Below are 57,671 nucleotides of genomic sequence, written 5' to 3' on the forward strand. Positions count from 1 at the left end.
TCCTCTTTAGACTGGCTAAGATTTATGCATACCCCCAATGATTATCGGGTGAGCCCCGAATTGTTGTTAGCATTTTTCGGATGACCAGCGAAGAGGACACAAAAAAGCCCCTAAAATGTCCGTTTTAGGGGCTTTTTAACTGTAAATACAGTGTAGTTTGTGCGGATGATAGGACTCGAACCTACACGCCTCACGGCACCAGATCCTAAGTCTGGCGCGGCTACCAATTACGCCACATCCGCATGTGTAGCTTTTTTTGTTTAGCGGTGCAAAGATAGGAAGATTTTCTGATCTGGCAAATAATTCGGCAATAAAGTTATTCACTTAAGATTTCGAATGCTTTTTCAATCAGTGGATCTTTCTTTTGTGATTCTATGTCACCCTGCTCTATCCCTTCTTCCAGAATCTTATCCATGTTTACGTATACATCAGGTTTTATTCCATCCTCCAATGACTTTCCATACTTATCAAAGTGGGGGCTGGCAGAGAAGCGGACACTCCAACCATTGGGTAATTCTGATGAAAATGGTAGTCCTGATCCACCACCAGTCTGGTCACCCAGCTGGATGATTCTTTTATCTTCGTTATCATTGTTTAAGCTGCGCATTATGTTAACAAAATCATTTGTGGCACTATAACATCGACGATTGGTTAGTATCACGACCTTTTTTTGCCAACGAATACTGTTGGAGGGTTCTAAATAAATGGGTTCCATCTCTGAGAAATCATTGTGTCCCGGACCTGTCTTATGTTGGATATATCCTGTTAGTGCCAGTTTATCAGTGAACCGGGCAGCTATGCGTGAAGAATTGGTTAGATTACCTCCTCCGTTATCACGGACATCGATAATTAATCCATTGCAGATTTGTAAATAGTAAAGGACCTCATCCAAATTGCCATCTCCAACTCCGGCACTGAAACTTTCATAACGTATGTATCCTATGTTATTGTCGAATATTTTATATTTAAGACCAGCGGATGTGCGATAGCCTGAATTGGCACTACCCAGATAATAATTATAAAGAATATCTTCTCTATAATTCCAAGGGTAGCCCTGATACCATGCATCGTAATAAGAAATACGACTGGCAGAAGATAGATTGACATGCCCGTCTTTCAAGATATAAAGCATTTGGCTTAGGATGTCGAACAGGTCATCATTGGACATCGACGGAATAATCAGTTTGCTGTATTCGTCATGAACAGCATCCCAGTCAATACCTTTCGTATCCAGGAAACAATACTGTTCGTCAATGATCTTCCATAGTTGTTCGAAATTACCTCTGGGATCATTGGCGTAGTCATCTTCCCCAATGCAACCAGTCAGCACCGGAAGGCAGCAGAGCAGCCAAAGTATTTGTCTAATCTTATTTCTCATCATTAATTGATCTCTCACTTGAAGTTTCAACATTAAATTTTGTTCTCTTAGTAAGCTCTAACCGATGAAGGAAGAGCGGTTCCTTTCTTATTTCGGATACGGTATAGGTCTTTCACAAATCCTACCATGAATACGTGTGAGTAGGTATGTGTCTTGATATTGTTAACGTTGGATTGCTGCAAATCAGCCAGGTAGCTGAAGCGCATTTTGGTATATCCTATCGGCAGGTCGACGGAGAGCATCTGTCGCAACGAAGGTTGATTGTGCAGGGAGGTAAATTTTATTACTCCACTCGAATTTCCCAAAGAGAATATTTCGTAATAAGATTGTCCGTAGTGGGGAGAGAACATCACTCCCATAACCGGCAGATTGACCTGATAACGAAGCACCATCGGATACCGTTTGATTTTCAGGTGCCAAATAGCCATTCCGGAGGCATCCAGATTGACGTATGCCCGTGCGGATGCCGGATTGTTGGTGTTCCGGAGATTATAGACAAAGCCTCCGTTGACATCTATCAATCCTCCAGCTAATAATTTGAAATTATCTGTCAGGCGGAATTGGTAATGTAATCCATAGTTCCAGTTGACTAATCCGGAGAAAGTGTTATTGTTATCGGCCCGGTTGTGCGTATAGCTGATGTTTGCCTGAAAGAAGTTCTGCACAGATACATTTCCATCAAACAACTTGGTCATCCGAATCAACTCACGGGAAACACGGAAGTCGATTCCTTTGTATTCCTGTGGTGAAAGATAGGTGTCGAAAACGTTAGTAAATCCGATACCATACATGGTGGCACGTGTTACATACCGATGGGCTTGCAGACTGTCGATCTGCGCTTGTAATCTTGTGCAAAGGGCGAACAGGATGCAACCTGTCAGCCCCAGGTATATTAGTTTTTTCTTCATCAGAATAATTTCATCTGCCCGGTGATTTCATCAATAATGTCGCCTTCGCTCTTGCCGCTGTCCGGGTCCAGATTTTCCGGCTCCTCTTCAGGAACTTCCTGTTGTTCTTGTGAGGGTTCGGGGAAGCGAGTTGGTTCAAGCTCATTGATCGTCTCCACTGCATAGGTAGTGATACGTTTTCCCTTGGCTTTGAAACCTTTGACAGCAATGAATTCATCCGCATCGATATTCAACGGATCACGGAAATTGTCGTGTCCGCCAAATATAACTTCCAGGCGAGGATAGTACTCGTCGGTCAGCAGGATCAGACGGTTGTTCTTATTTTCTCCCAAGTAGTTTTGTTTACGGTTGGAGGCCTCAAAACAGAAACGTTTCAGATACGGATAATTCTGTTGGTCGGCATCGTAAAGCGCGGCAGTCCATATCTTGTTAGGATCAAATTTCTCCACGATGCTTACATTATCTTCATAGTGGTTGCTCAAGTCGAAGTTGGTAGTATAGAAATCACCGTTGTTCAGAACAATCAATATGCTGTCGTCGCTTTGGAATTCACCCAGATATTCACCTCGTCCGTCATAGTTGAGGCGGAGTATGTCACGGTCAAACCATACTTTACGTCCACCGAGCGTGGAACCTCCTTTTTGTTTCAGGGATATCTTATGTACCGGCAAGCGGGTGAGAATCACACCTCGTGCCTGACGTCCCTTGATGCTGACCTCGCTGAAATCATGCTCGAAAATGATACGGCGTACACGCGGATTCGGTTTCAGTGTCACCTTGATGATTTCGGCTTCTCCATTCGGGTTGGCGCTGAAATAGGTAATCCGTGATTCGGGAGTTCCCTGTGTGACATCATATTCGCGGTCGCGAACTACAGAGGTCACGGCGAAACGTTTTACGTATGTCGTTCCTTCTTTTCCGTCGCGGTAGGCTACATTGTAGATCGTACGTTTATCGTTCTTCTTGAATACATTGACATAGAGAACGTTTTTGCCGACGAATTTCTTGTCGGCAACAGGAGTAACGATATACTTACCGTCGCGGAAGAAGATAATGACATCATCGATATCCGAACAACATGCCACGAACTCGTCTTTTTTCAAGGCTGTTCCGATAAATCCTTCTTCGCGGTTGATATAAAGTTTCTCGTTTGCTTCTACTACTTTGGCAGCTTCGATGGTGTCGAAGTTACGCAGTTCCGTACGGCGCGGGAAGTTCTTACCGTATTTGTTTTTTAACATCTGATACCAGTTGACGGTATAATCTACGATGTGAGCCAGATGATTATCAATCTCGGCCACTTCTTCTTTCATCCTGGCAATCAGTTCATCCGCTTTGTCCGAATTGAATTTCAGAATACGTCCCATTTTGATTTCCATCAGTTTGAGAATATCCTCTTTGGTGACTTCGCGGATAAATTTTGGATAATAAGGCGTCAGGCGTTCGTCAATATGAGCACAAGCAGCGTCCATATCTTTGGATTGTTCGAACTCTTTGTCCTTATAGATGCGTTCTTCGATAAATATCTTTTCGAGCGAAGCAAAGTGCAACGCTTCCAGTATTTCGTTTTTCTTGATTTCCAGCTCCTGCTTTAGCAAATCCAGCGTGTTGTCTGCCGACTTTCTCAAGACTTTGCTGACAGTGAGGAAATGAGGTTTGCTGTCATCAATCACGCAGCAGTTGGGTGAGATACTTACTTCGCAATCGGTGAATGCGTACAATGCATCGATTGTTTTGTCCGATGATGTACCTGGTGCCAGATGCACTAATATTTCTACGTTGGCAGCTGTGTTGTCATCTACCTTGCGAATTTTGATTTTTCCTTTATCAACTGCTTTCAGGATAGAGTCGATCACTGTTGAAGTGGTTTTCCCATAAGGGATCTCTGTAATTGCAAGCGTTTTGTTATCAATCTTGTTGATCTTGGCACGTACTTTCACTGCTCCGCCACGTTCTCCGTCGTTGTATTTGGCTACATCGATCGATCCGCCTGTCTGGAAATCGGGATACAGTTGGAATTCTTCCCCATGCAGATAGCTGATGGAAGCATCGCAAAGTTCGTTGAAGTTATGCGGCAATATCTTGGAAGAAAGTCCAACGGCGATACCTTCCACTCCCTGCGCCAGTAATAACGGGAATTTCACAGGAAGAGTGACTGGTTCCTTATTTCGTCCGTCGTATGACAATTTCCATTCGGTAGTTTTGGGATTGAAGACAACATCCAGCGCAAACTTGGATAAACGCGCCTCGATATAACGGGGAGCAGCCGCACCGTCTCCGGTGAGAATATTACCCCAGTTACCCTGACAGTCAATCAACAGGTCTTTCTGTCCCAACTGTACCAGGGCATCCCCGATAGAAGCATCCCCATGCGGGTGGAACTGCATGGTGTGTCCCACAATATTTGCCACTTTGTTATACCGCCCGTCATCCAGACGTTTCATAGAATGCAGGATACGACGTTGCACAGGCTTTAAACCGTCATTGATGTGAGGTACGGCACGTTCCAGAATAACGTATGAAGCATAGTCCAGAAACCAATTCTGGTACATGCCTGTTAACTGATGTTTTACGCTTTCGTCCCGCGCGTCCGCTGGTTTGTAGTCTGAATGTTCTTCCGTTATCTCGTTGATTTCGTCACTCATATATCAATCTTCGCTTTGCTTTAACAACAAATTATCTTCCTGAACATCAAAAAAGGGGATGTCCACGCAAAAATACGAAATAAATTCATATGAGGACGAAAAGAACTCACGTTTTTTATGATACTGACAGTTCTGTTAATCCTTTGATCTCACATTCCACACCAATAAAGCAAAAAAAACGGAAAGTAATGCTGCTCCGATCCAAAAAATATTGATGTAAGAAAAATCATAGATTTCTTTACCATCAACGATGCTTTTGTGCCCTTCAATGAGAACTCCGCTCATTATATCTTGTATACCTGCTCCGATGTAACTGGCAATGCCTACAATACCTAACGCTGCACCAGAAGCGTTCCGGGGAGCAATGTCGACAGCCATTAATCCACCCAAAAAACAGAGAAGTACTCCGATAGCGGTTCCGAATAGTACCATGGATAATGCGTCTATCCAGAAGTGGACGCCCGGGACTAGTAGAAACAGGCATAGTGCTGCTACATTCATCAAACCGAAGATAAGCGCAGGAGCATTTCTACGTCCATTGAAAAACTTGTCGGAGATTACCCCGGAAAACATCGTACCAATAATTCCACAAACCGCACTGATGGAGATGATAAAACTGGCATCTAACGTAGAATACCCTTTCTGGGCTTCCAGATAAAAGACTCCCCAACTGTTCACTGCATATCGGCTGACATACATCAACGCACTTGCGATGGCAAGTATCCAAATTGCCGGCATCATTAACGCCTGTTTTTGTGCCTTGTTGAAGTCAGCTTTATCATCGGTTTCATCTTTTATTTGTGGATGATTAACTGCTGACAGTCCTTCACTTTCGGGAGAGTCGTGGAAAAAGTTCCAGACAATTAAAACTCCGATTATTCCAATACTACCGGCTCCTATGAAACCATATCTCCACCCTAAAACACTCACAATGGAAGCGACAATGATGAAAGTCATAGCCTCTCCGATATTGTGACTTGCCGACCAAAAACCGTAGAACGACCCTCGTTTCTTGTCCTCAAACCAACGGGATAGTCCGACTACACAGGAAGCTGCTCCCATTGACTGAAACCAGCCGCTGATTCCCCATAGTACGGCAAATAGAATAAAAGAATGAGTGAACCCTAAACATAAGTTAGCCAAAGCGGTAATCAGTAATCCGGTGGACATGAAGCGTCTGATATTACTGCGGTCTGCTAGAAATCCATTGGTGAATTTTCCGATGGCGTATGTGAAAAACAGCACAGCACCAATGATACCGAGTTCGGTTTCTGAAAATATACCTTCTTCGACAATCGGCTTTTTTACTACATTCAGACTAAGTCGGCAAACGTAATAAATACCGTATCCGGCAGTTGCGGAAAAAAAGGTTGCCCATTGTAGCTTTTTGAGCTTCTTCTTGTTCTCTTTAAGAACTGGTGCAGGAGTACTGATTTGATAGAATTTGATAAGTTGTTTTAACATGGTAATTAGTGTTTGTTGCTTTAAAAAAAGCAATAGTGATAGTAAGGTGTATCGGGGATTACCGATACACCTTACTGATAAAAATATAAATTGTGGATTAATTAGTAACTTAAGCCGTCTTCCCAACCCGGATTTTGGGTCAGAATGCCTTGTGTCAATACGCGCTGATCGGCAGGAATTGGCCATAAATAGTCTCTTTCCTCTTTCCAGTCATTGCCATAAGTAACTTTAGGAAATCCGATAATATAGCCGGATGTACCATTGGAGAGGTAAATATCCTTATCCAGTTTCTTTTTATTATCACATTGCGAAGTTGCTGTGGTTTCGTAGATTTCCAAATCAGGTTTTCCGTCTCCATCCATGTCATACGTTCCTACTCCAGGAATATAGATGCCGTAGTAAGGAATGTACTGATTGAACATTTGTTTTCCTTCTTTCCACCGGAACAAATCCCATTGTCTCAAGCCTTCCATAACTAATTCAATGGTACGTTCGCGACGTATTTCGAGAATGACTCCTTTGTTCGCTCCCTGCTCAACGTTCGGATAGCAGGTACCCAAATACGGATCGGGATTGTTGTTGGCGTCTGTAAGAATCAAATCCGGCATTTTTGCCCGTTCACGAATTTTATTGATAGAGATATCCAGATCTTCTTGTTTAAGAGTTCCTAATTCTGCTTTAGCCTCGGCATAATTCAGGTACACTTCTGCGGCTCGCATCAGCGGCCAGTCGGAGGTACTTTTGGCGGCTCCGTCATGGTCTTTCGTTCCTACGAATTTGATAGGTCTGTATCCGCAGTAGGCAGTTAAATCATTAGCAGTAACGGTCGTTTCTCCTTTCTGGATATAGTTCGGGCAAAGTACAGTTTGTTGTAAGCGTGGATCACGGTCTTTTACCTCTTCTGTATAGAACATAGTTTCATATCCTTGTTTATCTGTGAAACGCGTTCCGTCAGTCATCAGGTAGTGATTCATAAACCGGCGGGTGAAGCCCATCTGCAGATTGGCGATGCTGAATTGTACGGAATGTGATAATTGTAGACCTTCGAAGTTATAAGCTCTTGCCAGTACAACTTCTGTTGTTTTGGCATTGTCCGCACAGAACATATCTCTGTAAGGTTCTGTTCCTTCTTTATACAGACTGAAGCCGCTTTCATCAATAAACTGCTTGGCAGTGCTTGCTGCAATTTCCAGATATTTCTCATAATTGTCCAGTCCGTGGTATTTCCGATAAGTTCCTTCATAGAGTGCAGCTTGACTGGCAAATGCCAGTGCTGCCCATTTAGTGACTCTTGTATTCCGAGTGTCTGTGCTTTTAGTTGGTAAGCTGGTGGCGGCATCTTCGAAATCTTTGAGGACCCGATCCATCACAAATTCGCGTGAATCTCTGGCTTTAGCCAGTAATTCCTGATCTTCCGAACCTAATACCTGATCATACCAGGGCACGTCTCCATAACGACGTACCTTTACGAAATAGAAATAAGCTCTGAAGAACTGTGCCACACCGTTATATTGGCTGCGGGCGGTTTCATCATCACAATTGGAGGAATGTTGCAGAAAATAATTGATGTGACGGAGTTTGCTCCATGACCATCCGGTTTCGCTAGCAGCCGAACGGGTACCTTCAATCACCTGTCCCATGCCTTTGTCAATCATATCGTCTGCATTTGTACCGGCTGAAGCGTCCGGTTCATCCAGCAAAGTATAAAATTGATTGGTCCATAACTCCAGGTCGGATTTATTTTGAAAGTAATTCTCCGGTGTCACTGCATTTTCCGGTAGGAGTGTCAGGTCGCAACTACTGAACAGGGTTGTCACCATTCCCAGGATAATTATTTTGTTGATAGCTTTCATACTATATCTGATTAATCATTAATTAAAAAGTAATATCTACTCCAACAGTATAAACACGTGGATAAGCATATCCCGAACCTGTGTTGGATGAGTAAGTGCTACTAGAGATAGCCAATTCTGGATCAATGGTTTTATTATGCTTCTTCAGAGGCGACCAATAATATAGATTCTCTCCTGAAACATAAACACGGACTTTTTCGAAAAAACGCTTGTTGATGGGCAGGGTATATCCGATAGAGAGGTTCTTGAAACGCAGATAAGCAATGTTCTGTATATATCGGTCATTGACTGTTCCGAGTGAACCTCCGGAGTAGGATTGATAACCTCTGATGCGTGGGAAGAAGGCATTTCTGTTATCTTCTGTCCAACAGTCTTCCGGAAATGACTTTTCTATAAATGAGGTAGAAGGGAAAGAATAGGGGCCCCAGAAAGAATTCGCTCCTTGTGAACTGGAACTGGAGGACGGATACCAGTCTCTTTTACCGATCCCTTGAAAGAAAGCAGATACGTCAAAACCATTCCAGCTTGCATCCAGGCGGAAAGAATAGTTGTATCTTGGAGTCGTATTTCCGATGATCCGTTTGTCGCCCGGGTCATCTACGGTTCCTGCTCCTGCTCCGATCACGTTGTCTCCATTCAAGTCGGCAAAGCGTACATCACCGGCACGTAGATAACCGTCTACTTTACTGCTGTAAACACGTCCGTTCACGGCTTTGTCATTAATCTTTGCCTGATATTCCGCAGCTTCTTTGTCTGTTTTAAACAATCCGTCTACATGGTATCCCCAGATTTCTCCCATTTTCTTTCCTACATAGTGGTCGGAAATCAGTTTGTCCGGGTTGTTGTATTTGGTGATTGTGCGCTGGTAATCTCCCAAGGTAGCTTGTATCCCATATCGGAAAGGCTTGTTGGCTACTTTGAACGAATCGTTCCATGAAACAGATAATTCCCATCCGTTTGTCCGTAAGTCAGCGCAATTGGCTTTTGGGGTAGAAGCACCGTATACATCCGGTAAAGTCAATGAGGTGGTCAGCATATCCGTTGTTTTACGGACGTAATAGTCGGCACTCATACTTAGACGGTTTCTAAGGAATGACATATCCAATCCGACATTGTATGTTGTAACAGTTTCCCAGGTCAGCCCGGAAGAGATTGGATTGGAAATTTTCGCATAGTATGCTTTTCCTTCTCCATCGAAGGTATAACTGAATTGGTTATCGGAAGTGATTGTTTGCAGATAAGCGTAATAATCTACTTGTTGGTTACCCAGACTGCCGACAGAAGCACGTAATTTTAAACTGCTCCACCAGTCACTTACAGGTTTGAAGAAGTTTTCTTCAGAAATTCTCCACCCTGCTGATACCGAGGGGAATACTCCCCATCTGTCTCCTTCTGCAAATCGGGAAGAACCATCAGCACGGCAGGATACCTCAAGCAAGTATTTGCCCATGTAGTCATAGTTGATACGCCCAAAGAAACCAAGAGTCTTATAGGCACTGATATCTTGTGATACGGTAAGCACACTTTCGGGTGTTACTGCCGAAAAGGAGTCGAGGTTATCATTGGACAAGTTGGTCATGGAAGTATCTTTGTTGACATTACGGTAAGTCTCATACTGACTACCTGCCACCACTTTAAGATTATGTTTCTTTGCCCATGAATGTTCAAAAGTAGCATAGTAATTCAGCATATGAGTGACGGGGAAAGATTCGTCTTCTTCATAGTTGTTAAAGATACTTCCGGAAGTGAATGTCTGTGTCACTCCCTGACTACGTGAATATTCAAATGAGTTGTTGCGATAGCGATACAGCTGTTTTCTTTGCTGATAACTGTAATTGGCAGTCAAAGTCAATCCTTCCAGTAAAGTAATATCAATCTGGTTGACTACAGACAAGAGTGTTCTGGATTTGGTGTTATGCCCTCTTTGAGATGTCAGATAGCCACCGTCGCCGGCTCCGAGAGGGGAGTTGGCATAAAGTTGGTTTGTATATTGCACAATTGTTCCGTCAGGATTGAAAGGCACGAATGACGGACTGATATTCGATTCCAGACGAGCAATGGTCATTGCATAATTGGAAGTTCCGTTATATCTGTAATTGTTGTTGTCCAATCCGATATTTGTCGACCATTTTATCCATTTATTCAGTTGGGCATCCATCTTGGCACGGAATGAGTAATCTTTATAGAGGTCTTTATCAATGTTGAACATACCATACTGCTGATAGTAGCGTCCACTGATATAATAATTCACCTTCTCGCCACCTCCGGTGATGGAAACGTTATGTTCCATCTGTGGGCGGGTGCGATTGTAGAAGTGTCCATACCAATCTGTATTTCCATAATAATAGTACTTCCCGTCTTCTCCGATTTCTACCCAGGGGCGTTCAGGATTCTCAGTCATATCATTCCTGCGGTCGTAGAGCTTCTGGAGTTCTTCATCTTCATACAAGTACATATTCACACCATTGTATGCATGGTAGAACTTGTTGGCGAAAGTTACATAATCATACCCGGTACGGATAAAATCAGTGGAAGTCGTATTCTGTGTCCATCCGAAACGACCGTTATAGGAAATTTTGGCTTTTCCTTTTGTTGCGGCACTTCCCGATTTAGTGGTAATAAGTACCACACCAGCCGATGCTTTTGCTCCATAAATGGCACACGAAGATGCATCTTTCAATACAGAAATCGATTCGATATCATTTGCATTGACTTGATTTAGCGGTACTTCTACGCCATCACATAATACTAACGGAGTGCCACCGTTGACAGAGATACCTCCACGAATGTTTAATGAATACCCTGACTCGGGCGAACCTGTGCCAAAAGTAAGATTTACAGATGGATCGGCTCCCTGCAATGCATTGGCGGCAGATACTACCGGGCGGTTGTTCAGGTCTTTACTAGAGATGGTGGAAACGGCACCTGTCAGGTTACTTCTGCGTTGACTACCATAACCAACTACGACTACCTCGTCAATCATCAGGCTGGAAGGAATCAGGCGGATGGTCTTGGTCTGATTGTCTTTTACATTGACTGTTGCCATTTCATAACCTACGTACGAAATTTCGATTGTTGAGGGTATGAAAGCTTCTAAAGAAAACCTTCCATCCAGATCGGTAATTGCTCCTTGTGCGGTTTCTTTGTTCATCACTGAAGCGCCTATCACAGGATTACCTTCTTCGTCATAAACAATACCGGTAATCGTCTGTTTCTTTCTTTTACTTGAATTTTGCTGACTGGTATCGGACTTTTTACTGATAATGATGCTATACCCGTTGATGGCGTAGCTAACATTCTGTCCCACAAATATCTGATCCAAAACGGCCTTAATAGGCGCATTAGTGGCATTGACTGACACTTTTTTACTCATGTTGATCTCTGCGGATTTGATTACAACAGAATAATTTTTGGTCTTATGTAAAGCTTCTATTGCTTCTTTTACAGTAACATTCTTTAATTGTAAGGTTATGTCTTGTGCTAGAATGGGTTGAGAGAAAAATATCATCACACAAGCAAACCAGATCGTTGATATATATTTTTTATAAATATTAGTTTGCTTCATATCAGGTTATACTACTGCTAATTTTATGGAGTTGCAGAAGTAATCATGATTACTCCCTGACTCCGGGTTATGGACATTTGTCCGTCTGTATTGAGATTGGATAAAATCTCGTCGAGAGTTTCCCCGTTAGTGAAGTAAGCAATGTAAGTGCTGTCACCTAGCTTTTGATCTAATATGATGATTCTGGTATCGAAATAATATTCCAGTTCCTTCACAATATCATTAAGGGGAAGATTACTGAAATAGAATCCTTCGTTTTTGGCCGGACACTTGTACAGATTGGCAAGGAATGTATCGCGGACAATCTTCTGTGAAGTTCGGTTATACTGAATCATTTCTCCTTTCTTCAAAATCTCATTAGGATGAGTTGGAGTTTTGAACAGTACTGAACCTTCTACGAGCGCGACTTCTACTGTCTCGATATTCTCGTAGGCACGGAGATTGAACTTTGTACCCAGCACTTGCACATGGACGTCACCGGCAGAAATGATAAAAGGCTTGTCCGGATCCTTTGCCACATCGGCAAAAAGTTCTCCACTGACAAAGATTTCTCTTTTATTTTCTGTGAAATCGGAAGGGTAAATTACCCGCGTGCCTGAATTGACATGGAGCGTCGTTCCATCCGAAAGAGTGAGTGTCTGATGCATACCGTGTGGTACGGTGATATCATTCCAGTGTATATTTGCCTTCTTGTCAAGAAGTAAATATCCGGCTAAAAACAGGAGTGGTATAAAAAGGACGGCTGCCACACGCTGCATCCAGCGGATTGAGCGCTGAAGTCCCGGGCGTGGTGTGCGGACCTGTTGGGATTGAGTTGCTTTTTGAAATTTCTGGAAAGCTTTTTGAGATAACTCATGATTCTCCATTTGAATTTCAGAGATAATCTCACGGAAACTCTGGTCCACTAGGTTATTGTCATTTTCTGTCAACCACTTTTGGATTTCTATTTCTTCCTCGTGAGAACACTTATCATAGAAATAATCTTTTAATATGTCGTTAGTTATCTTCATAGCGTATTTGTTTAAAGTACAAAAATGCATTTTTTTTCTTTATCAGTGAGTATATTATGTTGATTATTTCTGAATAAGATATTCTATTTGGGATAGATTCGTATTTTTAATCTGATCTCATATTCATAAGCACTTGTTTTTATTTAGTATTTCGATTATTTTTTTCTCTAAATTCTTAGCCCAAAAGTAGTAGCCGAGGTCCGACGGATGGGTTCCGTCGGTACAGGTATCCCTGTTTTCGGGAGATGGCAACGGATTGCCTATCAGGTAGATATTCGGATATTTCCGGATAATCTCTTTCATAAGAGTTTCCACTATTTCCAGTTTGTCACTCTCCCTGGCTCGAATCAAGGTGTTAAATGCTTCATTGCCCCGTTGAATGGTTTGTACGAATATCAGAGGAGTCTTAGGGTGTTTGGCTACAATGATATCTACAAATGCTTGTAAACGTTCCTTGATTTGCATTGCGTCGGGGTTGGAAAACACGTCAAATACAAAAGCATCGGCTTCGGTGGCTGCTATCACTTCCGCAAAATAAGATTGAAGTTTGGCATTGCCACTGAATCCAAAATTGCAGACATGTAAGTTTGTATTACGTTCTATTTGCAGCGGATAACTCATCCCCGGACGACTTGCTCCAATACCTTGCGTAAAACTGGAACCGAAGAATATGACTTTTTGCCCGAAAGGATTCGGGATCGTTTCGATTGAAGATCCCGGCTGAATGCCTATCTTCAGAGATTCGAGTTCGCTGTACATCGGCAGGTAAAGCAGACATTCTTTTTCCTTTGGCTCCATACCATACATCAGTGTGAATGCTTCGTTCCGTTTAGCAGGAGCTAGCGAATTGGCATATATCCATTCATTATTCTGTCTGATATAGAGGTCGAAGCCGGCAGCTGCTATTCCTGTTACATTATCTTTCCTGTATTCCCATTTATACGAGGGAAGCAGGTCAATCTGGGGTGAGTTGGTCCTGAAAACAACCGCTAATCCTGCTGAACATCTGGCTTGCTGGTTTTCTGATTTTGAAAATCCCTTGAAAGCTACCGTATCTATACGGTGATATAGATGTGGGGTAGGCAAGGCTTTTCCTACAAGGGTCAGTTGGGAGGCATCTACATAGCGGATGTCTTTTATACTTTGTCCCCATAGGATAGTCGGTGCCAAAAGCGAAGCCAAAAGGAGCAATCTGAAATTTCTCATGTTTTCTTATCTGGTAAATAGAATAATTACTTTCGGGGATTAATTGTGCCGTCCGATTTTCTTCAGGTAGCTGATTAATAACTCCGGTCGGTCGGTTTGTATGATGGATGTGCCGAGATCTAATACCTTTTGGTAAACTTCTGCCCCATGCTCAAAAGCATAGTCATCGTACATACCTGCTTCTTCACCTCCGCAGAGTGAGGCCCAAAGAGTATTTACCCAGATTTTAGAACCTTGTGTAAGTATATCCTTCATGCATTTTTTTACTTCCGAAGTTTCTTGCTGCCAGCATACTTCATATGCTAGAGGAATGATTTTCTTGTCCATATATTGGCGGAACAAATCTTGTCCGCTTGGTTTGTTGATATCAATAATGGGCATGTACATCATGGCGTGTTTATACTTCTTAGCTTGTGCATCTACAAAATCAACCGACTTTTTACCTTTAATCAAGATTTGTTCTGTGACTCCCAATTCTTCTGTGATAGCCATTACCAAATCATAATATTGGTACCCTTGGTCTATGTTAACCACTATACGGTCTTTGCAGACGGCCAATGCTTCTTTTAAGGTCGGCATCTTGTATTTAGTGGGGCAGTTATGACCTGTTTTCAGGAAACAGCTTTTGATATAGTCGTAAGTTACGTCGCTGACTCTGCCTTTTCCTGTGGTAGTCCGGTCGATAGTACCGTCGTGACAAAGGACAAGTACACTGTCTGCTGTCAGTTTCAGGTCTAGTTCCATGACATCAACTCCCATGCGGATAATCGATTCGATGGCAGGGATGGAGTTCTCCGGATAATCCCGCCAGTCTCCCCGGTGGGATACTACCACTACATAGTCTGTTTTCGGATTGTGAATGGCTTCTACTATCTTTTGCGCATGTGTCTTGTCCGGAGCGACAGGAGTGACTGCAAAAGTGCCTAGAGTCAGCAACAGAAGAAGTCCGGTGAATAAGATTCTTTTTTTCATATTCATATCATTTTAAGGATTAATTTTTTTTGAATAAAAGAGGACGAAGTACAAGATGCTGAAGATCGTAAGCTGTGATGATCACATGACCTTCATCAAAATTGTTTTCGAATATTACAGTAAGGGTATGAGTCTCTTTGTCGATTGTTGCTTTTACGTTCACCGCTTGGGCAATAGTGACTAGTGCTTCTTCTGCAGATGCTCCCGTTACTTCATATTCAATTTTTAGGGGACTGGAAAGATCGGTTATTTTTGTAACAGCATTTGCTTTTAACCTGAGATTCAGAGAACTGAACACTTCCAGTGTGAGTGTTTCTCCATTACCCAATGTGATTTTGAGATATCCATCATCAGTCTTGGTAATATTTTTAAAAATGGCCGTCTCGTCGGTTGTAGCTGTAATAGGAGTCCCCTTGTTATCCTTGAGTATCTCACCATTGACTGTCCAGTAACCGTCGGCATTTACCCCCATTTCGGGGGTATAGCCACAGACGGGTACTTTTTTTTCGGTATCATCTGTGAGCCAGTTTGTTTCATTGCCAATAGTGGTGGTCCAGTAATACAACTGGTCGTCATCGTTGAGGCGTACACCGAGTATAGGGGCTTCTATTACATCTTCCTGGGTTGCTACAACAACTGCTTTTTCTTCATTATTGTTGTCTTTATAGGTAATAACATATTGCCCGTCCGAGTTTCGGGAAACAGAGGTAATTACATTTCCTTCCGTCAAATATCCCAGTTTTGAGATATCTTCATTGAGTTTATCCGCTTTGGTTTGAAGGGCGGCTATTCGCTCTTTGAAATCATTGAGCTTATTCTGAATCGAAGAGTCATCATAATCCCCACAACTGGTGAGCAGGAGGGAAAGAAGCACCGAACAGACAAAATATATTCTTTTCATATCTTGTGTCTTTTAGAAATTAATACTAGGATCGAAATTTTGGTTTGCATGACAAAATGCATTCTGGTTAGTGGCATCTGGTGCAGAAGTAGGATCGTCCTTATACTTGCTATAATCACCGACATAGCCTCCACATACACAAGCCTTGCAATTGGTCCAGGTTGCAGTGGAAGCACCAGAATAACCACATAACCAGCCCGGACCATGTCTGTTGGTCCCATTTCCTTCGGTGAATACATCTCCCAAAACAGCACCTTTGTTTACGCAACCGATAATCTGTATGTTAGAGTGACCGATGATGCCTCCTGTGCGGACACTTAGGTGAGTCATGACATTTCCGTAATTCGTGCAGGACTCTACTGTATATTCCGGTTTGGTTTTCAGGTCGTCTGTACCTCCTACAATTCCACCCATACGTTTGTAATTGTAGGTCACACTCGCTTCTTTGCCTTCATGTTGCCCTACTTTGTCATCTTCAATGGTTCCTCTGTTGTCACAGTTGTAAATGTTACCATACATTAGTGTTGCTACAATTCCGCCCGTTCTTCCGCTCGGACAACTGATATCGCCATAGTTGGTGCAGTAATTCAATTTTCCTCCTTCTGCTTTAGCCATGAAGGCGCAGATTCCGGCTGTCTGCATACCTGTACCGCCATTAGCTGTATTGCTGATGCGTCCTGTACGGACAAATCCTCTGTTGGAACAACCTTGTGCTTTGGATTTTCCTCCAATGGTTGTGTTGACAATTGTACCTACCAGGCCGGAAAGTGCGTTAAATTCTCCGGATTTATTATCGGCTGTGAAGTCGATATTATAATAGTTGGTACAGCCCTCTATTACCGATTTTTTGGCGAAGCAGACAAGAGGAGCTATGACAGTATATTTAGGTGCTGTTCCGCTCATCATCCAAGTTATAGTGGTACTGGCATCTCCTAAAACTAAATTTTTGACTGTCGCATTTTCTATCGAACCGAATAAACCATACGCCAATCCACCATTTGTTATATCTGCACTACAATTCAGGTTCTTGATAGCATGGCCTTGTCCGTTGAAAGTTCCAGTAAACGGATGTATGGAAACATAGGGCTCGGCCGTAGTATAGTTGGAAGCATTTATATCACCGATAGGTGTCCAACTGGTCACGGATGACATATCAATATCATTCAACAATACTATCTCTCCGGCGTCATTCTGCCAGCGGGAGGTACTTGTTCCGTTATTTACGGCTTTTGCAAAATTAACTAGATCGGCAGCAGTACTGATTCCTCCTTTAGCTTCCACTTCTTTAGCTTCTTGTATCACATCGATACTTGAAGATATATTATACAGCGAATTAGAGAATATTATTTTCCCGGAACGTTCGTCACCCGTTTCATTAGCCAGAATGGTGAAGGCATGTGTGGTTGTAATTAATGCACGGGTTCCTTTGTAAGTGATCCACTCGTTTTCTGTACTGACCTGATAGAATATGTTGGCAGATATCTGCATTTCTATGTCCATTTGGGTGCCTTTGAGTTGGATAGGACCTACATGACCTTGGTATAGTGGATCGTCCAGAATTGCGGTACCGTATGTGAAGTATATCGGTTTCAATACGGTATTATTTCCTGCACTTGCCAGCAACAGAATATTTCCTTCAGTCGCTCCTTCTTTCATGGTAGCGATGAGGGTGGAAGAGGCTTTATCTATTTTGACTTCCATATTGTAGGCAGTAAACAAGTCTACATATGCATTTTCCGATTGGGTACCATATATTTCATATGGAATACTAACCGGAGTAGCATAGTCTGTTACTGCATTGTAAACCGGACTGTTGAACCGGATACCGAGTGCCTCTTGTAAACTCATACGCAATTCCTGACCGTCTGCCAGAATAAATACGGCTTCTCCTGTTTTATCATCTATATAAGCCGATTTGAATAACAGATTACTTAAATCATTGGCTAATACACCGGTGCTGGCGCCATTCACACTCCAATAACCGTTCTCGTTTATTTTAACGTCAGGCATCGTTCCGCCTATCGGAAATTTCTTTCCGTCACCGTCGAGAATGAATGTATAAGTCTTCCCTTTATCAGTCGTCTGCGCCCAATAGAATTTACTGTCAGTATCCTGTTTGGCCGTGATGATAGGAAGTTTGATGGCATCTTCTTGAGTAGCGATCGTAACGGTGTGGGTTTCCCCACCACCGTCACTGTAAGATATTACGTGGTTGCCATCGGCATCCTGACTGATTAAAGTGATAAACGAACTCCCGATCACTTTAGACAGTGAAGTCATTTGCTTGGTCAATGTTTCGGCTTGAGCTTCATAATCTCCGATCGTCTTTTCTATTTCGTTGAGGTCCTGCCAGATTCGTTCGTCGTCGTAAGAACTGCAACTTCCCAGAAAACAGGCAGATATAAATAATGATATACTTATAAACTTTTTCATATATTCAGTGATTAACATTCGTTTGATTCATTATTCGAGTACTCTGACATGCAGATAGTTCATACAACTTCTCTCACCTTTCGTATCCGACACGTGATTGATTACTTTTCCGATACCATTCTCATAAGTCCACATTACTGTAGAGCCTCCCCCATCGAAACGGATTACATCATATAATCCCAACTTTTTGCAAACACGGTAAGCTTCGTAGAAATCAAGTCCTCTGTCACTATCTGTCCTTCCGTCTACACAGAAAATAACAATCTTTGATTTATCCTGTGTCATACCGAGATTGGTGGTCGGGTTGATTGTCTCTGCATCTTCTTTTTTAGGAGGTGCAGAGTATACGCCATTATATACATAGCGGTACATACTGGAGTTGTGTACTTTGATTGGATTAGTAGAACTGCCTATTTTAAGTTCGGCACTGATTTGTACTTTATCACCGGTTTTTAGGTTTTGAACTAGTTCGTCAGCTTTGTCTCCTGTTACTTGCAGTACCCATTCATTTTTATCTGTTACGTATGGGGCTTCTACTGTAGTGCCTCGTCCGTCAATGATTTTAGTAATTGTGGCTTCAAAATCACCAGAGTTAACCTTTAGCGGTTGGTTGTTCTTGCCGATGATAAATAGGGCTTTAGTTCCTATCGGGTTAGTTAATCCGGGATGGGGCTCTTTTACATACCTGAAGGTGTACAAGTTTGCATCGTATGATGGTTTTCCACTCAAACGGACAATAGTATCATTGACTGAATAATATTCATATTCCTTGGTACCAACTTTCAGTTTGCCTGTGAAATCTCTTTTTTCGAAGCTAACCGTACGGTTGTCAAAGAAGGTGAATCCCCAGACATGATTAGTTAAGATAGAACGTACATACGGGTTATTGATGAATACCGGTTCTCCTTCTTCAATATGCATTCCTCTGGGGAAGCCGTCATGTGAATTGAAGAAGCCGGTATTTATACCTACAATAATGTTTCTTCCTTCATCTCTTCGTCTGGTACAAGTCTCCGATAAGGTTTCGCGGAGGACTTTACCATTATTTGAATTATTATTACCATTCGGGTTTGGGCAAATTTCGTCTGCCATGACTGTCTCGAATGTAACTTTGGGGTTGTTCATGTCAATTTCAATAGCATAGATATTTTGATTGAAATTGATAAAGGAGTAGTGTTTGTACACAATACCTGATGCTAGTTCACGGTCCTCGGTCACCTGCCAGTCATAGTATGCCTCATCCTGGTTAGAGAAATTATTGGCTTCTTTGGAGAAAGCTCCGTGACGGACAGCGTTACTGTAAGTTGCTCCCGGAGTATCTTCCGGATTATTTTTGTAAATACTGTAATCTCCAACTTTACCTCCGATATGACAATCTGTGATATAGTTCGTACCGTTTTTGGTGCCACTATAACCACAGGCCCATCCGGCACCATGTTTGTTGGCTCCATCAGCAGTTGCATCGGACAAGATGATTCCATTGTTTGTACACGATTGAACAAATCCGGCATTGTGTCCGACAAATCCACCTGCACGACTTCCGTTTTGGGAATAGACATTTCCGTTGTTAATACAATTTTTGAGGTATTTATCTGTATTTATACCTCCTGCAAGTCCGCCGATGCGTTTCACATTATATCGTTTGGAAGTTGAAACAAAAACACCATTCACGTCATCTTGAATGACTCCTTCGTTAGTGCTGTTTTCAATAATTCCTTCCTGTAGAGTTCCTGCAATTCCACCACCACGCCCGGAAGGTGCACTGATATTTCCTTTGTTAATTGCGTAGCCGATATAAGCCTCATCATTTTCTATATATCCCGCAATACCTCCTTGGTTGAAAGCTGAATAGGCACCGGAAGCAGTGTTGACTATGTTGCTGCACGTCAGGTTACCTTCGTTGCTGCAACCGTTTGCTTGTGTTGTGTCGCCTATTTTATTTCCGTATAATACACCTGCTAAACCTCCCATTCGAACACCTACATTAGCAGCGTCTGTTCCTTCAAAAGATAGATTTATTTGGTTGGTACATGCCAGTATGCTTCCCTCACAATAGCCTACTAAGCCGCCAATAGCAGCTCCTTGCGGAGCTTTACCTGTAATGGTGGCATTACCCGAAATCACTAAATTCCTGATGACACCGGAACTGCCGAGTGCATTGAATAATCCATGGGCAATATTGCCGTCTTCAAGATTATATGTAAAAGTCAGATTAATAACTGAATGTCCTTTACCATCAAATACATCGTTAAAGGTTTGCTCGCCGATTGTATAAACCACTTTTGTATTGGCGTTGGTCGTATTGCTTGTTACATTACTTCCTGCACCGCTCGTCAACGTGATATCTTTCATATCAATATCGTTCAACAGAATAACGTTTCCTTCCGTATCTTTGAATTTACGCAAACTACTTCCACTGGTCACAGCATCTATAAATGCTTTGAAGTCTGTTGCAGTAGCAATGCCTCCGTTTTCAATGATAGGCAAAGTGAAGCGCATCGGTTTGATCAGTACGTTATCTTCAGTGTCATAAAGCATAATCATTGTTACCCCTTCTTCGAAATCATCAGCGAAGGTGACGACCAATGTTTTATTACTACTATTTAACCTGGCTTCTAATCCATCGTCGTTGCGTGTGATGAGCATCAATGCTTGTGCTGCCTTTTTCCCAATGATATTATAATTTAAGGTAAGGTTTTTTGTTCCTTCCTCTATAATAATAGGAGAAATGGCAGTCTGATCTGTATTTTTAAACTCCACATTAAATAGTGTAAAGGTATTGACCGATAGAGTTTCTCCGTTGCCTAGAGTAATTGAAGCAGTTCCGTTATCGTTCATTTCCACTTTAGTAATAAGTGAAGTTGTTTTTCCTTCAGCTTTAATCGGCTTTTGGTTGCTGTCTAGAATTTGCTGGCCGTTAATAATCCAATATCCATTCTCATCCACTCGTATTTGAGGGGCGCTACCTGATACCGGTATTTTTTGTTTGTTGGCATCCAGCAGGAAAGTCGTTTGACCTTTGGTGGTAGTAGTCCAATAATATGTTCCGGCTTCTTCTTGTATTCCGATAATCGGACTGGAAACCATTTGGTCAGTGGTAGCAATGGTGAAACTATGCTCAATATTGTCACTTCCTTTATAAGAAATGACATAACCACCGTTAGCAGCTTCTGTGACAGAGGTGATGGCTCCTCCTTTCACAATCTGGCTCAACGCATTCGCTTGCAGTTGTAAACTGTTTAGCTTCTCTTTCAGTTGATCGAGATCTTTGTAGATTCCATCAATGTCCTTCCAGGCAGCCGAGTCATCATAGTCATCGGTGCAACTGCCAATCACGGGCATGAGTAGCAGGAATAAAAGTAGAAAATTTCTCATGTTCTTTAAATAAATTGATTCAATGGTTAATAGCGCGCTATGTGTGATTCGTTTCTATAATGAAGAACACATCATCTAACGGGGGTACGTAATCGGATTTGAACTTTTTTTTAAAATCATCACTATTTTCAATAAGACTTGAATTTTTCATATTAATTTCATAGTTTTGTCACCAGAAGTATGCTACTCCCTGTTTATTTCTCCCTTACATATTACAATATGATGTGATTTTAAATATGGCTTGGTATATCTTCTATATTATTTATAGCTTTGTTGACTAGAATCTTTTTTAGAAAAAACGATGAATAAAACTGATTTATCTTCTGCTACTGAAGAGCAACTGTTGTTACAGCGGTTGAGAGAAGGGGACATGGGGAGCTATGAAACCTTGTTTCATCGTTATTATCCTACCTTTTTTGCTTTTGCCAAAGGTATGCTGAAAGATGCAGGGGCAGCGGAAGATATTATTCAGAATGTGTTTATGAAAATTTGGATACACCGTGAGGCGCTGGACGAAACAATGTCAATCAAAAATTATATTTATGTACTCTCCAAACGTGAAGTCTTTAATCATCTTCGGGCCAAATACAATACTCATGTAGTGTTAACGGAAGACATGATGACATTGGAGCGACCTTCAAGTATAGATGAACCGACTACAGACTATCGTGAATTGCGAGAGGCAGTACAAAGTGTGATTAACACGATGCCACCTAAACGCCGGAGTGTGTTTTGCCTTAGTCGCTTTAAATCTCTGACTAATCAGGAGATTGCAGATAAACTTGGTATTTCCATTCGTACTGTCGAGAAACATATAGAACTGGCTCTCCGTACTTTTAAGGAACAATTAGGGAGCTTCTTTGCTCTTTTTGTGGGGTGGTTTCTTTAGATGGAGAGAAGGAAGTGTGATGATAATGGGTGGATTTTATAGTAGAAAGAGATATGTCGTATACATGACATATCTCTGATAATTTAATGAGAAGTTGATTTAAACCCGTATTTCCCAACCTTTTTCGTACTCTCTTCCCCAAAGTTTATTGGCTTCCAAATCGTTGAGAATTCGTCCGCTTCCCGGATCAATCTGTAATGAATGTCCGACACGTTGGGCAATGTTACCTAATTGTACTAACTGGGTACTGATACAGGCATCTACAATTCCGGAATTTAACTTTGTTCCTTTGCGAATGGCATCAAACCAGTTTCGGAAGTGGAAGGCATCCAGCTTTTCGGATGGATTCAACAGATTGCCAGTCTCAAATTTTAAATCACTTTTTACCTCTTTAATCGTTTTACCTTTTAAATCTGCAATTTTATATTCATTGCCACCGCCAATGAAGAGAGTTCCGGTTTCTCCATAAAATGCAGTTCCTACTCCATATCCGTCTACCGGCATCGTATTACAACTACGTCCTTCCCATGAAAAAGATGCTTCGTCACCAAATTGGAAGGTGATAAGTTGTGTGTCAGGAGTTTGCCAGTCGTCCTGAAAACGATACCGACCTCCGATAGAATCAACCTTTGTAGGATAATCTACACCCAATCCCCAGCGGAGTATATCAACAAAGTGAGTTCCATTGTTGAGCGCTTCACCTGTTCCCCAATTCCAGAACCAATGCCAGTTATAATGGATGAAATTATCTTTGAAATCAGCAACACGTGGGGCAGGACCTTGCCATAAATCCCAATCCAGATAATCAGGTACAGGAACAACTTTCCCTGTTCCAATGGAAGGGCGATTATTGACATACCAAGATTTGGCATATCTCACTTTTCCGATAGAACCGGATTTTATTTCTTCCATAGCTTTAATTACATTGGGAAAGGAACGGCGTTGGTTACCCACTTGAACAATCCGGTTGTATTTCAAAGCGGCTCGAACCAACATTTCATTTTCTGCCGGATTATGACTGGTCGGTTTTTCCAGATAAACATGCTTTCCGGCCTGCATAGCCATAATGGCTGCTTTGGCATGCCAATGGTCAGGGGTAGCAATCACCACTGCTTCAAAATCGTTCGACTCTAACATCTTACGAATGTCTTTTTCGCCTTTGGGAGTACGTCCGGTTATTTTGTGGATAGCAGCCTGACATTTTTCTAATGCTCTTGAGTCCACATCACAAATGTAAGTTACTTCACAATCTGGAAGTTTGGCAAATCCTTGCGCCAGGGCCTTACCTCTCGAATTTACTCCAATGACTCCGATACGTATTTTTTCGTTAGCTCCCAGAATATCTTGATAACGGCTTGAACCGAATCCTGGAAGTATGCTTCCTAATGAGAGTGCAGCTGTACCTGCTACTGTTTTTTTGATAAAATCTCTTCTTGTTGTCATAGTATCTATTTTTCTCCAAAATTAGGTTGTTATTAGAATATGTGAATGAGTATTTCCGTCAATTCTCCTTCAAAAAACGTAAATCTCTTATTTTTTTCTTCGGAAAAGGTGACTCAAGAATATCAGGATTCCTCGGGGAATCCATAATATGAGATAGATGAAAAAACTAATCACGATGACATACCCGATTTGGGATATTATTTCAATCCATGGGCGGGAATAGATAATGATTGCAATTACATTGATGATAAATGCAAGCAGGAAACTTAGAAGAAAGATATTCCTTTCTTGTTTCAACTTTTTTGAGGTGATAATAATATCTTTCATAGTTTAGAATTTCATATAGGGTATTTTATATTCGTCGGGGAAGAGGATATGGCGTTGTTCATCCATTGCCTGATTTCCAAGTAAACAAAGAACCGTTGAACAATATGCTTCTTCCACTACATTCTGTGCTTTCTCTCCGGTGATACACGACTGGCAGAAAGAAGACAGGATAATGTCCGAACCGTCTTTGTCTGCTCCGATCATACTCAATCCACTGTTTACGTGAATATCTCCATCAATGATAAAGTGTGGTGTGTACTCCATTTTTGTTTCCGGTCGCCAACTGGGACCTGCTGTCGGGATGGCGGCAAAGACCTTGTCTTTTACCTGGTCAATCAGTTGCCGGATACCCGAAGTTGAATGATCTTCTTCCAGATAATAAATACCTTTTGCCATTTCCATGGTTCCTTTACTTCCCAGAATCTGGTCTTCCATTCCGTTGAACTTGTTGGAAATCAATGATTCGTATGCGATCTTAACTCCATCCGAGTATCTGTAAGTGACATTGACGCTATCATAAACTTCTCGTCCGTCTTTCCAGTATACAATGTCACCCATTCCCATAATGGATTCCGGCATTTTTTGGGCTGCCCAGTTACAAACTTCCAACTGATGGCATGCTAATTCCGTCATTAATCCTCCGGAGCTCTCTTTGTATAATCTCCAATTAATTTTGCGTTCCAGCTCTGGTGAAGGAACCGGACGACGCCAGTCTGCATTACGGAACCAGTGACAGCGAAGACCTACTACATCTCCGATGAGACCGGAATGGATCATCTGCATTCCCTTGATGTACTTCTCGTCATACATTCGCTGCATACAAAAGTAGAGGACTTTGTCTGACTGGTTGTAAGTGTCATAGATAGCCTTGCACTCGTCAAGGGTACGTGCCATTGCTTTCTCGCAAAAGACATGTTTGCCGGCAGCTAATGCGTCCAATACAATAGGTGCATGCCAGTTTAGTGGTGTGGATATGATGACTCCATCGATGTCCTTCGATTCCAGTAGTTTGCGGTAATCCGTATATGGCTTTGCATCCGGACAAAGTTCTAATGCTTGTTGAAGATTGGGGGCATAATTATCACATACGGCAACAATTTGTGCATGAGGTATTTCTTTGAGGTTATGGATGTGGTATTGTCCTCTGGACCCGGTACCAATCAAAGCGATTCGTGCTTTCTCATGCTTGATCTCTTGTAGTTTCTCCGGAGTACAGGAAGTCAGCCAAGGAGTGGTCGCCAATAATGCGGTTCCTCCGGCAACATATCCCAGGCTTTTGATGAATTGTCTGAGTCCTAAGTCTACTCCTTTTTCTTTATGTTCTTTCATATCATAAATTGTATAGGGTTGCTTGTATATTATTGAACTTTTCTGAAATCTTTTTTTGTTCCTGTTCATTGGCAATCATCCAGACCGTACTAAGAATTTCGGCTTCCAACGGGTCGGGGGACAGGATAGAACTTGCTTTTCGTTGTTTATTAAATATGCCTGTAAGCGGATTCATAATGTGTCCGGTATATTGTAACGTATTGCCGGAAGTGGATAATGCTGTATCCTGCAGATCGAATTCTTTTAGAAGAGACTGATTGTACGGGTTCAGAAAACTGACTTCCCAACAATCTCCATAAGGATGATGTCCTATACCCAGGATCGAACTGTTTCCAAAATTAGCAAATGCATTACTAATATTCTCCTGTTCAATGAATTTTCTTATTTTCTTCAAAGCATATCCTTTGGCAAAACCTCCAAAATCAAGTGAAATATCAGGAGATGTAAAGGAGATATATGAATGTTCATGAAGTTGTATTTGGGAGAAATCTTTTAATGTAATGTCGAATAAGTGTGAAGTGGTCTCATAATAGTATGAGCAAAGCTGTAAGATTGATTTCATCTCTTTACTGATTTGAATCTTGCTTTGAGAAGCATGATTATTAATCTTGGAAACTTCACTATGAGGATCAAAACGATTTAATATTTTATCCAATCGCTCCAGCTCATAGGCGATATCTGCCCAAAGTGTATTCAATCGGTCGATATCGGAATGAATGAGCAGGATATCGAATCGGGTCCCCATGATATGAGGAATGAAGCCATGAAACATGGCTTCATTTTCATAATATTTGCATCTTGTTTCTAACACCTATTGTTTTGTTTATTTGTTTCCTTTCTTTGCCATTTCTACAGCAGTAGTAGTAATGTAATATTTAGCTAGTGTATTTTCATTTTCCCATTCCGGCATATCCTGATTGTGTACATAATGCAGGAAAGCCTTTGCCACTTTGCTGAAATGTTCTTCGTGTCCTAATCGTTTTTCCTGTGGTATGTCAATCAGATAAGTTCCATTCTTTTTGTTTTTGACAGATAAGAACGGATAAGTTATTTGAAGCTGTTCCACTGTTTTTTGCAATTGAGCTTCAAATGTCCGATTGTCAATGTCCGGTTCTTTCTGTATATATAGCTCTTTTACAAATCCATTTTTTTCATCCTGAACGATTTTTAAAGTGGCTTTACTTCCTTTCTTTATGGAAGTAAATGTATCTCCTCCGTTAGTGGGTGGAGTATAATTCCATGTGACTTTCATTCCTATACAAATCCCTTTAACGGTATAGTTGAGACTTCCGTTTGCCATCACCTCCAATACATCGTTTTTTATGTATCGGTTAAGATAAGCGGGAAAAGAATCGATTTGTGTCGATTGACTGAACTCTGCTAATGTAATTGGAGTTGGCCAGTGTTTGGCGGCATTCACGGTGACATCCGATTGATAATGAATCGTTTCATCAGGAAAACATTGCCAGTTGATGAGGTCGATCAGATGTGTTGTAACATCTGCAATGCCTTCTCCTTGTTGCTCTACATCGTAATACCATGCCGGGCGAATTAATGGCTTGCCAGAAACTGTCTTGAAAAAATGATGCACGCTTTCCATTATGACAGATGGATTGTCCGGTGAACCTTTTTGTAAATCTCCGAATAATTCCGTCTGATGCAAAAGCTCTTTTTCTATGATATTGAGGATATCATAACGTTCCGTCATCAGATCGTATAAAAGAAGATTCTTTTCTTTGGCGAGTTGATAGGCTTCTGTCAATAACTTGAAATCCTGTGGATTGATAGCCAGTGGCTTATCGGCAAGGACATGATATCCGGCTTTGATAGACTCCATGATATAGCGCGTCTTTTTCTGATTGTTTCCGGCCAATACTACTACATTACCTTTATGATCGGCAAGCATTTTCTGGAGATAATCATCTCCGGTATATACTTGTTTTTTCCATGTCGTAGGAGATTCCGCCCGCTGGTTATAAGAATCAATGCTTTCCAGATATTGATTGACGCCTGTTCCTTCGGGGGCATATATCCGGATGGTGTCACTGACATCTGTCAATTTCTCTTTTTGAAGCAGGCTGGCATGGAAATGTCCGGGATCGAGTACTACTATTTCCAATTGGGGTAGATCATTTGTCTCCATCTTATTCGCAGCTTGCTTTTTCGAGAAAGAACAAGAAACGACTATAAATAAAATTGCTATAATGGCAGTTCCTTTATATATAGATTTCATTCTCTTACTTTTTATAAGTTTTGATTAGTTTTCGGGCATCTTTCCAACCTTTTTGATAAGCTTCTTCCAATGTGACAATTCTTCCATTCTCTGTTTTACTCATATTGGATGCTTTCATGAAAGTGAATATTTCGATTGTCTCTTCTTTGGAGATAGGTGAAATTCCTGTTTGAAAGTATTTAAGAATCTGCTCAAGAAGCGCTTTATAACCTTGGTAACCTCCTGCGGCTACTGCTCCTTTTGAAGTATAGGCAGTTCCACCATAAATTTGCGGTCCTTTTATAATCGCTCTGAAAGTTCCGATTCTACCATCTTTCCATCGTCCTACTACTATATCCCCTCTATCTGAAGACATCCGGTTGACTGATTCGCATCCTGTCCCCATAATTGTGTATAATGTTTCTACTCCATGAATACCATAGAAACCGAAATCCGGATGCGTTGGTTCCACTTTGTGAGGAGAATAACAATCGGCTCCAAGGATTTTGCCAAATTCTCCATTTCTTAATTTCTGGTTTTGAGGAGTAAATCTAAGAGCAGAAGAGGAAAAAACAGGCGCATTGTATTTTTCTGCCATTTCATAAATAGCGATTGCATCTCCTAAAGTAGCTCCGATAGGTTTGTCAATATAGCATATCTTACCTGATTTGAATACCTCGACGGCTTGTTCCAAATGTAGTCTGCCGTCATTGGTTTCCAAAAGGACACAGTCTACTTTTTCCAGTAAATCTGCTATTGATGAGGTGATTTCCACGCCATTTGCTTTGACCTTTTCAATGTATCCGGGGATTCGTTCGTAACTGGATTGAATAGTCTTTGAACCGTACGGATACGCTGCTACTACCCTAAAACCTTTGGAAAAGGTCTCATCCGAACCACTATTAATCAGTTCGGTGAAAGCGGTGGAATGGGATGTGTCCAGACCAATAATTCCGATCCGCATAACTTTTTGTGCGTGTATACTGAAGCTGATAGCCAGTAGTATAAGAAGAAGTGAGATTCTGTTTTTCATAATCCTTTATAAATTAATTCTTTCTGCACTTTCCGGGTCCAAATATAATGAAGAATTTTCTTTTCTTCGCAATATGCTGGCCGGACATTTTTCTGAAACTTCACCATAAACAGTCTGATAGACTGCTTGAGCTTTATTTTTGAACGGGACGATACAAAACATCCATTCAGCTTTTAGCAAAGCCGGTATCGTGAGTGTTAAAGCTTCTTTGGGTACTAAGTCTAGTGTCTTGAAGCATTTTTCATTGACTTGCTGTTGGCGACATATTGGGTCCAGTTCAACTACTTTCACAAGTTTGGGATCATTAAAGTCTGCTACATCCGGATCATTGAAAGCAATATGCCCATTTTCTCCAATTCCCAGACAAACGATGTCAACCGGATGCTTAGTCAGCAAGTCTGCATATCGCTGACATTCCTCTTCAAGGTTTTCCGCCAGACCATTCAGATAGTTGACTTTCTTGAAAGGAACTTTGTCAAAGATACGAATTCTAAGGAAATGTCCAAAACTTTGTGGGGCTTCCGGATGTATACCGATGTATTCATCCATATGAAAAGCGTTTATTCTGGTCCAGTCGATGCGTTTGTCATGAATCAGATGACTCAAAAACTCATTTTGTGAGGGGGCAGCGGCGAAAATCATATTTATTTCCGGTTTGCTTTCCAATAAGCGACAAATTTGGTCGCCGACTTCTTTTGCGGCTACACTGCCCATCTCTTGAATGGACGGGAAAATTCGAACTGTTAATTGTTCCTGCTGAAAAACTTTGGTCTTAGTTTCATTTAGTATAGATAACATGGCCTTTTAATATTGTATTATTTATATTTATTTGATTATCAAAAATGACTATGTCGGCATCCTTACCGATTTCTAAAGAACCTTTTTCTTTGTCAATATGAAGAATACGGGCGGGCGTCAGGGTCATCATACGGACGGCGTCAATGAGAGGAACACCGGCTAAATATATCATGGTTCGAACCAGCCGGTCGGTTGTTGCAACACTACCGGCAAAAGCTTTCCGATCCGGCATTTTGGCCACTCCGTCTTCGATAATGACTTTCTGGCCGTTGTTGAGGCTACCTAATATCGATTCACCGTCCGGCATACCCGCTCCTCTCATGGCATCAGTGCAGAGGGCTGTTTTATCAACTCCTTTGAACTTGTATACGAATTGGAGCAGGGGTTTCGGAAGATGTATGCCATCGGCAATAATCTCCACTGTCATATCTTCAATCAAGTAGGCGGCTTCTACTACTCCGGCATAGCGGAAAGCATTTTTGCGGGTCACTGATGACATGGCCGAATAAAGGTGGGTCACATGTGTATAACCTGCTGTAAAGGCTTTCTCAACTTCTTCATAAATCGCGTCGGTATGAGCGATGGAGGGCAGAATATGATGTTGTCGCAGAGTTTGCCCTAGTGCTAGAGCACCCTCCAACTCTGGAGCTACGCTCCAACGGATAATATCTTTTGAGGCTTCCAGAATGGCATTATATTCTTCTGCTTGCGGCTTTTTCAGGAAGTTCGGGTCTTGCGCACCACATTGTTTCGGTGAAAAGTAAGGTCCTTCCAAATGTAAACCGATAAACTGCGAACCATTGATATTCATTTCTTTGGCTTTCCGATATACGGTAAACGTCGTCATTAACTCCTCATTAGTGCTGGTGAGTGTGGTGGGAACCATTGCGGTAGTACCATACTTGGCATGTGTCTCGGCCACTCCGAGAAAAGCCTCAACAGTACCATCCATGAAGTCATGTCCTCCTCCTCCGTGGATATGCATGTCGATGAATCCTGGTGAAACATAATTCTGACGGGCGTCTATTACCTTGTCACCGACGAGCGGTTGATAGCTTCCATTGGGAATAATCTGCTCAATTTTTCCATTTTCGCATATCAATGTTTGGCCCATTTCTATGCCTGTTGGCAGGATGAGTTTTCCATTTGTTATGATGAGTCTTTCCATATTATTTCGTTTTTAATTTATTTCCAGGAGTCTATTTTATGACCTTTAACTGCAAAGAAAACCAAATATAAAAAACAGGGAATCAATACCCAATAACCGAAACGCAGACTATACATATCTGCCAGATGACCATATATCAGAGGCAGAATGGCATTGCCACATAATCCCATGATAAGAAGAGAGGAACCGGTTTTGGTGAATTTCCCTAGTCCATGAATGGAAAGTGGCCAGATACCTGCGTAGATTAAAGCATTCGGGAAACCCAATGCGTTCAGAAAGAAAATGGAGGCATTGGCATGATGACCGAACAGAGTTACTTCAAAATCTGCAAATACAACTCCGAATGAAAGGAGTAATCCGATGATGGTACAACCTATAAGTGCATTTTTTTGTGAAACATATTTGGGTATTAACAGGATCCCCAGCAGATAACCAATCATAGTACAGGCCAATGTATATGAGGGAAATGTTTTAGCTTCGAGCAGGTCCATACCCATCGAATTGGCATAATTGATGATTGTATCAATTGCGATAACTTGTGTTCCTACATGAAGAAATATAGCCACTGCTCCCAAGATAAGGTAAGGAAAGTCGAAAATACTTTTTCTGGTGTGATGGTGGCTACCTGTATCTTCCGTGCTGTTTTCTTCGTCTGTGTTGATTTCAGGCAGAATGGAGTAACGGATACCGATACCGGTAAACAGTAAAATAACGCCTAGAACAGCATAAGGCACAATGACGCGTTGTATTAATTCGTCAAGCATAGCGTTCTTTGTGGCTATGTCTAAAGTCCCCGATTCTATAGTGGCAAAAAGCTCCTTGTCGGTAACATTTAATATCAATGCAGCAAATATGAGTGGTGAGACGATACCTGCGAATTTATTGCATATTCCCATAATACTGATTCGTCTGGCGGCACTATCAATAGGACCGATAATGGTGACATAAGGATTAGCGGCAGTTTGCAATATGGCTAATCCGGTGCCGATGGAAAATAGACCGGCCAGGAATATCTCGAATTGACGGGCTAATGCTGCCGGAACAAATAAGAAAGCTCCTAAGGCGGTAAGCATAAAACCATACATAATACCTCGCTTGAATCCCACTTTCTTGAGAAGTACTCCCGAGGGGATAGCCATTACAAAGTAGGCGATATAAAATGCAAAGGCGACAAAGTAGGATTCGAAATGTGTCAGTTCACAGGATATGCGGAAGTATGGAATCAGTATGGCATTGACCCACGACACAAATCCGAAGATAAAGAACATCCCTGCCAGAATTGCAATTGATATGTAGTATGTCTTTTTGCTGCTTATAAGGTTATTGTTTTCCATGTGTTTTTATTTTTTCAGTTCGAAATCTTTCTGTAATTTGATGTCCCGTGACGATGCGCCTATTAATACTGTAAACATGCCAGGTTCGTCTTTCCAGCATTTACTTTCGGTATCGTAGTATTGTAAGGCGCGGCGCGGTAACTTGATAGTGACTTGTTTGGATTCACCCGGTTTTAAGCCAACCTTAGTGAACCCTTTTAATTCTTTAAACGGGCGTTCTACAGAACATTTGTTTTGATGCAAATATAACTGTGCAATTTCCTGGCCATATCGTTTTCCCGTGTTAGTAATGGTGAATGATACGGCAAACTCTGTGTCCGAGTCTTTCCATACAGGTTTCATCTTTATGTTTGAATAAGTAAAAGTGGTATAGGATAATCCATAACCGAATTCAAATTGGGGGACTACACGGTAAGTATCGAAGTAGCGGTAGCCGACCATAAGCCCTTCCTTGAAACGGACGGTGTCGTTTATACCCGGATATTCTCCAAATACGTGATCAGGCATATCTTCCAGACGCTTACACCAGGTAGTAGTCAGTTTTCCCGAAGGATTGACTTCTCCAAACAATGTACGTGCCAGTGCATTTCCTCCTTCCATCCCTAGAAAACTGCCGTGCAGTAATGCCGTAGCATCATTATACCATTCTCCTATTTCGACGGGGCCACCGGAGATTAGTACCACTACAGTGTTGGGATTAACCTCCAGGATACCTTTTAATAATCTGTCCTGTTGGTAAGGAAGCTTTAAATTCGGCTTATCGTACCCTTCACAGTCAGAACCATGTTCGTGGGAGGTTCCACCTATATAGATAACCAATTCTGCTTGGGCAGCTGTATTGATTGCTTTCTTATATAGCTCTTCATCGGATTTATCAAATTCGTTCGTGAACCAATGACCAACCTTATACGCCTTTTTACTCAATTGATAACCGGGTGCATATTCGATCCGGGCTTTTCCATCTAAAAGATTTTGTAGCCCTTCCAAAGGAGTAACTTCATATTTAGCTTTAAGTTTTGTACTGCCACCTCCTGCTGCAAATACTTCGGTTGCATTTGCGCCAATCACTGCGACATTCTTGTATTGTGCCGGGTCTAGTGGTAGCATATCTTTGGAATTCTTCAATAATACCAATGATTCCTCCGCTATTTCTCTGGCAGCCTTAGTATGGGCAGGTATTGCAAGTTTGGCTGCCATACCTGTAGTGTCATAAGGAACTTGTCCTATTAAATCAAGTCGAATCATCAATTTCAGAATATTACGTACTTTTTTGTTGACGGCTTCTTCCGGAATCTCTCCATTACGTACTTTCTTCAATAAAGGATCGGCCAAATAATATTTATTGAAAGCATATTTCCCATTTTCTTTGATGCTTGTTCCCATTTCGACATCCATACCGCACAGAGCTGTTCGCTCTGTGTTATGGACTGCATTCCAGTCCGATACGACTAATCCGTCAAATCCTAGTTCATCACGAAGTAAAGTATCAAGAAGATAAGGACTTTCCGTACACCACAACCCTCGAACCTTGTTATATGCCGCCATGGCTGCCATGGCTCCACCTCGTTGTATGGCAGCTTCAAAAGCCGGAAGATAAATTTCGTGTAAGGTGCGTTCGTCTACTTCTACACTCACTTTGTACTGGTTGTATGCCTGGCTATTCAGAGCAAAATGCTTCACACAAGAGGCTACTCCCTGTGACTGTACTCCTTGTATATATGGAACAGCCAGTTCACCGGAGAAGAAAGGATCCTCGCTGAAATATTCCCAATTACGTCCATTGAGTAAGGAACGGTGAATGTTGACTCCCGGAGCCAGGCTCACATGCTTACCGCGTGCTTTACATTCAGCTCCAAGAACTTCTCCATATAGCTGTGCCAGATCACGGTTCCAAGTAGATGCTAAGGCGCTTAATGCAGGTAGATAGCTACATGCGTCGTTATCCCATCGGGCGGATTCCCACCCATTGGCTACTCCCTCAAATCTTACTCCGTGAGGTCCGTCGGAGTAGTGCAGGTCGGGGATGCCAAGCCTTGGAACACCGGTACTTGAAAACATCGTGTTACTGTGCAACATTCCAATTTTCTCTTCCAAAGTCATTTGTGATAATAAACTTTCTATCTGTTTATCAGTACTTGCTACTTTATTACCAGTCAGACAGGAGGAGAATATAATCAGAATCAGCCAGCTATATGGAGTCAGTCTTTTCATACTAGAATACTTGTTGTCTTTGATTATTTTGAGTTATTTTTTCTTGTTTCAATTTCACTGTACACAGCATCCGGGATCAGATCAAGCCAGTAAGGATCCTGGACGAGTTCCTTGTACAGTTCAAGTGCCAGAGGGTCACTTTGCAGACGGCGGTCACCATTCTCTGCATTTTCGTGATTCTCCCATACGACGGCCTTGACACGTGGCTCTTCATCCTTCAGCTTAAACCATTCTCTTACCCATCTCTGGTGGTCGCATGTACTGGAGTATCCTCCTTCACTAATCATGATAGGCTTGTCTGCCGATACCTGCTTGATTCCTTGCATCAGCGTGAGCGGATATCTTCTTTCTTCCGGATAAGTAGCACTAAGCGATGGTGGATAACAGCTTACTCCCAGCCAATCTACATACATATCTCCTGGATAATAGTTTTTCATTGCGTTTGCTTCCGTACCCGGCATGCTTACACTGTTGGGTGACCATACGAAGACATTGTAGGCAGTGACACCCAACTGTTCTGCAATGTTATACATACGTCTCCAAGCCTTGACATAGTTTGTGGGATCTCCGTAATACGGAGTCCAGCTTCCATTCATTTCGTTGGCTGGTCTGAACCAGATAGGTCCCATGTCACGTACTTTTTGGGCAGCCACTTCGGCGAAGTATGATTTGTGAAAATCGTCAAGTTCGCCATTTGCCATTTGCTGGGTGGGAATGACGGGCAGCCATCCGTAAAGGAAGAATCGGTATTTGCCCTGATAGTTTTTTCCCCAGTATTTCTCACGTACTGTTTGCATTTCGCTGAAATTTCGTCCCGGTTCCATATTCTGATACCATAAGATCATAGATAGTTGTTTTCCCACCAATTTTTCAAATAAGGCAACGGCACACTGGTCAGTACTTCCTTCGCGGTCTTCCGGATCGAATCCGTATAATGGTGGGAATGCTCCATGATAACATCCTTTTTCGGGGACGTACTTCATGTCATTATGAAATTCTCCCATTACCTTGATTTCGTCGATGAGCATCATCGTACTGGTGGAAGCTGAAGATTTGAGAGTCGCTTTCACATATCTGCATGCTACATTACTAAAGTCTGTTTTTCCCCAAGCGTCCGACTTTCCGTTGCTGTCGGAATAGGTAATTGGTGAGGCTGCTTTTTCCCATTGGCTTTTGTCCTTGCTGGTTGATACTTCTATTTGAGCAGGGAATACAATTTGTGATGTCGGATCGGAAATAGCATGTACTGATACTTCTGTGATACTGCGTAATGATCCCAAATCAATTATTACTTCTACAGTTTGTGCATCCCAACCGACTCCTCTGTTTTTAGTCGAGAGGGTACCGGTCTCCTCATCCGTCAGTTTGGTGCCGGATGTCCAGGGATCGAGAGGGGCTTTATCAGCGTAGGCATTGTTGGCTACAACATTCATTTTATAGAATTTGCCTGCCGCCACATTAATAATGCTTTGTTCATTTGGATCTTTGGGCTTGTTTGGATCAAAAGTAACTTCCCATGATCTCGTTTCTTCTGCATTGCAAGCGTATATGAGTATTGCAACTGCTATTAACCATAAATTTTTTAATTTCATATTTAGTGGTATATTATAAGGTTGATTACTGGTTGTTTGTATTACATATCAATACAGTCATATTGGTAGCAGGCGATACCTCCATTAGAAAATACGAGATAAACGTATAGATAATAACCATTTTTGGCAACTTTAAATACGACATCTCCGGTTCCTTCGGTGTTCTGACCGGAATTCTCGCGACCTCCATATATCTTGTCCGGACATACTACTATCTGGTTATCGAATGAACCGCTGCTAAGGTCATACATACGGACAGCATCAGAACCAGTTACGGCATAGTTGAAACTATTTACATGATTGTAAATGACATAAGGTACTTTGTTGAACACGGCATAGTCTACGGCATTGATAATTGTGTTACCCGGAGCACCTGTATTTGCCGCTTTTATGCTATTGTCTGTTCCTTTAAACCAGTAGAAATAGCGTTTGGCAGAAGTGTCTGTGACATGGCTGGCCAAGAAATAGTCACTTTGAGTGTCGGTGTCATCAGCATAAATCACATCCGCCCATTTAATCCAGTTTGAAGTCAGCAGAGAGGAACTCATAATGACAAATTCCGGACTTTGTGATTGTAAAGTACCATTTATGACACGCCAGCGGGCGAATTGTACTTTACTATCCTTTTGGAATACTGGAGTTGTGATAAGGGCATTGGCATCCAAATCTCCCTGGATAGAGATCTTCCAACCAAATCTTATATTAGTGCCAGTTTTATATTCAATATATTTCTGTGGTTTCTCATTCACTCCATTAGCTTTCCATACGGTGAAAGTACCTCCTGATGGAGTATAGCTGCAGAATAAAATATTATTTCCCCGATCTGCTGTTGCATGGAAGTTTGAATTATCACCGGCAAATTGGCTGATATCCATAGAACCTGCTATTTCTCCGGTCTGGCTATTTAAGTAAATGGCACGATCATTGGCACGTTCGTTGATGACAACATATTTGTCGACTACTGCAAGTCCGGTTACTTTACCCGGTAGCAGAATACCGCTTATTTCAGATAGTCTTTTAGACCATAATAGCTTACCGCTTCCTTGGCGAATACCTGCAACAGTTTTTTGCGGAATATCTTTTTTTACCGTATATGTTGCTTTATCTATGCCATTCTGTGCTGTGACGACGATGGTCTGTTCTTGTTCATAGTCTAGTGCTTCTGTTTCGGGATTGGGACTGCATGTTGCTCCATGTGAGATATCAATGTTAGCTATCTGCTCCCCTACATTATCTATGGTTACTAATGAAATTGTTTTTTCGTTTTCATTAATGACTCCCAATAGCCCTATGGCAGGAATATCGAATTTTGTGATGCTACATTCGTTGCTCTTACGGATTTCACCTATTACTTTGAATTCGGTACTAGTCCCGGAGGTCTGATCTTTCACTGTGATATAGTTGTCTTGGGTAAGATCCATATAAAGTAATGGTGGAGTTACACTGACATTATTCGCTAAACTGGCACTCAATCTTACCCGCTTTAGTGCAGAGGTCGGCAATACATTATCCGACAATTTGGGATAATTGTATGGGAAAATAAATGTGATTGAATGATTGGTATAATCTATCTCACCTTTGAAACTATTTTCGCTGCTGTCATCGTTCGGAAACGATGCAGTGATGCTGTTGATACCTTCGCGTTGAATGTCAGAACCCAACTCTTCAGGACTGTGACAACTAGTTACTCCCCATAGAAGAACTAATGCCTGGATGATTGATATAATTTTGTTTTTCATTGTTCTAAGAGTTTTATTGTTATTTCCATTCATCATATTGCTCAATCAATGAGTTATTCTTCAATTCTTCAGACGGTACAGGAAGGACATATAATTTCTTTATAAACTTGCGGTCCTGTCCGTCGCAATCAACATATTCGTATGTATTGGTAGCACCAATGATTTTAAAGCCATGTGTGCGATAGTTGTTGTATTCAATATGGGCTAATTCCCAACGACGCATATCCCAGAATAAATGACCTTCATAGGCTAGTTCAACCTTTCTTTCATTTCTGTAATCTTTGAACCAAGCCTCGCCTGTAGAGAATTTACCCGGTAAATTCACTTTTACTCTGGCGCGTACCTCATTCATTGCACTTTGGGCTTCCCCGATCTTATTGAGTCGATAAGCTGCTTCCGCTTTGTTCAATAAAACTTCGGCATAGCGAATTTCAACCCACGGTTGGGCGCTTTTCCCATTTTTGACGTCTGTCAGCGTTTCGTCTAACAATTTCCTTAAAAAATAACCGGTTGTGGTTTTGCCGTATGAAGTACCCTGTTCCCGGTAAGGCATAAACACACCATTCTTTCCGTCAAGGCTGCAATCCATCTTTTTCCCTTTCCAGGTACATCCTCTATAGATTACAGTTGCGGCGAAGCGAGGTTCCAGTTGGTCGTATGGAGGAGTCTCATCAGTAATGCCATGCCAGGGTGTCCAGTCTATCTTTTCTCCATTTTTGCTTTCATAACATTCTACCATTTCCTGGGTAGGAGTTCCTGTTGAACCATTGTCATAACCATCACATTGTGGTACATAATATCGGTCGAAAAGATGATTAGGCCCGTTGGCAGCATCATAATCAAACTCCAGAATCGCTTCTTTATTATTCCCTTTCCATGCATCTTCATATTTGTCCGTCAGACCATATAGTTTGAGTGCAATTACATTATTAGCAGCATCATAGGCATCCTGCCAACGTTTGGCATATAACATTGCTCTCGATTTCAGTGCATAGGCTGCTCCTTTGGTGATACGCCCTTTATTTGCCGCATCCCATTCCTTGGGTAAATTATTGGCTGCAAAATCAAGATCGTCGGCTATGAATTGCCAGGTTTCTTCAGCACTGCTGCGGGCTTTATTAGTTGATACCGGCAGATCGTCATACAAGATGACACCTCCATGTCTTTTGGCTAACTGGAAATATACAAATGCACGGAAAAAGCGTACTTGAGCTTCCCAAAGCTTATTTTTGTCTGCTGAAAATTCGGAATATTTTCTTTGTAGAGATAGAAATTGGTTTGTTTCTCGGATCTGTTTGTATGCTGTTGAACGTAGCCAGATACTGTATAGACAGTTATCCGGAGAGATAGCATCCGGTGTAAGTACATAAAGATTAGGATGGCCGGCTCTGTGTCCTAGCGTATATGAACCATACTTAAATGCGTCAGTCAGACTTTCTGTAAAACTTCCGTAGAATTGGGCCTCCCCGAATTGACCGTAATCATGCAGGAGGGGATAGAAACTATTCACATATTTGTCAACCTGGGTTTCATCTTGCCAGATGATTTCATCACTAACGGTAGTCGTTTGTTTTACTTCATCCAGCCAGTCGTTGCACGAACTTAAAGTCAGCAACACAAAGAAGAGTGATATATTAATAGATAACTTTTTCATATAGCGTATATTTTAGAATGTAATTTTAGCTCCAAGTGTATAAGTCCTTTGTTGCGGATAATATCCATTGTTTACAGCTGGAGATTCCGGGTCGATGTTGTACTTGGACACAGCGCTGAAAGTCAGAAGGTTGTATCCCTCAACATAGAGGCGAAGAGCTTCCACTCCCAATGGACTCAACCATTTTTTAGGGAAATTGTATCCTATTTGGGCTGTTTTTATTCTCAAATAGTTTCCGTTACGATACCAGAATGTGGAGGCCAGCCCGTTATTCAAACTTCTCGGATTGATTTCCAGACAAGGGAACTCTGCATTTGTATTTTCGGGTGTCCAGGAGTTTGCCACCAGATAGACTGGTGCATTGCCATTCTGATAGAATGGACGCGTGAAGGCCGTAGCGCTTTGGATTCCGGATGAACCGGTTGCCGTATATACTCCGGTTAATGCAACATCGCTGCCAAGCCCCCATGATGCCAAAATATCAAAATCGAATCCTTTCCAGTTACCAAATAAATTGAAAGAACCTGTGTGGGTCGGTCTTGAACTTTTACCTACATACCCCTGATCTTGATTGACGGTTATAATACCGTCTCCATTTCTATCCATATACTTGATATATCCGGGATAAGCCGGTCGGTCGGGCATGGTAGCGGAGTTGGCTATCTCTTCCTCACTCTGGAACAATCCCTGGGCAATGAATCCCATTTTCGAACCGATTTGCTTTCCGGTCAGTCGTCTGTATTCCGGTGTGTTTTCAGAGTCACCTGCATATTTGAGCCACCTTCCGTATGCGTATGACCAGATTAATTTGGCTCCATAACTGAAACTTCCAATTCTGTTCTGATGTGTAAAAGTGACATCAAAACCCTTATAATCTGCTTTGTTTACGTTTGCAGTTGAAAAATAATAGCCTCCCATGGAAGGAGTATGCGAACCGGTTACGGAAGATAATTTGTCATATTCATATTTATAAAAAGCATCCAGTTCCATTCCTAATAATCCATTCCATAAAGTTACATCTACTCCGATATTATAGTTGAGGCATTGCGCCCATGTCAAATTGGGATTTCCCAATACGGACGGATAGATAGCTGTTTGACTGGCTCCGCCTATTACTACAGAATTGGGGGATGTGCTCATCGTATTTCTCCATTGGAAAGGCTGGATGCCGCTGGTTGCAGTTTTTCCGATACCTGCTCTTAATTTCAGATTGTCTACCCAAGTAGCATGAAACCATTTTTCATTATTGATTCTCCAGGCAAGAGAGAGACCGGGCAGGGTGACCCAGCGTTTGTTCATACCACCAAACAGATAACTACCATCGTGGCGTAGTGAAGCCTCCAAATAATATTTGTCAGCGTAATTGTAGTTCAAACGACCTACAAAACCGGCTACACGTGTCTGGCTGCTGCTACCCGAAGGTATAGCAGGTTGCTCTTTCCCCTCTTTGGTGAATCCTGTGATTTGGTTCAACTCATCCAACTGAATGAAATCTAATCCGGTTCCCGTTACACCGAGATTGTTGCTATTACGTTCCCGTGTTTCGGCCAGCAATAATACTCCGATCGAGTGATCTCCAAATTTGTTATCATACGTGATACTGGTTTGCGTAGTGAACTCTTGGGCGCGTGATGCCGATTCGGATAATATAGGTGTATCTTTCAACACACTGTAGTCCTTATGGTAGGTGAGTGTGGTAGTGGCTGCATTAGGTAAATCCATAATCATGACTTCATTCGGCTTGGTCAACTGTTTAGTCATCCCATGAACTAAGTCGTACGCTCCCTGGAATTTTAAACTTAATCCTTTAAGCCAAGGTGTGTCGTATTTCAGACTGAAATTAGACTGCATATATGATTGGTTGGACCTGTTATATCCAGAATCGTATATGGATGCGATAGGAGCTACCGGAGAACCGGAAGTCGGGGTTGAAACATCGTATATTTTCCCATTATATTCATAAGTATCCTGTACATATGGCAAAGCGTAGCATACCTGTTGGGGAATATTCATCCAATCATCCGGATCGGCAGAAAATTTGGGAGCATCCCGTTTTTCTATACGCCCCGAAACACCTAATGACAGACTAAGTCCTTTAGCCAGCTGTGCGTCGATATTAGAACGAAGATTCATTCGACGGTATTTGAACTTATCTATATTTCCTTTTTCCTCCAGATAACCGATAGATGTGAAGAAACGAATCTTTTCACTTCCTCCGGATGCTGAAATATTATGATGTTGGCGAACACCGGTTCCATATACTTTATCGTACCAATTGGTATTTCCCCATCCGTCGACACCCTCGCGCATTTTGCGCACCATGTCGACAGTAAACACTTCCGTATCACCTTGTAGAAGACGGGCTTTATTGTACCAATAAGCATATCCCGGTCCATCGAGCCATTCTTGTTCTTCTGCATTCTGGCTGATACCCACAGTACCTGTATAGCTAATGGTGACTTTATCTGTTTGTCCCTTTTTGGTTGTGACAATGAATGCTCCATTTGCGTCCAGACCATAAACGGCTACGGCTGATGCATCCTTTAATACAGACACAGATTCTATTTCATTCGGATCGAGTCCGTTGAAGTCACTTGCGCTTCTTCTGATGCCGTCAATAACATAGATAATACCACTTTGCCCGCGTATGGACAAGGAGGCATTATCCGCACCGGGTTGTCCACTGGCTTGTACGGCGGAAATACCGGCAACACGTGCACCGATGATATTACTGATTCCCATGGTTGGGGCTTTAAGGATTTCTTTATCGGAGACAGTAGATATGGCGGCGGTCAGACTACCGCGCTTTTGAGTTCCATAGCCTACCACTACGATTTCATCCAGCGAGGAAACATCTTCTTTAAGAGTGATATTGATATTCGTCTTATTACCTACTTTGACTTCCTGGCTGACCATTCCGATATAGGAGAATACCAATACGTCATTCTTATGGGCATTAATGCTATATTTGCCGTCAACATTTGTAATGGTACCGACATTCGTTGCACCCTTGACAGCTACAGATACGCCAGGTAATGGTTCATCATTACCATCTTTCACAAACCCTTTTATTACTTCTTGTGCAAGACAATCGAGAGTGCACATTAAAAGAGTAATAAACAACGAGGTTACTAACCTTGGATTCCATCTAATTTTCTTCATTGCATGATAAGTTTTTAAATATTAGATCGTCGATTTGAAATTTTAATTTCTAACAATAGTCTCTTTAGACCGGTTAACTAGTTAATGATACAAAAGTATTCTGTTTCAAAGATATGTGCGGTGGCAAAAACGAAAAACTATCTTCAAAAAACGAAGAATAATGCATCGTTAATCTTCTTTTGGCGTTTTTCTTTTTAAGAACCATTCGAAGAACTTATATATAGTTTCGTTTGATTCGGGAGTAGGATCATGTTTGGGCCTGTTCGTCATTGCCACTCGATGATGATAACCCAAAAGTCGGTTGACTGCAACAGAGTGATTTAATGGAATCCATCTGTCTACATTATCAGAATAACCTCCTGATACGAGAAATGGGCGAGGAGCCAATAAAGAATGGAGTTCATGTAAATCATGCCCCTCTTTACATAGTCTGGCATAGACACTTGTTGAAGAGTTATTGCCGTTGTTGCTCCAGATTTTTTTCCAGGGTGGAGGATAATACCCCAAGTACCAAGGTTCCCAATAATTGATATAATTATCTTTGGTTTCATCAAAGACGATACCCGGATCACTCCAGGCGGTGCAGGCAAACTTTTCATATAAACAAGAAGCAAACATAGCCCATTTAGCACCGTAAGAGTGTCCCATGATACCAATTCGGGTAGAGTCGACACTTTCGACTCTGGCTAATACTTCCCATGCATTGGCTGCCGCATAAGCAAGTACTGAAAGAGGTTGCATAGTGGAGTTGTTAATAGTCGGGTAATAGAGAGAGTAAGTCTTATCTTTGGTGGTCTGTCTAGTTCCTAATGAGAGAGTAACGAATCCTCTTTTGGTTAATTGGTAGGCGAAATCTCTATTAGCTTTTCCTCCCCATCCGATAGCTGTTTCCGGTTCGTAGAATACTGTGATAACGGCAGGATGTTTTCCTTTCTTATTTGGTTCCAGTAAATAGCCGTAAGTCTGTTCCAGAGGAGTCCAATAAAAACGCACTAAATGTTGTTTGAAATCTTCGCGTTCTGTGGTTTTTATAATCTCCAGTTTTTGATTGGTGATGATAGCCGGCCAATGACCGATCAGGTTTAACCATTTGTCTTTTATTTCTTTTCTTCGTTTTAGCCAGTCGTCTGCGTTTTTGACTGTATCTCCATTGTAAAATAAAAGAGGGTTGCGGTAAGTTCCAAATTTCTCCTGATACAGTGGTGGTGGGGTAAAGTAGGCGGATAGCTTCTCCCAGTTTCTTTTTGTTTGGTTAATCTCTAATCTTTTGCACCCCATTATTGAGGTGATCCCCAAATAAATAATAATAGGATAGATAATCGTTCTTGTTTTTCCTCTTATGGTATGTCTTTGCATAGTATTAATATCTAAAATGTATTTCGAAAAGTATGAAAACAAAGGTAGGTCATTCTCATGAATGATCTTAATGTCAAAACGAAAAACAGTCTTCAGAAAGCGTTTATTTTATCTTTGTCTAGTCTTTTTCTGCCGGTATTCAATAGGTGAACATCCTTTGAATTTTTTGAAAATCCGGGCAATGTTATTATAGTCTGTAAAGCCTACTTCCATTGCTAAATCGGCCAATGGACGGTCGGTTGTGAGCAGTAGATCTGCAAGATGATTACACCGGCAATTCAGAATATATTGGTATATAGAGGTATTCAGTGCGTTTTTGAATTTCACTTCGAAGTTTCTGCGGGATAGCGGAATGTTTGCAAGCAGAGACTCTATGGTCAAATCGGAACTGTAATGAGACTCTATATACTTCACTACTTCCAGAATATAAGGGTCTTTGATATTGTGTTTCTCCGTAGATTGCCGTAATTCGATGCGGATAGGATTGATAACAATATTGAAAGTACCTTCGTGTTCCTTTTTTATTTGTTGATGAATAAGTCTGCCGATAGAATATCCGCCTCTTTCTACTTCGAGCTCTATGGATGAAATGGGAGGGTCGGAAATATTACACATCAGTTCGTCATTGTCCACGCCTAATAAAGCAATTTCTTCCGGAATAGGAATATTCGTCATTTTGCAAGTTTCAGAAATGAATAGGGCGTGCGCATCATCACAGCAAAATAGGGCGACTGGCTTGGGGAGTTGCTGCAACCACTGGCTCGCCTCCATTCTTATCTCGTCTTCCTGCTTATCCGATTCGAAACTGAAAAATTCGCCTCCGATACGTTTCACTTCCTGCCGATACCCTTCGCAGCGTTCGTCAGACCAAACCACCCCTTTAACGCCGAAATAAGCAAAGTTTCGAAACATCCGTTTGGCAAAAAACTGGGCTGCCATTCTTCCCGTACCTTTATAATCACCTGTCAGATTAGAGTAAGTGACGCTCCGGTGATGATAGTTTTGTAGTACTACCGGAATATTCAGCTCCTTCTGCAAATCGATCGTATCGTTGTTCCACTGACCGATAATGGCGTCGGCTTTCCATTCTTTCGCCCATCTTAAAATACCTTGTTCTCCATACATTGCGCTATAATAAGAAGGTAGTCGGTAAAAGAGCCAGGGGCCGTTTTCTTTGGAGTATTGGACAAGTCCCCGTAGCAGTTTCCTGTCAAATTCGCTTGAATAGTCTATCAATAGAAGAATCTTAATCATAGTTCTATGTTTTTCTTTAGTATAATGTAGGGATGCACAAATATAGAAGAATTCTTTTGTTCTCTCGCAATAAAGACTTAATTTTGTTGCAGCCAACACTTATCTGACACCCGGGTCTCATGAGCACTGACACCCGGGTGTTGGTATGCTTGACACCCGGGTCTCAATGGTGTTGACACCCGGGTGTCAAATAGAACGCGAGTATAAACGAAAAAAGAAAGGAGTATAAACGATGGCAGTGCCTTATGTAGTGAGAAAAAAAGCCGATTTAACATCGGGAGAAAGAAAAGAATTATGGTATGGTGTACCCAAAAAACTGATAGATCCGATTCGGAATAGAGAATTTGCCGAGTACATGGAAAAACGGAGTGGATTTCATCGCGGGCAGATAGATGGTATATTGACGGAAATGGTTGATGCTATCCGTAGTCTGTTGTCTATCGGACAGCCGGTTACTATCGAAGGACTTGGCACATTCCATACGTCACTGACCAGTCCGGGATTTGAACGCCCCGAACAGGTAACCCCGGGAAAGGTGTCCGTTTCACGTGTCTATTTCGTGGCTTGTCCTGAATTTAGCCGGGAAGTGAAAAAAATGAAATGCATGCGTATTCCTTTTAATCTGTATATGCCCGAAGAGATGCTGACCAAAGAAATGAAGAAAGCGGACCGGGAGCAGGAGCGGGAAGAATATGACCGTATGGTGGCACCGGAAATCGAGGAAGAAGTTCAGGAATAAGATAAATTAATACCCTCCCTGTCTTATTTATGAGATAAATCCCTATCTTTGTGGCACTTTTTACGAAAAAAGCAAATTCAAATTAATAGATATAGAAAAGAAAATGGCACAAGAAGACGTTTTTAAGAAGCTTGTATCGCATTGCAAAGAGTATGGTTTCGTATTCCCTTCGAGCGATATCTACGACGGACTAGGCGCTGTGTATGACTACGGTCAGATGGGCGTTGAATTGAAAAATAACATCAAGAAATACTGGTGGGACAGCATGGTGCTGTTGCACGAGAACATTGTCGGTATCGACTCTGCCATCTTTATGCATCCTACTATCTGGAAGGCTTCCGGACACGTAGACGCATTCAATGACCCTTTGATTGACAATAAAGACTCTAAGAAACGTTATCGTGCTGACGTGTTGATCGAAGATCAGCTGGCTAAGTATGACGATAAAATCAATAAAGAAGTAGCGAAAGCTGCCAAGAGATTCGGCGAATCTTTTGATGAGGCTCAATTCCGTTCTACCAACGGACGTGTATTGGAGCATCAGGCAAAACGTGACGCACTTCACACTCGCTTTGCTAAGGCTCTGAACGACGGTAATCTGGAAGAATTGCGTCAGATCATTATTGATGAAGAAATCGTATGCCCGATCTCCGGTACAAAGAACTGGACAGAAGTTCGTCAGTTTAATCTGATGTTCTCTACTGAAATGGGTTCTACTTCCGAAGGAGCCATGAAGATTTATCTTCGTCCGGAAACTGCACAAGGTATTTTTGTAAACTACCTCAATGTACAGAAGACGGGTCGTATGAAAGTTCCTTTCGGTATCGCACAGATTGGTAAGGCTTTCCGTAACGAGATCGTTGCCCGTCAGTTCATCTTCCGTATGCGTGAGTTCGAACAGATGGAAATGCAGTTCTTTGTAAAACCGGGAACTGAACTTGACTGGTTCAAGAAATGGAAAGAAATCCGTCTGAAATGGCATAAAGCTCTTGGATTTGGCGATGCAAGCTATCGTTATCACGATCACGATAAACTGGCTCACTACGCGAATGCCGCTACTGATATCGAATTCCTGATGCCGTTCGGATTCAAAGAAGTGGAAGGTATCCACTCTCGTACTAACTTCGACTTGTCTCAACATGAGAAGTTCTCCGGCAAGAGCATCAAATATTTCGATCCGGAACTGAACGAGTCTTATACTCCGTACGTAATCGAAACTTCTATCGGCGTTGACCGTATGTTCCTTAGTATCATGAGCGCATCTTATTGCGAAGAGCAATTGGAGAATGGTGAAAGCCGTGTGGTTCTGAAATTGCCTGCTGCTTTGGCTCCGGTGAAACTGGCAGTTATGCCGTTGGTAAAGAAAGACGGCCTGCCTGAAAAAGCCCGTGAGGTTATTGACAGCCTGAAGTTCCACTTCCATTGCCAATATGACGAAAAGGATAGTATCGGTAAGCGTTATCGCCGTCAGGATGCTATTGGTACTCCGTACTGTGTAACAGTCGATCATCAGACATTAGAAGATAACTGTGTGACATTGCGTAATCGCGATACCATGCAACAAGAGCGTGTAGCTATCTCTGAACTGAATAATATCATCGCAGACAGAGTAAGCATCACTTCTCTATTGAAAACATTACAATAAACCTTTGACGAATGAGTAAAAAGATCTATTTATTCTCCTTAGTATTGCTGGCTCTTGCATTCACTGCTTGCAGTGAAACGGAAGAGACGGGCAAATATGATAACTGGCAGGCACGTAATGAAGCTTTTATAGATTCAATAGCCAATGCTCATGCAAATACCGCTACACGTGGTCAGTTGGATTCTATTCATATGATTGCATATCCTGGAGTTCCTATCTATTTTAAAAAGAAAACTCCTGTGGGAGATGGGGTGATTCAAAATATTATCCCGCGGGCAACAGATGAGGTTACTGTATATTATAAAGGTTCTTATATCATTTGGGGTAATACTGGTGGTTATGTTGATAAACAAGATAACTTTATAGGGGAAGCGTTTGATGGCTCTTTTACTGAAGCGAATCCTAGCATTGATTTTTCAAGAACTGCGAACTTAACAATTAATGGGCTTGTGACTGGTTTGTCAGAGGTATTGCAACGAAGAAAAATTGGTGAACGTTTGGAAGTGTATGTTCCATGGAAATATGGTTATGGTAGTAGTGATTATACTCCAAAAGGTTCTTCGATTACTATTTTAGGTTATTCAACTTTAGTATTTGATATTCAAATGTTAAAGTGCGAAAAATAATCACTTATTATCATTTGGAATTTATTAAAATAAAGTTCCCTTATTCTAATCCTATTTCATCTATGGCAAAGGATAGAATAAGGGAGCTTATTATTAATATAGCATTGGTTTAGATATGATTTTTATTCTATGAATTATTTCTAAAACTGAAGTATTTCATATATTGTATTTCTACCAGGAGTAATACCATGGAAATTCTTATCTGCAGGTAAGTCATATCCTATAGGATTGTTCCATTTATCCCATACAATAGCTTGATTTGCATTCTTTTCATTTTCATCATCAATCCATAATCCTCATTGTCATGATGTCGTTTGACTACTCCTTATGTTTTGTTCCTTCTTGCTTATATTACAGAAGATTACATTTTTGATTTTTTATACTACTCTCCCTAATCTGCAAATGTGTTGGAATCGTCACCTGCTTGATAGTCTTATCTCCTTTTATCTGATCGATAAGTAGTTGGCAGGCAGTTTCTCCCATTTTATAGGTCTGATGTGATACTGCTGATAATTTCGGTTCCACATAATTAGCATGCTGCTCGTCTGTATACCCGATGATTGCCACATCATTCGGAATCCGGAGGCCGTGATTTTTGATAACTTCCATTGCTGCGAAAGCCAATGTGTCATTCATGGCAAGAATAGCATCCGGAGGCTGTGGAAGTGACAGTAAAGTTTCTGTGGCAATCTTGCCTTCCTCATAATCAATCTTCCGGCAGACTACCAGCTCTTTTTCGATCGGAATACGATTCTCACGTAAGGCTTCCAGATAACCATGTTTTCTTCTCTTTACAATATCCAGATGATTAGCTCCTCCGATAAAAGCTACCCGCTCGCTTCCATTATCCAGGAGATGTTGTGTAGCCATCTGTGCGGATTGTGCCCCGTCTGCTATCACCGATGAAAATTGGTCGGTCAGGCAAACACGGTCGAACAGGATAAGTGGCATATTAATGTCTTTCAAGGCGGAGATGTGGGAGAAATCGGTTGTTTCTTGAGACAGACAGGCGATGATGCCTTCCACACGCATATTGACCAGATTCTCAATATTTCTTTTTTCGTGCTCGTAAGACTCATGTGAAGTCGTGATAATCACGAAATATCCGTTGGCAATAGCCATATTCTCTATTCCATTCAGAATTGATGCAAAGAAATGAGTGACAATATCCGGAACGATCACTCCGATGATACGTGGTGCATTTTTCCGCAGGCTCATGGCAAAAGGATTGGGACGGTAGTTCATCTCTTTAGCCAGTGCCTTTGCTTTAGCACAAAGTTCACGGCTGATTTCCGGACTATCTTTTAGTGCCCTGGATACAGTAGGAATCGACACCCCCAATGCTTGGGCGAGATCTTTTAATGAAGTATGTTTCCGGTTTTCCATTTGAAAGTCTGCAACTTAGATTCTTTTTACAAAGAAAGCACATTCCCGGAAAATTAAAAGCATCTGAAGCAATATTTTTTACGTAAACCGTTACGTTGGTTTTTCGACCGCTCTCTGCTGCACTGAAACTATTACTGACCTATTTTTGTCGCATACAAAATGATTTAAAACCTAAAAGTATGCAATACCATGAAATCGGAAAGACAGGGATGAAAGTATCATCTCTTAGTTTTGGAGCTTCTTCTTTAGGAGGAGTTTTCCATGATTTGAAAGAAAAAGAAGGCATTCAGGCTGTGTTTACCGCTGTTGAGGCAGGAATGAACTTTATCGATGTGTCTCCTTATTACGGACATTATAAAGCGGAAACTGTTTTAGGAAAGGCGCTTAAAGATCTTCCTCGCGACCGTTATTACCTTTCTACCAAAGTGGGACGTTATGGAAAAGATGGAGTAAATCTGTGGGATTACTCTGCAAAACGTGCGACGGAAAGTGTGTATGAGAGCATGGAACGTCTGAATATAGATTTTATCGATCTGATAAATGTACACGATGTGGAGTTTGCCGATTTGAACCTGGTAGTTAATGAAACTCTGCCTGCTTTGGTTGAGTTGCGTGAAAAAGGAGTGGTAGGACACGTTGGAATTACCGACTTGCAACTCGAAAACTTGAAATGGGTAATCGACCATTCACCAAGCGGTACGATTGAATCTGTGCTTAGCTTCTGCCATTATTGCTTGTGTGATGATAAATTAGCAGACTTCCTGGACTACTTCGAATCCAAAGAAATCGGCGTGATTAATGCTTCTCCCCTTTCAATGGGACTGTTGAGTGAACGTGGTGTTCCTGCCTGGCATCCGGCTCCCAAACCCTTGGTAGAGGCTTGCCGTAAAGCAATGGAACATTGCAAAGCTAAGAATTATCCGATTGAGAAGCTGGCTATGCAGTTCTCCGTCAGCAATCCCCGTATCGCAACGACTTTATTTAGTACAACTAATCCGGAGAATGTGAAAAAGAACATCGCTTTCATCGAAGAACCTATTGACTGGGAACTCGTTCGGGAAGTGCAGGAGATTATCGGAGAGCAGAAACGTGTAAGTTGGGCAAACTCATAAAACAGCGTCATTCGTATGGACTATACAATTATTGATGCGCATGCCCATCTGTGGTTACGACAGGATACTGTTGTGGACGGATTGCCTATCCGGACGTTGGAAAATGGCCGTTCGGAATTTATGGGAGAAATCCGGCAAATGGTTCCGCCCTTTATGGTAGACGGTGTGAATAGCGCGGAAGTTTTTCTTTCGAATATGGACTATGCGCAAGTGGCTGCGGCTGTCATTACCCAAGAGTTTATTGACGGTATTCAGAATGATTATTTGTCGGAAGTCGTTTCCCATTATCCCAACCGTTTCTTTGTTTGCGGAATGTGTGAGTTTCGTAAACCTGGATTTTTGGAGCAGGCGAAAGAGCTTATAGCCAAAGGTTTTAAGGCTATAAAAATCCCTGCCCAGCGCTTGTTGTTAAAAGAGGGACGTGTAATGCTGAATAATGAGGAAATGATGCAGATGTTTCATTCTATGGAAGAACGGAATGTCATGCTCTCCATCGATTTGGCTGACGGAGCAACACAGGTTTTTGAAATGGAAGAGATTATTCAGGAATGTCCCCGCCTAAAAATAGCTGTCGGACACTTCGGAATGGTGACACGTCCGGACTGGAAAGAACAAATCCGCCTGGCACGTCATCCCAATGTGATGATTGAATCCGGCGGAATCACCTGGCTTTTCAATGATGAATTTTATCCTTTCAAAGGAGCAGTGAAAGCCATTCGGGAAGCGGCGGATTTAGTTGGCATGGAGAAACTGATGTGGGGATCGGACTATCCGCGCACCATTACAGCAATCACCTACAAGATGTCATACGATTTTGTGGTGAAGTCTTCCGAGTTGACGGAAGAGGACAAAAGACTCTTTTTGGGAGAAAATGCCCGGAACTTCTATGGATTCACGGATCTCCCCGTACTTCCTTACATCAAGAACATGTCCGAATGATAGAGAAAACATCCTTATCGTAAAACTAGATTTATACCATGAAAAAGAATACATATACAATACCTTTAGCGTTAGTTTTCTGCCTTTTCTTTCTGTGGGCGATAAGCAGCAATCTGCTTCCCACAATGATCCGGCAATTGATGAAGACATGTGAACTGAATACCTTTGAAGCCTCCTTTACCGAGACTGCCTACTGGTTGGCTTATTTTATTTTCCCCATCCCCATAGCGATGTTTATGAAACGTTACAACTATAAGGCGGGAATTATTTTCGGACTGGTATTAGCAGCAATCGGAGGCCTGCTTTTCTTTCCTGCCGCCATTTTAAAAGAATATTGGGCTTACCTCTGTATCTTCTTTATTATCGCTACGGGAATGTGCTTTCTGGAGACGGCTGCCAATCCGTATGTGACGGTTTTAGGAGCCCCCGAAACAGCTCCCCGCCGATTGAATCTGGCGCAGTCTTTCAATGGACTCGGAGCTTTTATCGCTGCCATGTTTTTGAGTAAGCTCATCCTTAGCGGAACTCATTACACGCGAGAGACCCTTCCTGTAGATTATCCGGGAGGCTGGCAGGCCTATATCCAATTGGAAACGGATGCCATGAAACTTCCTTATCTGATATTGGCTATACTGTTGATTGCCATAGCTGTTGTCTTCGTCTTTTCAAAATTGCCGAAGATTGGGGACGAAGGAGAAACGGCTTCTTCCGATAAAACGACTTCTTCGGGTAAAACGAAAGAGGGCAGCCAGAAAGAAAAACTGATAGACTTCGGTGTATTGAAGCACTCACACTTGCGGTGGGGAGTGATTGCGCAATTCTTCTATAACGGCGGACAGACGGCGATAAACAGTCTGTTTCTGGTTTACTGTTGCACTTATGCCGGATTGCCGGAAGATACGGCGACTACCTTCTTCGGATTGTATATGCTCGCATTTCTTTTGGGGCGTTGGATCGGTACCGGATTGATGGTGAAATTCCGTCCACAGGATATGCTACTGGTTTACGCCTTGATGAATATTCTTTTGTGCGGGGCAGTGATGATATGGGGAGGTATGATCGGGTTATACGCAATGTTGGCTATCTCTTTCTTTATGTCTATAATGTATCCCACACAGTTCTCATTGGCGCTAAAAGGACTGGGGAATCAGACAAAGAGCGGTTCGGCATTTCTGGTAATGGCTATTGTCGGCAATGCCTGCCTGCCACAGTTGACGGCTTATTTCATGCATGCCAATGAGCATATCTATTATATGGCCTATTGTGTACCGATGATTTGTTTTGTCTTCTGTGCATATTACGGCTGGAAAGGTTATAAAGTAATCGATTAATAAATTTATTTATCAAACATATCCAATGAAAGCAGTTCAAATTGTCAATCCCTCCGAAATGAAGGTGGTTGAACTGGAAAAACCGACCGTTGGTGTCGGTGAAGTATTAGTAAGAATCAAGTATGTGGGTTTCTGTGGCTCCGACCTGAATACCTTTTTAGGACGTAACCCAATGGTGAAGTTACCGGTAATCCCGGGACATGAGGTAGGAGCGGTGATTGAGGAGGTTGGTCCGAATGTTCCGGCCGGCTTTGAAAAAGGGATGAACGTGACATTGAATCCATATACCAATTGTGGTAAATGTGCTTCCTGTCGTAATGGTCGTGTCAATGCCTGTGAGCATAATGAAACGTTAGGGGTACAGCGCAATGGAGTGATGTGCGAATATGCAGTTTTACCTTGGACGAAGATTATTCCGGCTGGTAATATCTCTCCTCGCGATTGTGCGTTGATTGAGCCGATGAGTGTCGGATTCCATGCGGTATCTCGTGCGCAGGTAATCGATAATGAGTTTGTGATGGTTATTGGCTGCGGTATGATTGGTATCGGTGCCATTGTACGTGCTGCTTTGAGAGGAGCAACGGTCATTGCTGTCGACTTGGATGACGAGAAACTGGAACTGGCGAAAAAGGTAGGTGCTTCTTATGTGATTAACTCCAAGACAGAAAATGTACACGAACGGATGCAACAGATAACAGAGGGCTTCGGTGCCGATGTGGTGATTGAAGCTGTCGGCAGTCCGGTCACTTATGTGATGGCGGTGGATGAAGTCGGTTTTACAGGACGGGTCGTTTGCATCGGTTATGCCAAAAGCGAAGTAGCTTTCCAAACGAAATATTTCGTTCAGAAAGAACTGGATATCCGTGGTTCCAGAAATGCGTTACCTGCCGATTTCCGTGCGGTTATTAATTATATGAAAGAAGGCAACTGTCCGGTGGAAGAACTGATTTCGAAGATTGCCAAACCGGAAGGAGCTTTGGAAGCTATGCAGGAATGGACGGCTAATCCGGGAAAGGTGTTCCGTATACTGGTTGAGTTCTGATAAGTTCTTGTAATAAGAATAGTTGTTGATACCTGTTGTTCGGGTATGTAATAAGTGAGAGGAGGCTGAATACAGTCTCCTCTCTTTGGGAGATAGGGTGATGTAACATGAGTAAATATAGATGTAACATTCTTCATTCGATATGTAGCATCACAAAGAAATCATGTAGCATACTTTGGGCAATATATCTGTTTGCATTTTCTATTTTTGTGATGTGGAAGATAACAAGGAATATTTTAAATAATTAGCTTTCAAATAATAGATAATGTAGCCAGTTAATAAAAAAACGATGATTATGCTGAAAACAAAAATCAACACTATTTTACTGTGTACTCTTTTTACATGGTTCTTCCCGCTATCAGCCGGAGCACAATACCGTAATCCTATTCTTTATGCTGACGTGCCCGATATGTCAGTATGTCGCGCAGGCGATTACTTTTACATGGTTTCCACTACTATGCACCTGATGCCGGGGGCGCCAATCATGCGTTCGCCGGACATGAAACATTGGGAAACTATCAGCTACGTATTTCCTCGCATTGACGATGGTCCCCGTTATGATCTGCTCGAAGGCACTGCTTACGGGCAAGGACAATGGGCATCATCTATCCGCTATCATGACGGAAAATTCTATGTATGGTTTACAGCCAATGGCGCGCCCGGACGTGGGTTTGTTTATACTGCGACAGATCCGGCCGGTCCCTGGAAACTTCTTTCGCGTCCCCCGCATTTTCATGACGGTTCGCTTCTGTTTGATGATGACGGGCGGGTGTATCTCTTTCACAGTACGGGACATCTTACGGAGTTGAAACCCGATTTGACTGATGTACTTCCCGGTGGCATCAATCAGCAAATATTTGAGCGGGATGCTGACGAACAAGGTCTGTTGGAAGGTAGTTCCGTCATTAAGCATAATGGAAAATATTATTTGCTGATGATTTCTATGGATTGGAGTATTCCCGGCCGTCTGCGTCGTGAAGTATGCTATCGTGCCGATAAGATTACCGGACCTTACGAAAAACGTGTCATTCTTGAAACGGAGTTTGACGGGCATGGCGGTGTTGGTCAGGGATGCATCGTAGACGGGAAAAACGGTGAATGGTACGGACTGATTTTTCAGGATCGTGGTGGCGTAGGGCGTGTGCCGTGTCTTATGCCTTGTACATGGACGGAAGATGGTTGGCCTATGCTGGGAGACAAGGATGGGCACATTCCGAATGATACCACTTTATCGTATATGTCAATGGATGGTATCTGCGGTTCGGATGATTTTTCCGCTTCCGGGCTTTCCCTCTATTGGCAGTGGAATCATAACCCCGTCGATCAGGCATGGAGCCTTACCGACCGTCCCGGATTTTTGCGTTTGAAAACCTCCCGTGTGGTAGATAACCTGTTTGTTGCTCCCAATACGTTGACTCAACGTATGGTAGGACCGAAATGCATGGGCACTGTCAGTCTCTCTCTGGGGGGGATGAAAGATGGTGACCGTGCAGGATTATCGGCTTTTAATGGTGACAGCGGTGTGCTTACGGTTGAAAAGAACGGAAATAAACTGTCTCTTGTGATGAGTGAACAGAAAAGCGTGTTTGAGAAAACGAAGCGTGCCATTAGCCGTGTGGATATGACCGAACAAGCCCGTATACCTCTAAACAAAGAGCTTGTCTATTTGCGTGTGGAAGGTGACTTTACCAATGGACGGGATGAGGCTCGTTTTTCTTATAGTCTTGATGGGAAAACATGGCTGCCTGTCGGTCTGCCTATTAAGATGAAGTTTGACTACACCCGTATGTTCATGGGCAGTAAGTTTGCCATATTTAATTATGCTACACGTTCTGTAGGCGGTTATGTAGATGTGGACTCTTTTGATTATTCGTTCTGTGATGCGTCAATGTAACACACAAATATGTATTTGTAACCAATGAAACATTGTTTTATTGGAAAATAGGCTATTTTTGTTTCCAAATTAATCATAACTAATAAGTATAATATTATGAAAAGAGGTTGGATACCGATTATGGGTGTTTGTTTGGTGTTATCGTTTTCGGCATGTAAGCAATTGCTGCCTTACCAGGACACTTCTTTAACGGTGGAACAACGGGCGGAGGATTTGTTGCCCCGGTTGACTTTGGAAGAAAAAGTATCATTAATGCAAAATGCATCACCTGCTATCCCTCGACTGGGAATTAAAGAATATGAGTGGTGGAATGAAGCGTTGCACGGTGTGGGACGTGCCGGATTGGCTACTGTTTTTCCCCAGTCTATCGGTATGGGAGCTTCTTTTAATGATTCATTATTATATGAAGTGTTCAATGCCACTTCCGATGAGGCTCGTGTAAAATCGCGTATTTTCGGTGAAAGCGGCGTGCTGAAACGCTATCAGGGATTAACATTCTGGACACCGAATGTCAATATATTCCGTGACCCTCGTTGGGGACGCGGTCAGGAAACATACGGTGAAGACCCTTATCTGACAGGACAAATGGGAATGGCTGTAGTCCGTGGTTTGCAAGGACCGGAAGATGCCAGGTATGATAAGCTGCACGCATGTGCCAAGCACTTTGCCGTTCATTCAGGACCGGAGTGGAACCGGCATAGTTTTGATGCGGAGAATATAGATCCCCGGGATTTATGGGAAACCTATCTGCCTGCTTTTAAAGATTTGGTACAGAAAGCGCATGTAAAGGAAGTGATGTGTGCCTACAATCGTTTTGAGGGAGAGCCTTGTTGTGGCAGCAATCGCCTGTTGATGCAAATATTGCGGGATGAATGGGGATACAAAGGCATTGTAGTCTCTGACTGTGGAGCGATCTCCGATTTCTATAGACCGGGAACGCATGGGACTCATCCGGATAAGGAACACGCTTCGGCCGCTGCTGTGCGGACAGGTACAGACCTTGAATGTGGAAGTGAATATGCTTCACTGGCGGATGCTGTAAAAGCCGGTTTGATTGACGAAAAAGAAATAGATATTTCATTGAAACGTTTGTTGACAGCACGTTTTGAACTGGGAGAAATGGACGAACAACCGGCTTGGTCGGAAATTCCGGCCTCTGTGTTGAATAGTAAGGAACATCAGGCATTGGCTTTGCGTATGGCTCGTGAATCATTGGTGCTCTTGCAGAATAAAAACAACATCCTGCCTCTGAATACTAATCTGAAAGTAGCCGTTATGGGACCTAATGCCAATGACTCCGTGATGCAGTGGGGAAATTATAACGGTATTCCGGCACATACGGTTACCTTATTGGAAGCTGTCCGTGCCAAACTACCGGAAGGACAAATCATATACGAACCGGGTTGTGACCGTGTGGACGGAAAGACACTCCAAAGCCTGTTTGATGAATGTAGTATAAATGGTAAACCCGGTTTCTTGGCAGAATATTGGAATAATCGTGATCGTGAAGGGGAAGTGGTTGCTACCGATCAGATTTCCACTCCGTTCCATTTTGCGACAACAGGGGCTACTACATTTGCGCCCGGTGTGGAAATAACTAATTTCTCGGCTCGTTATGAATCTGTCTTTCGTCCTTCGCAGTCGGGTGATGTTGCTTTCCGTTTTCAATTGGATGGTGAAGTGACTCTTATTATAAATGGTGAGCAAGTGGCTCGGAAAATATATGTTAAGAATCCGACGAACCTC

39 protein-coding genes and 1 tRNA gene (1 of these 40 running past the window's edge) are annotated in these 57,671 nt (G+C 42.1%); 10 read left to right on the forward strand and 30 right to left on the reverse strand.

The annotated features are described in order from the left end of the window. Positions 1-160: 160 nt before the first annotated feature. The 13 genes from KTR06_RS01255 to KTR06_RS01315 form a co-directional block, all read right to left on the reverse strand. A tRNA-Leu gene (locus KTR06_RS01255) sits at positions 161-242 on the reverse strand. 74 nt (positions 243-316) lie between these two features. Beyond that, positions 317-1,378: a S41 family peptidase gene (locus KTR06_RS01260; RefSeq protein ID WP_032848650.1), complete on the reverse strand. Its 1,062-nt coding sequence runs from the start codon at positions 1,376-1,378 to the stop codon at positions 317-319. A gap of 47 nt (positions 1,379-1,425) precedes the next feature. Beyond that, the gene (locus tag KTR06_RS01265) at positions 1,426-2,286 is read right to left on the reverse strand and encodes a DUF3316 domain-containing protein (RefSeq protein WP_087317110.1); all 861 of its coding nucleotides are present in this window, start codon (positions 2,284-2,286) and stop codon (positions 1,426-1,428) included. After that, positions 2,286-4,931: a DNA gyrase/topoisomerase IV subunit A gene (locus KTR06_RS01270; protein ID WP_004312642.1), complete on the reverse strand. Its 2,646-nt coding sequence runs from the start codon at positions 4,929-4,931 to the stop codon at positions 2,286-2,288. The genes KTR06_RS01265 and KTR06_RS01270 overlap by 1 nt, the downstream gene beginning before the upstream one ends. A gap of 135 nt (positions 4,932-5,066) precedes the next feature. Continuing rightward, positions 5,067-6,395: an MFS transporter gene (locus KTR06_RS01275; RefSeq protein WP_217289877.1), complete on the reverse strand. Its 1,329-nt coding sequence runs from the start codon at positions 6,393-6,395 to the stop codon at positions 5,067-5,069. A gap of 101 nt (positions 6,396-6,496) precedes the next feature. After that, a complete protein-coding gene (locus KTR06_RS01280; protein ID WP_004312644.1) occupies positions 6,497-8,248 on the reverse strand; it encodes a RagB/SusD family nutrient uptake outer membrane protein in 1,752 nt (583 codons plus the stop codon). 22 nt (positions 8,249-8,270) lie between these two features. Beyond that, positions 8,271-11,813 carry a TonB-dependent receptor gene (locus KTR06_RS01285; RefSeq protein WP_217289878.1) on the reverse strand — a complete coding sequence of 1,181 codons (3,543 nt, stop codon included), beginning with the start codon at positions 11,811-11,813 and terminating at the stop codon, positions 8,271-8,273. Between the two features lie 23 nt (positions 11,814-11,836). Continuing rightward, on the reverse strand, positions 11,837-12,823 hold the full coding sequence (locus KTR06_RS01290) for a FecR family protein (RefSeq protein ID WP_217289879.1): 987 nt from the start codon (positions 12,821-12,823) through the stop codon (positions 11,837-11,839). Between the two features lie 123 nt (positions 12,824-12,946). Next, complete coding sequence (locus tag KTR06_RS01295; protein WP_217289880.1) at positions 12,947-14,029, reverse strand: SGNH/GDSL hydrolase family protein; 1,083 nt, start codon at positions 14,027-14,029, stop codon at positions 12,947-12,949. Positions 14,030-14,068: 39 nt separating this feature from the next. After that, positions 14,069-15,007, reverse strand: coding sequence for a glycerophosphodiester phosphodiesterase family protein (locus KTR06_RS01300; protein ID WP_217289881.1), 939 nt, complete (start codon positions 15,005-15,007; stop codon positions 14,069-14,071). Positions 15,008-15,020: 13 nt separating this feature from the next. Next, positions 15,021-15,902: a PL29 family lyase N-terminal domain-containing protein gene (locus KTR06_RS01305; protein ID WP_217289882.1), complete on the reverse strand. Its 882-nt coding sequence runs from the start codon at positions 15,900-15,902 to the stop codon at positions 15,021-15,023. Positions 15,903-15,914: 12 nt separating this feature from the next. Beyond that, positions 15,915-18,335, reverse strand: coding sequence for a PL29 family lyase N-terminal domain-containing protein (locus KTR06_RS01310; protein WP_254306386.1), 2,421 nt, complete (start codon positions 18,333-18,335; stop codon positions 15,915-15,917). Between the two features lie 30 nt (positions 18,336-18,365). Beyond that, positions 18,366-21,710, reverse strand: coding sequence for a PL29 family lyase N-terminal domain-containing protein (locus KTR06_RS01315; protein WP_217289884.1), 3,345 nt, complete (start codon positions 21,708-21,710; stop codon positions 18,366-18,368). 301 nt (positions 21,711-22,011) lie between these two features. Between KTR06_RS01315 and KTR06_RS01320 the strand changes: the two genes are divergently transcribed. Next, on the forward strand, positions 22,012-22,599 hold the full coding sequence (locus KTR06_RS01320; RefSeq protein WP_217289885.1) for an RNA polymerase sigma-70 factor: 588 nt from the start codon (positions 22,012-22,014) through the stop codon (positions 22,597-22,599). A 99-nt stretch (positions 22,600-22,698) separates the two neighbouring features. Here the strand turns inward: KTR06_RS01320 and KTR06_RS01325 are convergent, their stop codons facing one another. From KTR06_RS01325 to KTR06_RS01395, 16 genes are all read right to left on the reverse strand, one after another. Further along, positions 22,699-24,042: a Gfo/Idh/MocA family oxidoreductase gene (locus tag KTR06_RS01325; protein WP_004322281.1), complete on the reverse strand. Its 1,344-nt coding sequence runs from the start codon at positions 24,040-24,042 to the stop codon at positions 22,699-22,701. Between the two features lie 87 nt (positions 24,043-24,129). Beyond that, a complete protein-coding gene (locus KTR06_RS24425) occupies positions 24,130-24,369 on the reverse strand; it encodes a hypothetical protein (RefSeq protein ID WP_004299591.1) in 240 nt (79 codons plus the stop codon). Between the two features lie 3 nt (positions 24,370-24,372). Further along, entirely contained in the window at positions 24,373-25,698 is a 1,326-nt protein-coding gene (locus tag KTR06_RS01330) for a Gfo/Idh/MocA family protein (RefSeq protein WP_015532228.1), read from the reverse strand. Position 25,699: 1 nt separating this feature from the next. Beyond that, positions 25,700-26,470, reverse strand: coding sequence for an FAD:protein FMN transferase (locus KTR06_RS01335; RefSeq protein WP_217289913.1), 771 nt, complete (start codon positions 26,468-26,470; stop codon positions 25,700-25,702). A gap of 51 nt (positions 26,471-26,521) precedes the next feature. After that, positions 26,522-27,931, reverse strand: coding sequence for a putative oxidoreductase C-terminal domain-containing protein (locus tag KTR06_RS01340; RefSeq protein WP_217289886.1), 1,410 nt, complete (start codon positions 27,929-27,931; stop codon positions 26,522-26,524). A gap of 4 nt (positions 27,932-27,935) precedes the next feature. Continuing rightward, a complete protein-coding gene (locus KTR06_RS01345) occupies positions 27,936-28,943 on the reverse strand; it encodes a Gfo/Idh/MocA family protein (RefSeq protein ID WP_008642906.1) in 1,008 nt (335 codons plus the stop codon). Between the two features lie 6 nt (positions 28,944-28,949). Continuing rightward, positions 28,950-29,741 (reverse strand): glucosamine-6-phosphate deaminase, encoded by a 792-nt coding sequence (locus KTR06_RS01350; protein WP_004305159.1) that lies wholly within the window; start codon positions 29,739-29,741, stop codon positions 28,950-28,952. Beyond that, on the reverse strand, positions 29,722-30,909 hold the full coding sequence (gene nagA, locus KTR06_RS01355; protein ID WP_217289887.1) for an N-acetylglucosamine-6-phosphate deacetylase: 1,188 nt from the start codon (positions 30,907-30,909) through the stop codon (positions 29,722-29,724). The genes KTR06_RS01350 and nagA overlap by 20 nt, the downstream gene beginning before the upstream one ends. Before the next feature lie 17 nt (positions 30,910-30,926). Next, positions 30,927-32,243: a sugar MFS transporter gene (locus KTR06_RS01360; protein ID WP_217289888.1), complete on the reverse strand. Its 1,317-nt coding sequence runs from the start codon at positions 32,241-32,243 to the stop codon at positions 30,927-30,929. 6 nt (positions 32,244-32,249) lie between these two features. Beyond that, positions 32,250-34,454: a beta-glucosidase gene (locus tag KTR06_RS01365; RefSeq protein ID WP_004305152.1), complete on the reverse strand. Its 2,205-nt coding sequence runs from the start codon at positions 34,452-34,454 to the stop codon at positions 32,250-32,252. A gap of 23 nt (positions 34,455-34,477) precedes the next feature. Continuing rightward, the gene (locus tag KTR06_RS01370; protein ID WP_008024323.1) at positions 34,478-36,046 is read right to left on the reverse strand and encodes a glycoside hydrolase family 26 protein; all 1,569 of its coding nucleotides are present in this window, start codon (positions 36,044-36,046) and stop codon (positions 34,478-34,480) included. 41 nt (positions 36,047-36,087) lie between these two features. Beyond that, positions 36,088-37,785 (reverse strand): DUF5018 domain-containing protein, encoded by a 1,698-nt coding sequence (locus tag KTR06_RS01375; RefSeq protein WP_008024325.1) that lies wholly within the window; start codon positions 37,783-37,785, stop codon positions 36,088-36,090. 19 nt (positions 37,786-37,804) lie between these two features. Next, complete coding sequence (locus KTR06_RS01380; RefSeq protein WP_008024327.1) at positions 37,805-39,439, reverse strand: RagB/SusD family nutrient uptake outer membrane protein; 1,635 nt, start codon at positions 39,437-39,439, stop codon at positions 37,805-37,807. Positions 39,440-39,451: 12 nt separating this feature from the next. Next, complete coding sequence (locus KTR06_RS01385) at positions 39,452-42,601, reverse strand: TonB-dependent receptor (protein ID WP_004309612.1); 3,150 nt, start codon at positions 42,599-42,601, stop codon at positions 39,452-39,454. A 168-nt stretch (positions 42,602-42,769) separates the two neighbouring features. Then, positions 42,770-43,957: a S9 family peptidase gene (locus tag KTR06_RS01390; RefSeq protein WP_008776505.1), complete on the reverse strand. Its 1,188-nt coding sequence runs from the start codon at positions 43,955-43,957 to the stop codon at positions 42,770-42,772. 108 nt (positions 43,958-44,065) lie between these two features. Continuing rightward, a complete protein-coding gene (locus tag KTR06_RS01395) occupies positions 44,066-45,211 on the reverse strand; it encodes a DNA-binding transcriptional regulator (RefSeq protein ID WP_009039776.1) in 1,146 nt (381 codons plus the stop codon). 232 nt (positions 45,212-45,443) lie between these two features. Here KTR06_RS01395 and KTR06_RS01400 point away from each other — a divergent pair, with 232 nt between their 5' ends. The 3 genes from KTR06_RS01400 to KTR06_RS01410 all read left to right on the forward strand — a co-directional run bounded on the left by KTR06_RS01400 (position 45,444) and on the right by KTR06_RS01410 (position 48,221). Further along, on the forward strand, positions 45,444-45,950 hold the full coding sequence (locus KTR06_RS01400) for an HU family DNA-binding protein (RefSeq protein WP_004314067.1): 507 nt from the start codon (positions 45,444-45,446) through the stop codon (positions 45,948-45,950). Between the two features lie 103 nt (positions 45,951-46,053). Continuing rightward, entirely contained in the window at positions 46,054-47,595 is a 1,542-nt protein-coding gene (locus KTR06_RS01405) for a glycine--tRNA ligase (RefSeq protein WP_004299629.1), read from the forward strand. 11 nt (positions 47,596-47,606) lie between these two features. After that, positions 47,607-48,221 carry an FKBP-type peptidyl-prolyl cis-trans isomerase gene (locus KTR06_RS01410; RefSeq protein WP_004299631.1) on the forward strand — a complete coding sequence of 205 codons (615 nt, stop codon included), beginning with the start codon at positions 47,607-47,609 and terminating at the stop codon, positions 48,219-48,221. Positions 48,222-48,572: 351 nt separating this feature from the next. On the opposite strand, the gene KTR06_RS01415 is transcribed toward KTR06_RS01410, so the two are convergent. Next, on the reverse strand, positions 48,573-49,607 hold the full coding sequence (locus KTR06_RS01415) for a LacI family DNA-binding transcriptional regulator (RefSeq protein ID WP_008776503.1): 1,035 nt from the start codon (positions 49,605-49,607) through the stop codon (positions 48,573-48,575). Between the two features lie 179 nt (positions 49,608-49,786). Here KTR06_RS01415 and KTR06_RS01420 point away from each other — a divergent pair, with 179 nt between their 5' ends. From KTR06_RS01420 to xyl3A, 6 genes are all read left to right on the forward strand, one after another. After that, on the forward strand, positions 49,787-50,719 hold the full coding sequence (locus KTR06_RS01420; RefSeq protein ID WP_055235202.1) for an aldo/keto reductase: 933 nt from the start codon (positions 49,787-49,789) through the stop codon (positions 50,717-50,719). 15 nt (positions 50,720-50,734) lie between these two features. Continuing rightward, complete coding sequence (locus KTR06_RS01425; protein WP_217289889.1) at positions 50,735-51,658, forward strand: amidohydrolase; 924 nt, start codon at positions 50,735-50,737, stop codon at positions 51,656-51,658. Between the two features lie 38 nt (positions 51,659-51,696). Further along, a complete protein-coding gene (gene fucP, locus KTR06_RS01430; protein WP_217289890.1) occupies positions 51,697-52,989 on the forward strand; it encodes an L-fucose:H+ symporter permease in 1,293 nt (430 codons plus the stop codon). A gap of 25 nt (positions 52,990-53,014) precedes the next feature. Beyond that, on the forward strand, positions 53,015-54,031 hold the full coding sequence (locus KTR06_RS01435; protein WP_215667569.1) for a zinc-binding alcohol dehydrogenase family protein: 1,017 nt from the start codon (positions 53,015-53,017) through the stop codon (positions 54,029-54,031). Positions 54,032-54,326: 295 nt separating this feature from the next. Further along, complete coding sequence (locus KTR06_RS01440; protein WP_151923481.1) at positions 54,327-55,925, forward strand: glycoside hydrolase 43 family protein; 1,599 nt, start codon at positions 54,327-54,329, stop codon at positions 55,923-55,925. 96 nt (positions 55,926-56,021) lie between these two features. Then, positions 56,022-57,671: the 5' portion of a xylan 1,4-beta-xylosidase gene (gene xyl3A, locus KTR06_RS01445; RefSeq protein ID WP_217289891.1), read on the forward strand. 936 nt of this gene lie beyond the right edge of the window; 1,650 of the gene's 2,586 nt are visible here — the first part of the coding sequence; the start codon lies at positions 56,022-56,024; the stop codon falls past the right edge of the window.

It is taken from the genome of Bacteroides sp. MSK.20.12 (genome assembly GCF_019052435.1).
GTDB lineage: Bacteria > Bacteroidota > Bacteroidia > Bacteroidales > Bacteroidaceae > Bacteroides > Bacteroides xylanisolvens.

Coding starts and splice junctions, on each gene's coding strand:
- KTR06_RS01260 (WP_032848650.1), bottom strand. CDS start 1,378: ATGAGAAATAAGATTAGACAAATACTTTGGCTGCTCTGCTGCCTTCCG.
- KTR06_RS01265 (WP_087317110.1), bottom strand. CDS start 2,286: ATGAAGAAAAAACTAATATACCTGGGGCTGACAGGTTGCATCCTGTTC.
- KTR06_RS01270 (WP_004312642.1), bottom strand. CDS start 4,931: ATGAGTGACGAAATCAACGAGATAACGGAAGAACATTCAGACTACAAA.
- KTR06_RS01275 (WP_217289877.1), bottom strand. CDS start 6,395: ATGTTAAAACAACTTATCAAATTCTATCAAATCAGTACTCCTGCACCA.
- KTR06_RS01280 (WP_004312644.1), bottom strand. CDS start 8,248: ATGAAAGCTATCAACAAAATAATTATCCTGGGAATGGTGACAACCCTG.
- KTR06_RS01285 (WP_217289878.1), bottom strand. CDS start 11,813: ATGAAGCAAACTAATATTTATAAAAAATATATATCAACGATCTGGTTT.
- KTR06_RS01290 (WP_217289879.1), bottom strand. CDS start 12,823: ATGAAGATAACTAACGACATATTAAAAGATTATTTCTATGATAAGTGT.
- KTR06_RS01295 (WP_217289880.1), bottom strand. CDS start 14,029: ATGAGAAATTTCAGATTGCTCCTTTTGGCTTCGCTTTTGGCACCGACT.
- KTR06_RS01300 (WP_217289881.1), bottom strand. CDS start 15,007: ATGAATATGAAAAAAAGAATCTTATTCACCGGACTTCTTCTGTTGCTG.
- KTR06_RS01305 (WP_217289882.1), bottom strand. CDS start 15,902: ATGAAAAGAATATATTTTGTCTGTTCGGTGCTTCTTTCCCTCCTGCTC.
- KTR06_RS01310 (WP_254306386.1), bottom strand. CDS start 18,335: ATGAAAAAGTTTATAAGTATATCATTATTTATATCTGCCTGTTTTCTG.
- KTR06_RS01315 (WP_217289884.1), bottom strand. CDS start 21,710: ATGAGAAATTTTCTACTTTTATTCCTGCTACTCATGCCCGTGATTGGC.
- KTR06_RS01320 (WP_217289885.1), top strand. CDS start 22,012: ATGAATAAAACTGATTTATCTTCTGCTACTGAAGAGCAACTGTTGTTA.
- KTR06_RS01325 (WP_004322281.1), bottom strand. CDS start 24,042: ATGACAACAAGAAGAGATTTTATCAAAAAAACAGTAGCAGGTACAGCT.
- KTR06_RS24425 (WP_004299591.1), bottom strand. CDS start 24,369: ATGAAAGATATTATTATCACCTCAAAAAAGTTGAAACAAGAAAGGAAT.
- KTR06_RS01330 (WP_015532228.1), bottom strand. CDS start 25,698: ATGAAAGAACATAAAGAAAAAGGAGTAGACTTAGGACTCAGACAATTC.
- KTR06_RS01335 (WP_217289913.1), bottom strand. CDS start 26,470: ATGTTTCATGGCTTCATTCCTCATATCATGGGGACCCGATTCGATATC.
- KTR06_RS01340 (WP_217289886.1), bottom strand. CDS start 27,931: ATGAAATCTATATATAAAGGAACTGCCATTATAGCAATTTTATTTATA.
- KTR06_RS01345 (WP_008642906.1), bottom strand. CDS start 28,943: ATGAAAAACAGAATCTCACTTCTTCTTATACTACTGGCTATCAGCTTC.
- KTR06_RS01350 (WP_004305159.1), bottom strand. CDS start 29,741: ATGTTATCTATACTAAATGAAACTAAGACCAAAGTTTTTCAGCAGGAA.
- nagA (WP_217289887.1), bottom strand. CDS start 30,909: ATGGAAAGACTCATCATAACAAATGGAAAACTCATCCTGCCAACAGGC.
- KTR06_RS01360 (WP_217289888.1), bottom strand. CDS start 32,243: ATGGAAAACAATAACCTTATAAGCAGCAAAAAGACATACTACATATCA.
- KTR06_RS01365 (WP_004305152.1), bottom strand. CDS start 34,454: ATGAAAAGACTGACTCCATATAGCTGGCTGATTCTGATTATATTCTCC.
- KTR06_RS01370 (WP_008024323.1), bottom strand. CDS start 36,046: ATGAAATTAAAAAATTTATGGTTAATAGCAGTTGCAATACTCATATAC.
- KTR06_RS01375 (WP_008024325.1), bottom strand. CDS start 37,785: ATGAAAAACAAAATTATATCAATCATCCAGGCATTAGTTCTTCTATGG.
- KTR06_RS01380 (WP_008024327.1), bottom strand. CDS start 39,439: ATGAAAAAGTTATCTATTAATATATCACTCTTCTTTGTGTTGCTGACT.
- KTR06_RS01385 (WP_004309612.1), bottom strand. CDS start 42,601: ATGAAGAAAATTAGATGGAATCCAAGGTTAGTAACCTCGTTGTTTATT.
- KTR06_RS01390 (WP_008776505.1), bottom strand. CDS start 43,957: ATGCAAAGACATACCATAAGAGGAAAAACAAGAACGATTATCTATCCT.
- KTR06_RS01395 (WP_009039776.1), bottom strand. CDS start 45,211: ATGATTAAGATTCTTCTATTGATAGACTATTCAAGCGAATTTGACAGG.
- KTR06_RS01400 (WP_004314067.1), top strand. CDS start 45,444: ATGGCAGTGCCTTATGTAGTGAGAAAAAAAGCCGATTTAACATCGGGA.
- KTR06_RS01405 (WP_004299629.1), top strand. CDS start 46,054: ATGGCACAAGAAGACGTTTTTAAGAAGCTTGTATCGCATTGCAAAGAG.
- KTR06_RS01410 (WP_004299631.1), top strand. CDS start 47,607: ATGAGTAAAAAGATCTATTTATTCTCCTTAGTATTGCTGGCTCTTGCA.
- KTR06_RS01415 (WP_008776503.1), bottom strand. CDS start 49,607: ATGGAAAACCGGAAACATACTTCATTAAAAGATCTCGCCCAAGCATTG.
- KTR06_RS01420 (WP_055235202.1), top strand. CDS start 49,787: ATGCAATACCATGAAATCGGAAAGACAGGGATGAAAGTATCATCTCTT.
- KTR06_RS01425 (WP_217289889.1), top strand. CDS start 50,735: ATGGACTATACAATTATTGATGCGCATGCCCATCTGTGGTTACGACAG.
- fucP (WP_217289890.1), top strand. CDS start 51,697: ATGAAAAAGAATACATATACAATACCTTTAGCGTTAGTTTTCTGCCTT.
- KTR06_RS01435 (WP_215667569.1), top strand. CDS start 53,015: ATGAAAGCAGTTCAAATTGTCAATCCCTCCGAAATGAAGGTGGTTGAA.
- KTR06_RS01440 (WP_151923481.1), top strand. CDS start 54,327: ATGCTGAAAACAAAAATCAACACTATTTTACTGTGTACTCTTTTTACA.